This is a genomic window from Pantoea rodasii (assembly GCF_002095465.1).
Classification (GTDB): domain Bacteria; phylum Pseudomonadota; class Gammaproteobacteria; order Enterobacterales; family Enterobacteriaceae; genus Pantoea; species Pantoea rodasii.
This window is the reverse complement of record NZ_MLFP01000002.1, coordinates 115,343-173,013: the sequence shown is the minus strand read 5'-3', so window position 1 is coordinate 173,013 and position 57,671 is coordinate 115,343. Positions and strand designations below refer to the sequence as shown.

At 53.8% G+C, this 57,671-nt stretch carries 50 protein-coding genes and 4 pseudogenes (2 of these 54 running past the window's edge); 23 read left to right on the top strand and 31 right to left on the bottom strand.

What is annotated here, in order from left to right; genetic code table 11:
• On the bottom strand, window positions 1-8 hold the 5' end (the start) of the coding sequence (gene cof, locus HA45_RS03150; RefSeq protein WP_100702287.1) for an HMP-PP phosphatase. Its footprint begins 814 nt before the window's first position; the window shows 8 of its 822 coding nt (coding positions 1-8); its start codon is at window positions 6-8; its stop codon lies off the left edge, out of view.
• 93 nt (window positions 9-101) lie between these two features.
• Here cof and HA45_RS03145 point away from each other — a divergent pair, with 93 nt between their 5' ends.
• Window positions 102-1,817: an SgrR family transcriptional regulator gene (locus HA45_RS03145; protein WP_100702286.1), complete on the top strand. Its 1,716-nt coding sequence runs from the start codon at window positions 102-104 to the stop codon at window positions 1,815-1,817.
• Window positions 1,818-1,843: 26 nt separating this feature from the next.
• Complete coding sequence (gene queC / locus HA45_RS03140; protein WP_100702285.1) at window positions 1,844-2,539, top strand: 7-cyano-7-deazaguanine synthase QueC; 696 nt, start codon at window positions 1,844-1,846, stop codon at window positions 2,537-2,539.
• A 221-nt stretch (window positions 2,540-2,760) separates the two neighbouring features.
• Here the strand turns inward: queC and HA45_RS03135 are convergent, their stop codons facing one another.
• From HA45_RS03135 to bolA, 9 genes and pseudogenes are all read right to left on the bottom strand, one after another.
• Entirely contained in the window at window positions 2,761-3,168 is a 408-nt protein-coding gene (locus tag HA45_RS03135; RefSeq protein ID WP_100702284.1) for an acyl-CoA thioesterase, read from the bottom strand.
• A 101-nt stretch (window positions 3,169-3,269) separates the two neighbouring features.
• Entirely contained in the window at window positions 3,270-3,593 is a 324-nt protein-coding gene (locus HA45_RS03130) for a ComEA family DNA-binding protein (protein ID WP_100702283.1), read from the bottom strand.
• Window positions 3,594-3,733: 140 nt separating this feature from the next.
• A complete protein-coding gene (gene ppiD / locus HA45_RS03125; RefSeq protein ID WP_100702715.1) occupies window positions 3,734-5,602 on the bottom strand; it encodes a peptidylprolyl isomerase in 1,869 nt (622 codons plus the stop codon).
• Window positions 5,603-5,839: 237 nt separating this feature from the next.
• Complete coding sequence (hupB, locus tag HA45_RS03120; RefSeq protein ID WP_034828113.1) at window positions 5,840-6,112, bottom strand: nucleoid-associated protein HU-beta; 273 nt, start codon at window positions 6,110-6,112, stop codon at window positions 5,840-5,842.
• Between the two features lie 212 nt (window positions 6,113-6,324).
• Window positions 6,325-8,606, bottom strand: a pseudogene (lon, locus tag HA45_RS03115) (endopeptidase La).
• Window positions 8,607-8,864: 258 nt separating this feature from the next.
• On the bottom strand, window positions 8,865-10,136 hold the full coding sequence (gene clpX / locus HA45_RS03110) for an ATP-dependent protease ATP-binding subunit ClpX (protein ID WP_100702281.1): 1,272 nt from the start codon (window positions 10,134-10,136) through the stop codon (window positions 8,865-8,867).
• 126 nt (window positions 10,137-10,262) lie between these two features.
• Window positions 10,263-10,886, bottom strand: a complete 624-nt coding sequence (clpP, locus tag HA45_RS03105) for an ATP-dependent Clp endopeptidase proteolytic subunit ClpP (protein WP_008103933.1) — start codon at window positions 10,884-10,886, stop codon at window positions 10,263-10,265.
• Window positions 10,887-11,222: 336 nt separating this feature from the next.
• The gene (gene tig, locus HA45_RS03100) at window positions 11,223-12,527 is read right to left on the bottom strand and encodes a trigger factor (RefSeq protein ID WP_100702280.1); all 1,305 of its coding nucleotides are present in this window, start codon (window positions 12,525-12,527) and stop codon (window positions 11,223-11,225) included.
• A gap of 301 nt (window positions 12,528-12,828) precedes the next feature.
• Window positions 12,829-13,143 carry a transcriptional regulator BolA gene (gene bolA, locus HA45_RS03095; protein ID WP_034828103.1) on the bottom strand — a complete coding sequence of 105 codons (315 nt, stop codon included), beginning with the start codon at window positions 13,141-13,143 and terminating at the stop codon, window positions 12,829-12,831.
• Between the two features lie 266 nt (window positions 13,144-13,409).
• Between bolA and HA45_RS03090 the strand changes: the two genes are divergently transcribed.
• From HA45_RS03090 to HA45_RS03055, 8 genes are all read left to right on the top strand, one after another.
• A complete protein-coding gene (locus HA45_RS03090; RefSeq protein WP_100702279.1) occupies window positions 13,410-13,988 on the top strand; it encodes a lipoprotein in 579 nt (192 codons plus the stop codon).
• A gap of 54 nt (window positions 13,989-14,042) precedes the next feature.
• Window positions 14,043-15,530, top strand: coding sequence for a muropeptide MFS transporter AmpG (gene ampG, locus HA45_RS03085; RefSeq protein WP_100702278.1), 1,488 nt, complete (start codon window positions 14,043-14,045; stop codon window positions 15,528-15,530).
• Between the two features lie 440 nt (window positions 15,531-15,970).
• Window positions 15,971-16,897, top strand: a complete 927-nt coding sequence (cyoA, locus tag HA45_RS03080) for a cytochrome o ubiquinol oxidase subunit II (RefSeq protein ID WP_100702277.1) — start codon at window positions 15,971-15,973, stop codon at window positions 16,895-16,897.
• A 4-nt stretch (window positions 16,898-16,901) separates the two neighbouring features.
• The gene (cyoB, locus tag HA45_RS03075; RefSeq protein WP_100702276.1) at window positions 16,902-18,884 is read left to right on the top strand and encodes a cytochrome o ubiquinol oxidase subunit I; all 1,983 of its coding nucleotides are present in this window, start codon (window positions 16,902-16,904) and stop codon (window positions 18,882-18,884) included.
• On the top strand, window positions 18,884-19,498 hold the full coding sequence (locus HA45_RS03070; protein ID WP_007886985.1) for a cytochrome o ubiquinol oxidase subunit III: 615 nt from the start codon (window positions 18,884-18,886) through the stop codon (window positions 19,496-19,498). Before cyoB ends, HA45_RS03070 begins: the two co-directional genes overlap by 1 nt.
• On the top strand, window positions 19,498-19,827 hold the full coding sequence (locus HA45_RS03065; protein WP_100702275.1) for a cytochrome o ubiquinol oxidase subunit IV: 330 nt from the start codon (window positions 19,498-19,500) through the stop codon (window positions 19,825-19,827). The genes HA45_RS03070 and HA45_RS03065 overlap by 1 nt, the downstream gene beginning before the upstream one ends.
• 13 nt (window positions 19,828-19,840) lie before the next feature.
• Window positions 19,841-20,728 (top strand): heme o synthase, encoded by an 888-nt coding sequence (gene cyoE, locus HA45_RS03060; protein ID WP_039330043.1) that lies wholly within the window; start codon window positions 19,841-19,843, stop codon window positions 20,726-20,728.
• Between the two features lie 131 nt (window positions 20,729-20,859).
• Complete coding sequence (locus HA45_RS03055) at window positions 20,860-22,224, top strand: MFS transporter (RefSeq protein ID WP_100702274.1); 1,365 nt, start codon at window positions 20,860-20,862, stop codon at window positions 22,222-22,224.
• Window positions 22,225-22,288: 64 nt separating this feature from the next.
• Here the strand turns inward: HA45_RS03055 and adhP are convergent, their stop codons facing one another.
• Together adhP and exaC are read right to left on the bottom strand one after the other, a co-directional pair.
• Window positions 22,289-23,323, bottom strand: a complete 1,035-nt coding sequence (gene adhP, locus HA45_RS03050) for an alcohol dehydrogenase AdhP (RefSeq protein WP_205960957.1) — start codon at window positions 23,321-23,323, stop codon at window positions 22,289-22,291.
• A gap of 36 nt (window positions 23,324-23,359) precedes the next feature.
• Window positions 23,360-24,880 carry an acetaldehyde dehydrogenase ExaC gene (gene exaC / locus HA45_RS03045; RefSeq protein WP_100702272.1) on the bottom strand — a complete coding sequence of 507 codons (1,521 nt, stop codon included), beginning with the start codon at window positions 24,878-24,880 and terminating at the stop codon, window positions 23,360-23,362.
• 290 nt (window positions 24,881-25,170) lie between these two features.
• Between exaC and HA45_RS03040 the strand changes: the two are divergent.
• Window positions 25,171-26,942: pseudogene (locus HA45_RS03040) on the top strand (sigma-54-dependent Fis family transcriptional regulator).
• Here the strand turns inward: HA45_RS03040 and HA45_RS03035 are convergent.
• Window positions 26,939-27,430, bottom strand: coding sequence for a YajQ family cyclic di-GMP-binding protein (locus tag HA45_RS03035; RefSeq protein ID WP_100702270.1), 492 nt, complete (start codon window positions 27,428-27,430; stop codon window positions 26,939-26,941). The pseudogene HA45_RS03040 and the gene HA45_RS03035 sit on opposite strands and share 4 nt — an antisense overlap.
• A 125-nt stretch (window positions 27,431-27,555) precedes the next feature.
• On the opposite strand from HA45_RS03035, the gene panE reads away from it, so the two are divergent.
• Window positions 27,556-28,476 carry a 2-dehydropantoate 2-reductase gene (gene panE / locus HA45_RS03030; RefSeq protein ID WP_100702269.1) on the top strand — a complete coding sequence of 307 codons (921 nt, stop codon included), beginning with the start codon at window positions 27,556-27,558 and terminating at the stop codon, window positions 28,474-28,476.
• Entirely contained in the window at window positions 28,430-29,041 is a 612-nt protein-coding gene (gene yajL / locus HA45_RS03025) for a protein deglycase YajL (RefSeq protein WP_100702268.1), read from the top strand. Before panE ends, yajL begins: the two co-directional genes overlap by 47 nt.
• A 69-nt stretch (window positions 29,042-29,110) precedes the next feature.
• Here the strand turns inward: yajL and thiI are convergent, their stop codons facing one another.
• Window positions 29,111-30,559: a tRNA uracil 4-sulfurtransferase ThiI gene (thiI, locus tag HA45_RS03020; RefSeq protein WP_100702267.1), complete on the bottom strand. Its 1,449-nt coding sequence runs from the start codon at window positions 30,557-30,559 to the stop codon at window positions 29,111-29,113.
• A gap of 234 nt (window positions 30,560-30,793) precedes the next feature.
• On the opposite strand from thiI, the gene xseB reads away from it, so the two are divergent.
• The 4 genes from xseB (at window position 30,794) to HA45_RS03000 (ending at window position 34,857) form a co-directional block, all read left to right on the top strand.
• Complete coding sequence (gene xseB / locus HA45_RS03015) at window positions 30,794-31,036, top strand: exodeoxyribonuclease VII small subunit (RefSeq protein ID WP_034831045.1); 243 nt, start codon at window positions 30,794-30,796, stop codon at window positions 31,034-31,036.
• A complete protein-coding gene (ispA, locus tag HA45_RS03010) occupies window positions 31,036-31,935 on the top strand; it encodes a (2E,6E)-farnesyl diphosphate synthase (protein WP_100702266.1) in 900 nt (299 codons plus the stop codon). Before xseB ends, ispA begins: the two co-directional genes overlap by 1 nt.
• Before the next feature lie 19 nt (window positions 31,936-31,954).
• Window positions 31,955-33,820 (top strand): 1-deoxy-D-xylulose-5-phosphate synthase, encoded by a 1,866-nt coding sequence (gene dxs, locus HA45_RS03005; protein ID WP_100702265.1) that lies wholly within the window; start codon window positions 31,955-31,957, stop codon window positions 33,818-33,820.
• A gap of 62 nt (window positions 33,821-33,882) precedes the next feature.
• The gene (locus HA45_RS03000) at window positions 33,883-34,857 is read left to right on the top strand and encodes an aldo/keto reductase (protein WP_100702264.1); all 975 of its coding nucleotides are present in this window, start codon (window positions 33,883-33,885) and stop codon (window positions 34,855-34,857) included.
• Between the two features lie 119 nt (window positions 34,858-34,976).
• Here HA45_RS03000 and pgpA read toward each other — a convergent pair whose 3' ends face one another.
• The 6 genes from pgpA to nrdR form a co-directional block, all read right to left on the bottom strand.
• The gene (gene pgpA, locus HA45_RS02995) at window positions 34,977-35,477 is read right to left on the bottom strand and encodes a phosphatidylglycerophosphatase A (RefSeq protein ID WP_100702263.1); all 501 of its coding nucleotides are present in this window, start codon (window positions 35,475-35,477) and stop codon (window positions 34,977-34,979) included.
• Window positions 35,455-36,432 carry a thiamine-phosphate kinase gene (gene thiL / locus HA45_RS02990; protein WP_100702262.1) on the bottom strand — a complete coding sequence of 326 codons (978 nt, stop codon included), beginning with the start codon at window positions 36,430-36,432 and terminating at the stop codon, window positions 35,455-35,457. Before thiL ends, pgpA begins: the two co-directional genes overlap by 23 nt.
• 47 nt (window positions 36,433-36,479) lie before the next feature.
• Complete coding sequence (gene nusB / locus HA45_RS02985; RefSeq protein ID WP_100702261.1) at window positions 36,480-36,899, bottom strand: transcription antitermination factor NusB; 420 nt, start codon at window positions 36,897-36,899, stop codon at window positions 36,480-36,482.
• 18 nt (window positions 36,900-36,917) lie between these two features.
• Entirely contained in the window at window positions 36,918-37,388 is a 471-nt protein-coding gene (gene ribH / locus HA45_RS02980; protein ID WP_100702260.1) for a 6,7-dimethyl-8-ribityllumazine synthase, read from the bottom strand.
• A gap of 93 nt (window positions 37,389-37,481) precedes the next feature.
• Window positions 37,482-38,585, bottom strand: a complete 1,104-nt coding sequence (gene ribD, locus HA45_RS02975; protein ID WP_100702259.1) for a bifunctional diaminohydroxyphosphoribosylaminopyrimidine deaminase/5-amino-6-(5-phosphoribosylamino)uracil reductase RibD — start codon at window positions 38,583-38,585, stop codon at window positions 37,482-37,484.
• Between the two features lie 3 nt (window positions 38,586-38,588).
• On the bottom strand, window positions 38,589-39,038 hold the full coding sequence (gene nrdR / locus HA45_RS02970; RefSeq protein WP_034831027.1) for a transcriptional regulator NrdR: 450 nt from the start codon (window positions 39,036-39,038) through the stop codon (window positions 38,589-38,591).
• A gap of 172 nt (window positions 39,039-39,210) precedes the next feature.
• Here nrdR and lysM point away from each other — a divergent pair, with 172 nt between their 5' ends.
• Together lysM and HA45_RS02960 are read left to right on the top strand one after the other, a co-directional pair.
• Window positions 39,211-39,648, top strand: a complete 438-nt coding sequence (gene lysM / locus HA45_RS02965; protein WP_100702258.1) for a peptidoglycan-binding protein LysM — start codon at window positions 39,211-39,213, stop codon at window positions 39,646-39,648.
• 15 nt (window positions 39,649-39,663) lie between these two features.
• Entirely contained in the window at window positions 39,664-40,227 is a 564-nt protein-coding gene (locus HA45_RS02960; RefSeq protein ID WP_100702257.1) for a SadB/YajI family lipoprotein, read from the top strand.
• Between the two features lie 60 nt (window positions 40,228-40,287).
• Here HA45_RS02960 and secF read toward each other — a convergent pair whose 3' ends face one another.
• Genes secF through queA form a run of 5 tightly spaced genes read right to left on the bottom strand, consistent with a single transcriptional unit; the run spans window position 40,288 to window position 45,730 of the window.
• The gene (gene secF, locus HA45_RS02955; RefSeq protein WP_100702256.1) at window positions 40,288-41,256 is read right to left on the bottom strand and encodes a protein translocase subunit SecF; all 969 of its coding nucleotides are present in this window, start codon (window positions 41,254-41,256) and stop codon (window positions 40,288-40,290) included.
• A gap of 10 nt (window positions 41,257-41,266) precedes the next feature.
• Entirely contained in the window at window positions 41,267-43,114 is a 1,848-nt protein-coding gene (secD, locus tag HA45_RS02950; RefSeq protein ID WP_100702255.1) for a protein translocase subunit SecD, read from the bottom strand.
• A gap of 24 nt (window positions 43,115-43,138) precedes the next feature.
• Window positions 43,139-43,471: a preprotein translocase subunit YajC gene (yajC, locus tag HA45_RS02945; protein ID WP_100702254.1), complete on the bottom strand. Its 333-nt coding sequence runs from the start codon at window positions 43,469-43,471 to the stop codon at window positions 43,139-43,141.
• A 25-nt stretch (window positions 43,472-43,496) separates the two neighbouring features.
• Window positions 43,497-44,621: a tRNA guanosine(34) transglycosylase Tgt gene (gene tgt, locus HA45_RS02940; protein ID WP_100702253.1), complete on the bottom strand. Its 1,125-nt coding sequence runs from the start codon at window positions 44,619-44,621 to the stop codon at window positions 43,497-43,499.
• Between the two features lie 38 nt (window positions 44,622-44,659).
• On the bottom strand, window positions 44,660-45,730 hold the full coding sequence (gene queA / locus HA45_RS02935; protein ID WP_100702252.1) for a tRNA preQ1(34) S-adenosylmethionine ribosyltransferase-isomerase QueA: 1,071 nt from the start codon (window positions 45,728-45,730) through the stop codon (window positions 44,660-44,662).
• A gap of 228 nt (window positions 45,731-45,958) precedes the next feature.
• Between queA and HA45_RS02930 the strand changes: the two genes are divergently transcribed.
• From HA45_RS02930 to HA45_RS02920, 3 genes are all read left to right on the top strand, one after another.
• Window positions 45,959-46,540, top strand: a complete 582-nt coding sequence (locus tag HA45_RS02930; protein ID WP_100702251.1) for an ACP phosphodiesterase — start codon at window positions 45,959-45,961, stop codon at window positions 46,538-46,540.
• 163 nt (window positions 46,541-46,703) lie between these two features.
• On the top strand, window positions 46,704-47,513 hold the full coding sequence (locus tag HA45_RS02925; RefSeq protein ID WP_100702250.1) for an inositol monophosphatase family protein: 810 nt from the start codon (window positions 46,704-46,706) through the stop codon (window positions 47,511-47,513).
• 291 nt (window positions 47,514-47,804) lie between these two features.
• The gene (locus HA45_RS02920) at window positions 47,805-49,757 is read left to right on the top strand and encodes an acyltransferase family protein (protein ID WP_100702249.1); all 1,953 of its coding nucleotides are present in this window, start codon (window positions 47,805-47,807) and stop codon (window positions 49,755-49,757) included.
• Between the two features lie 43 nt (window positions 49,758-49,800).
• Here the strand turns inward: HA45_RS02920 and proY are convergent, their stop codons facing one another.
• From proY to phoB, 6 genes and pseudogenes are all read right to left on the bottom strand, one after another.
• Window positions 49,801-51,156: a proline-specific permease ProY gene (gene proY / locus HA45_RS02915; RefSeq protein ID WP_100702248.1), complete on the bottom strand. Its 1,356-nt coding sequence runs from the start codon at window positions 51,154-51,156 to the stop codon at window positions 49,801-49,803.
• A gap of 67 nt (window positions 51,157-51,223) precedes the next feature.
• Window positions 51,224-52,543 (bottom strand): branched-chain amino acid transporter carrier protein BrnQ, encoded by a 1,320-nt coding sequence (gene brnQ / locus HA45_RS02910; RefSeq protein ID WP_100702247.1) that lies wholly within the window; start codon window positions 52,541-52,543, stop codon window positions 51,224-51,226.
• Between the two features lie 402 nt (window positions 52,544-52,945).
• Window positions 52,946-54,048: pseudogene (locus HA45_RS02905) on the bottom strand (cobalamin-independent methionine synthase II family protein).
• 167 nt (window positions 54,049-54,215) lie between these two features.
• Window positions 54,216-55,143: pseudogene (locus HA45_RS02900) on the bottom strand (PstS family phosphate ABC transporter substrate-binding protein).
• Between the two features lie 157 nt (window positions 55,144-55,300).
• Window positions 55,301-56,611 carry a phosphate regulon sensor histidine kinase PhoR gene (gene phoR, locus HA45_RS02895; protein WP_100702244.1) on the bottom strand — a complete coding sequence of 437 codons (1,311 nt, stop codon included), beginning with the start codon at window positions 56,609-56,611 and terminating at the stop codon, window positions 55,301-55,303.
• A gap of 14 nt (window positions 56,612-56,625) precedes the next feature.
• Window positions 56,626-57,315, bottom strand: coding sequence for a phosphate response regulator transcription factor PhoB (phoB, locus tag HA45_RS02890; RefSeq protein ID WP_100702243.1), 690 nt, complete (start codon window positions 57,313-57,315; stop codon window positions 56,626-56,628).
• 196 nt (window positions 57,316-57,511) lie between these two features.
• Between phoB and sbcD the strand changes: the two genes are divergently transcribed.
• A protein-coding gene (gene sbcD / locus HA45_RS02885) for an exonuclease subunit SbcD (protein WP_100702242.1) crosses the window boundary here: on the top strand, window positions 57,512-57,671 show its 5' end (the start). It continues 1,052 nt past the right edge of the window; only the first 160 of its 1,212 coding nucleotides appear in the window; it begins with the start codon at window positions 57,512-57,514; the stop codon falls past the right edge of the window.

Here is a 57,671-nt window from a genome sequence, read left to right as displayed (position 1 = left end):
CGAGCCATGCAAATTCTCCTGTCTGAATGAGAGGTCTACTATCGCCTGGTATTTGCGGAACTAATAGTGAATACTTTTAAAAAACTGTTCCGGGTTTAGCCATGCGTCAACTTCATCGGGTTAATCAATTTCAGCGTTTGTGGCAACTGAGTCAGGGCGAACCGCAGCGACTGAGCGTTACCGCCATGGCTCAGCACTGCTTCTGCAGCGAACGACATGTGCGCACGCTGCTGCGTCAGTGGCAGGATGCGGGCTGGTTGCGCTGGCTTGGCGCAGCGGGACGCGGTAAACAAGGCGAACTGACGTTTCTGATTTCACCCGAACAGTTACGCCAGCAGCTGTTAGCCCAACAGCTGGAAGCAGGTGAAGCGGTACAGGCGCTGCAGGTGCTGGATTTGCATCCCGAGCGACTGGTAAAAATGCTCAGACCGCTGATGGGTGGCCAGTGGCAAAACCAGGCGCCAGTGCTGCGTATTCCCTATTATCGCGCGCTGGAGCCGCTGCAGCCGTTAAATCTGACCGGCCGCGCTGAGCAGCATCTGCTACGGCAAATTTTTTCTGGGCTGACCCGCTTCCATGGCAACGATGTGGAAGGCGATCTTGCTCATCACTGGCAGCATGATGGCAGCGGGCGGGAATGGTATTTCTGGCTGCGTCCCCAGCTAAGCTGGCATAACGATGAACCGATTCAGGCCGCGCAATTAGCCATTCAGCTGCAGCAGATTCAGCAAACGCAGCGCGGCGGTCGCTTACTGGCAACCCTCGACCAGATTGATGCGCCCCACCCGCTGGCACTGCGCATTCGGCTGCACCAAAGTGATTACTGGTTACCGCAGCGGCTGGCACACCAGTTCTGCCTGCTTCCCCATCCTGAATTCAGCGATGTGGGGAGCGGTCCCTGGAAACTGACGCATTTCACTGATGAACTGGTGCGCCTTGAAAGCCACGCGCGTTGGCATCTGCAGCGGCCGCTGATTCAGGTGGTGGAATACTGGATAACGCCGCAGCTGTTTGCGCACGGGCTCGGCACCAGTTGCCGCCATCCGGTGCAGATTGCCATTGGCGATCCCGACGAACTGGATGCGCTGCGCCCGGTTGATCACAGCATCAGCCTTGGCTTCTGTTATTTAGCCCCGCGTATCTCAGCCCACTTCACAGCCGCTCAAGCCACATCACTGATTGCCCTGATCCAGCACAGCGGTGTGATTCAGCAGTTACCGCTGGATGAAGGACTGATTACACCGAGCCAGGAGCTGCTGCCCGGTTGGCCGGTGCCGCCTGCGGCAAAGATTCGCGTACCGCTGCCAGAAAAACTGACCCTGCACTATCATTTGCCGGTCGAGTTACATGTGATGGCTCAGGCATTGGTTCCCTTGCTGGCTCAGCAGGGTTGCACCCTCACCTGCGTATTCCATGATGTTAAAAGCTGGCGTGACGACATTGAGTTAAGTGACGCGGATGTGGTGATGGGTGACCGCCTGATTGGCGACGCCCCGCTGTTTACTCTGGTCAACTGGCTGGAGAACGATCCACTGTGGCATCCGCTGCGCGCACCGCAACTGCAGGCGGCTCTCAGTGTCATAGCCCAACAAGCGAGTGCACAGCAACGCGAGCAGCTGACGCATCAATTGTTCCAGCAGCTGATGCATGACGGGCACCTGCTGCCGCTATTCAATTACCGCTATCAGGTGTTTGCCCCACCCGGCGTTGAAGGCATCCAGCTCAATACCCTGGGTTGGTTTGATTTCACCCGCGCATGGATTCCACCGCCCGCCACAGTCGGCACTGTTCAGCCCGAGCCTGAGCCAGTACCATAGGCGCACTGATTTTTGGGGAAATAAAGATGAAACGAGCCGTTGTCGTATTCAGTGGCGGACAAGATTCCACCACCTGTCTGATTCAGGCGCTGCAACAGTATGACGAAGTGCATTGTGTCACTTTCGATTATGGTCAGCGCCATCGCGAAGAGATTGAAGTCGCGGCTGAATTAGCGCAAAAACTGGGTGCCCGTGCGCACAAAGTGTTGGATGTGACGTTACTCAACGAGTTAGCGGTGAGCAGCCTGACGCGCGATAACATTCCGGTGCCCGCTTACGATCCAGATGCCAGCGGTTTGCCAAGCACCTTTGTACCGGGCCGCAATATTCTGTTTCTGACCTTAGCCTCAATTTATGCCTATCAGGTTGAAGCTGAGTCAGTGATTACCGGCGTTTGCGAAACGGATTTTTCCGGTTATCCGGATTGCCGCGATGAGTTTGTCAAAGCGCTGAACAATTCCGTCATCCTAGGTATGGCGCGTAACATTCGCTTCGAAACGCCGCTGATGTGGCTGAATAAAGCCGAAACCTGGGCGCTGGCAGATTACTGGCAGCAACTCCCTCTGGTGCGCGCAGAAACGCTGACTTGCTATAACGGTGTGAAGGGCGATGGCTGTGGTGAGTGCGCCGCTTGTCACCTGCGCGCGCGTGGGTTAGCGGATTACCAGGCCAATACTGCCGCGGTGATGACGGCCATGAAACAAAAAAGCGGCCTGAACTGATTGAGTTGCATCGCGGCTGGGACGCATTGAGCTGTTTTGCTGGCTGGAACTCTGTTAACTACTTCGCTAGCAGGAACTCATTAAGCTGCTTCGCTGACGGGTACTCGATGAACTGCTTCGCAAGCAGGAACTCACTAAGCTGCTTCGCTGGCGGGTACTCGATGAACTGCTTCGCAAGCAGGAACTCAGGCTGGCGTTTCTGACGCCAGCTCGCTCCGCTATTAATGGCTTTCCACCATCAGCGCCGACAGACGTTCGCGCAACTCCCCTTCCATCGGTACCGCTTTTTGTGTGCGCAAATCGATGCAAACAAAGGTTAACGCTGCATCCGCAACCACCGTGTCATCGCTTGCCAGCAGTACGCGCTGCGAAATAATGCCGCTTTTGCCGTTAAGTTGCGACACTTCGCTTTCAATATTCAGTACATCGCCCAGCACCGCCGGACGACGATAGTTAATGTTGATATTGACCACCACAAACGCCAGCTTCTGCTCCATCAGCCAGTGAAAGGCATCAACATCCTCCAGCCATTGCCAACGCGCCTCTTCAAGAAACTCCAGATAGCGCGCATTATTCACATGCTGGTAAACATCCAGATGATAGCCGCGTACTTTGATTGTGGTTTGCATTATTGCTCCTGTTCAGGCTGAGAATGACAACTGGTATGACCTGTTGAGCATAGCACAGCCTGATTGGGTGCTTTATCAATCCTTCAAAGTCGCGAGCCGCCTCACAATTTCAACCGACTGCTGTTACGCTCAACCAACGCGTTGCCGATGCCCGGTATCTCCTTGAGCTGTTCAATGGCGGTAAACGGGCCATACTGCTCGCGGTAGCTGACTATCGCCTGAGCTTTCTTCAGGCCGATGCCATTCATTGCCGCGGCGAGCTGTTCAGCGCTGGCTTGGTTGATGCTGATCTGTCCCTCTTGCGGCGAGGATACTTGCGCCGCCTGCGTTTCGCTGGGACTTTCTGCTGCGGCCAATCCGGTGGTATAGAGTGCACCGCCCAGCGCCAGTGTGATGCATAATGCGCGAAAAGTTGATTTCACCATGCTGTTTTTCTCCTTGTGTTTGACAGCCACAGCAGGGTGTCACAGCAAGGATTTACGCTCAAAAGGGCTTTTGCAGAAATGGAAAAGGCCGCAGAAGCGGCCTTTGAGTTGTTGCAGCGAATTCAGATTTTTTGTGAAGCTTACTGACTTTGAGCAGCAGCGCCGTATTTGATCTTCGCGTCTTTACGCAGGTTTTCCAGCAGCGCTTCGAACGCAATCTGTGCGTTGTTCTGCGTCACGCCTTTGACCATTTCGTCAATCTGCGGCTGTGGCATATTGCCTGCACTGACTTTATCCAGTGCAACCAGCACCACGTTACCCTGCATATCTTCACTCACGCCCCAGGACGGTTTGTTATCCGCTGGTTGTGGCAAGTTGAAGGCAGACTGTGCAACAGGATCCTGCGCGTTGCGATCAAAGGATTTGCTGGCGCTCAGGGTCAAACCTGCAGCTTTCAACACATCCTCTTTACCGGCTTTCAGATCAACCAGCAGTTTATCTGCCTGCGCTTTTGCCTGCTGCGTGGCTTTATCATGCTTCAGGGTATCGGCAATCTGCGCTTTTACCTGATCCAACGGCTTCACCGCTTCCGGTTTGTGCTCGCTGATACGCAGAACAAACGCACGATCTCCATCAACACTGATGATGTCTGAGTTATTACCCGGCGCACCGTTTTGACCCACTAAACCACCGTTGAAGATCGCCTGCTTAACCTGATCGAAATCGAGTTCAGCCGGAACCTCATCATGGGTAATCCAGCCGGTTTCAGCCACTTTCAGACCGGAAGCCTGTGCTGCACCTGCCAATGACTCGTTGTCATTGCTGGCCGCTTCACTGACTTTTTGCTGCAGCTTGTAGAAAGCATCAACCGCTTTTTCCTGCTTCACTTTGTCAGCAACGGCATCATGGATCTCAGCAAGCGGTTTGACCTGCTCTGCCTGAACATCATCCAGACGCACCACCAGGAAACCGACTGAAGATTTGATCACCCCAGACAGCTGGCCTTTTTGCGTCAGGTTGGCATTTTTCAGCTCATCCGGCGTGGTACCCGGCTCCAGCCAACCCATATCGCCGCCTTTGCGTGCCGAAATTGGATCGATGGATTTGCTTTTTGCCAGCGTGGCGAAGTCTTCACCCTTCTTCAGCGCATCCAGAACTGCCGTCGCATCTGCTTCGGTTTTGGTCTGAATCACACTGTAGCGATTGCGCTGCGGCTGTGAGTAGTCGGCTTTGTGTTGATCGAACCAGCTCTGGATATCCGCTTCGCTCACCGTTTCCTGCATGCTGGCTGCATCCATCTTGATGTAGCTCACGCGGAACTGCTCAGGCGCCATAAAGCTGTTCTGATGCTGCTGGTAATACTGATTGATCTCATCATCACTGGCAGTTTGTTTTGCTGCCAGCGCGTTGACATCAATCACTGCCTGACGCACTTCACGCTGCTGTGACACCAGATCCACCAGCTTGCTGGTTTCCCCTTTCAGCATGAAATCGGTATTGGCCACCGCATTGATCAACTGCTGCGTCGCTAACTGCTTGCGCAGCGCTGCCGCGTATTGATCCGCAGTAAAGCCCATCTGGGTGATTAAGCCGTTGTATTTCGCGTTGTCAAACTTGCCGTTGGTCTGGAAGGCTTTTTGATCAAAGATCGCTTGTTTGATCTGTTCATCGCTGATGCCAATCTTCAGATCTTTAATGTATTGATCGAGCAATGCCTGATCAATCAGCTGTGACAGCGCCTGCTGGCGCATCTGCTGCATATAGCCTTCGTTGCTGGCCAACTGCGAGAATTGATCGCCCAGCATCTGCTGCTGACGATTACGCTCGTTGTTATAGCCCTGCTCAAGCTCTGCACGGCTAATTTCATGGCCATTAACTTTGGCGGCATAATCACTGCCACCGCCGATCAGGTAGTTGCCCACCCCGGTCAATACGAAAGACAGGATGATCAATCCCAGAATGATCTTGAGCACGACATGATTCGACGCCGCGCGTAAATTGTCCATCATGGTATGACAACACTCCGCTGTAGTGTGAATGTAAAGCTCTGACACGATGTCATCATCGTGCAACTGCTGTTCAGGCTGGCAGTTGGCAACCATGCGGAGACAATAGCCTAAGGCCATCGCCGCGCATCAAGAATAAAAAAGGCACATCAAAAATGATGTGCCCGTATGTTACATGAGAACGGCTTTTTCGTCCTCAATCCATAGAAGAAAATGCTTCAATGGATGTATCAGCGGTCATTAATTGACTGAGTCTTTCAGTGCTTTACCTGCACGGAAGCCCGGTACTTTACCAGCCGGGATGGTGATCTCTTTACCAGTTTGCGGGTTACGGCCCGTACGAGCAGCACGCTCACGTACAGAGAAAGTACCGAAACCAACCAGTGCAACTTCATCACCGCCTTTCAGCGCGTCAGAAACAGAGCCCATGAATGCATCTAATACACGTCCCGCTGCTGCTTTAGAAATGTCAGCGTCTGCAGCAATTTTGTCGATCAACTGTGACTTATTCACTCTCTTCATCCCCTCTTTTATTATTCACATCGCACCCGCGCTTCCCGCCCGGTGCGAACGCGCAGCCAGTTATATCAAGCCTGTGGAGCTGAGACAACGGTATTCATCTTAATCGTTGATCCAGCAGCCCCTTAAATTAGCGGCACAAAAAAAGCTGGCAAGCACCATTTGGCCTGCCAGCTTCGGTTTTTAGCGGTTTTTGCCGTTAATCACTATTTTGCCGTCGCAACCTGCATTCCGTAAGGCGCATTTTCCAGTGCCAGGTTCAGCACTTCTTCAATACGCTTCACAGGATGGATGGTCAGATCGGCAATCACGTTCTGTGGAATTTCTTCCAGATCACGTTTGTTTTCGTCCGGGATTAGCACGGTTTTGATGCCGCCGCGATGTGCTGCCAGCAACTTCTCTTTCAGGCCGCCAATCGGCAGTACCTGACCACGTAAGGTGATCTCACCGGTCATTGCCACATCGGAACGTACTGGGTTACCCGTCAGGCATGAAACCAGCGCGGTACACATGGCGATACCTGCGCTTGGACCGTCCTTCGGTGTTGCCCCTTCCGGTACGTGCACGTGAATATCACGCTTCTCATGGAAATCGCCGTTGATACCGAGTTTATCCGCACGTGCACGAACCACCGTCAGCGCCGCCTGGATAGACTCCTGCATCACTTCACCCAGCGAACCGGTGTAAGTCAGTTTACCTTTGCCCGGTACGCAGGCGGTTTCGATGGTCAGCAGATCGCCGCCCACTTCCGTCCACGCCAGACCCGTGACCTGACCCACGCGGTTTTCAGTATCCGCGCGACCATAGTCAAAGCGCTGTACGCCCAGGAAGTCGTTAAGGTTTTCACCGTTAATCTTGATGCTCTTCTTGGTCTTGTCCATCAGCAGGGTTTTCACCGCTTTACGACACAGCTTGGAGAGTTCACGTTCCAGGCTACGCACGCCCGCTTCACGGGTGTAATAGCGGATAATGCCGATGATGGCGCTATCGTCAACGCTGATCTCTTTCTCTTTTAGCGCGTTACGCTCAATCTGCTTCGGCAGTAAGTGCTGCTTGGCGATGTTCAGTTTTTCATCTTCGGTATAACCCGAGAGACGAATCACTTCCATACGGTCCAGCAGCGGTGCCGGGATGTTCATGGAGTTTGACGTCGCCACAAACATTACGTCAGAGAGATCGTAATCCACTTCCAGATAGTGATCGTTAAACGCGATATTCTGTTCTGGATCCAGCACTTCCAGTAATGCAGAAGCCGGATCGCCGCGCATATCAGATGACATCTTATCGATCTCATCCAGCAGGAACAGCGGGTTTTTCACGCCGACTTTCGCCATCTTCTGAATCAGTTTGCCCGGCATAGAACCGATATAAGTACGACGATGTCCGCGGATTTCCGCTTCATCGCGCACGCCGCCCAGTGCCATACGCACATATTTACGGCCGGTGGCTTTAGCAATTGACTGACCCAGCGAGGTTTTACCTACTCCTGGCGGTCCGACGAGGCACAGAATCGGCCCTTTGATTTTGCTGACGCGACTCTGCACCGCGAGGTACTCAAGGATGCGGTCTTTGACGCGTTCTAAACCGTAGTGGTCGATATCCAGCGTTTCCTGCGCTTTCAGCAGGTCTTTTTTCACTTTGCTGCGCGCGACCCACGGAACCTGAACCATCCAATCGATGTAGCCGCGAACCACCGTCGCTTCTGCGGACATCGGCGACATCATCTTCAGCTTCTGCAGTTCAGCTTCGGCTTTTTCACGTGCTTCAGTCGGCATTTTTGCCGCTTCAATTTTACGTTTCAGCGCTTCGTATTCATCCGGCGCATCATCCATTTCGCCCAGCTCTTTCTGAATGGCTTTCATTTGCTCATTCAGATAGTACTCACGCTGGCTTTTCTCCATCTGCTTTTTCACGCGGTTGCGAATGCGTTTCTCAACCTGCAGCAGATCGATTTCAGATTCCATCATCGCCATCAGATATTCCAGACGCTCGTTCACGTCGGACATCTCCAGCACTGACTGCTTATCAGCCAGCTTCAGCGGCATATGCGCTGCCACGGTGTCGGCGAGACGCGCCGCATCGTCAATGCTGTTCAGTGAGGTTAATACCTCAGGTGGAATTTTTTGTTCAGTTTGATGTAGCCTTCAAACTGATTGATGGCCGTACGCACCAGCACTTCCTGCTCGCGCTCTTCAATTTCTGGCGAGATCAGGTATTCGGCCTGGGCAACAAAATGGTCGCCATTGTCAGCCAGCGTGGTGATGTGCGCACGCTGCAAGCCTTCAACCAGCACTTTTACCGTGCCGTCGGGTAGCTTGAGCATCTGCAGTACGGAAGCGACGGTCCCTACCGAGAAGAGATCGTTAATACCAGGTTCATCCGTTGAAGCCTCTTTCTGGGCAACCAGCATGATCTTCTTGTCATGATCCATCGCCGCTTCAAGGCAACGAATCGATTTTTCCCGACCAACAAACAACGGAATTACCATGTGCGGATAAACCACCACGTCGCGCAAAGGCAACACGGGGATTTCAATGCGTTCAGAACGCTCAGGATTCATAGAGCTCTCTCTTAGTTTAATGTCCGCCAGGTGATGGGTACCGCGTAAAAGAAGTTTGCAGTTCAACCCACAGGATATTGAGTATATGGGGATGCTTGGTCGACATTCAATGTCACGGGAGAGAGAAAAACAAAAGGGGAAACATTTTCCCCTTTTTTAAGATAACAACATGGTTCGATTGTTTATTTATTCGCCAGAAGCCTGAGCTTCATGCTTACCATAAATCAACATCGGCTCGGATTGACCGTCAATCACTGACTCATCAATCACCACTTTTTCCACGTCATCCATCGATGGCAGATCGTACATGGTTTCCAGCAGCGCACCTTCAACAATAGAACGCAGGCCACGTGCACCGGTTTTACGGGACATCGCTTTCTTCGCAATCGCTGTCAGCGCTTCGTCGCGGAACTCCAGCTCAACGCCTTCCAGGTTAAACAACGCCTGGTACTGTTTGGTCAACGCATTCTTCGGCTCACGCAGGATCTGAATCAGCGCTTCTTCACTCAGCTCATTCAGTGTCGCCACAACAGGCAGACGACCGATAAACTCAGGAATCAGACCAAATTTAATCAAATCTTCAGGCTCAACCTGCGACAGCAACTCGCCTTCGCTGGCTTTCTGGGATTTGCCCTTCACCGTTGCGCCAAAGCCGATACCGGTTCCGGTCTCAACACGCTGGGAAATCACTTTATCGAGGCCAGCAAATGCGCCACCGCAGATAAACAGAATTTTTGAGGTATCAACCTGCAAGAATTCCTGCTGCGGGTGCTTACGTCCACCCTGTGGCGGAACGGCTGCCACGGTGCCTTCGATCAGTTTTAGCAAGGCTTGCTGTACACCTTCACCTGATACGTCACGCGTGATTGACGGGTTGTCTGACTTACGAGAAATCTTGTCAATTTCATCGATGTAGACAATGCCGCGCTGTGCTTTCTGCACATCGTAATCACACTTCTGCAGCAGTTTCTGGATGATGTTTTCCACATCTTCGCCCACGTAACCGGCTTCGGTCAGTGTGGTCGCATCTGCCATGGTAAACGGAACATCCAGCAGGCGTGCCAGGGTTTCAGCCAGCAACGTTTTACCGCTACCGGTTGGACCGATCAGCAGAATGTTACTTTTACCCAGCTCAATACCGTTGCTGGTATCGCCATTGCGCAGACGTTTGTAGTGGTTGTAAACCGCAACCGCCAGCACTTTTTTCGCCTTTTCCTGACCGATGACGTAATCATCTAAATGATGACGAATTTCATGCGGCGTCGGCAGTGCACTGCGCTCACGATGCGGAGCGACTTCTTTGATCTCTTCGCGAATGATGTCATTGCATAAATCAACACACTCGTCGCAAATATACACTGACGGCCCGGCAATCAGCTTACGGACTTCATGCTGGCTTTTGCCGCAGAAAGAGCAGTACAGCAACTTACCTGAACCGTCTTTGCGCTTATCTGTCATCAGCTAACCTCTTTTCTTTCTCAGACTCAATTTGGTGTACGGCACTGGCCGTACATCAACGGCCGTATTCATTCAACCCAACTACCTGCCCCGTTAACTATAGCGTAAGGGGCAGCCAGATGTGTCTTATTGGCGATGCGTCAGGATGGAATCGACCAAGCCATACTCTACCGCTTCGCTGGCTGAGAGGAAACGATCGCGCTCGGTGTCGCGTTCAATCTCTTCCAGTGATTTGCCGGTGTGTTCAGCCATCAACTCATTCATACGCTGTTTCACTTTCAGAATTTCACGCGCATGGATTTCAATGTCCGTCGCCTGGCCCTGATAGCCGCCCAGCGGCTGGTGAATCATCACGCGGGAATTCGGCAAGCAGAAACGTTTGCCTTTGGTGCCTGCGGTTAGCAGGAACGCACCCATCGAACAAGCCTGACCCATACAAATGGTGCTGACGTCCGGCTTGATGAATTTCATGGTGTCATAAATCGACATTCCGGCAGTAATCACGCCACCTGGCGAGTTAATGTAGAGATAAATGTCTTTTTCAGGATTCTCAGCTTCCAGAAACAGCATCTGCGCCACGATCAGGTTGGCCATATGATCTTCAACCTGGCCGGTCAGGAAGATCACACGCTCTTTGAGCAGGCGGGAGTAGATGTCGTAAGAACGCTCGCCGCGCGAGGTTTGTTCGACCACCATTGGCACCAGCGCCATGTGCGGTGCAGTAAATTCACGATCGCCACTGTATGACATTACCGTCTCCTGATAAATTTCATTGGCAACATTCTGTACCGATATTACGTGAGGCGCGCCGGGAAAACTATGCGCTGCCCCCTCACTCCGACATAACAGGACGGTTAATCAGCCAGTCTCACTGTTCTCATGCATGCTCCCTCTATCTGGGGATGCTGCCCAGTTGTTTCAAGCATAACAACCTTTTGCCCATTCGCTAACACGGAAAAAGAGCTTAGCGAAAGATTTGCCGATTAATTAAGCAAATAGAGGACAAATCTGTGCGGTTTGGGCCAGAAAAGAAAAAAGCCCGCGACTTTTCAGTCGCGGGCTCCGCACTTTCGGTTAACTAACGAATCAGGCCGCTGAGGTCTGGTTCATCAGTTCCTGGAAGTTGGTTGCTTTGTCGGTCACTTTGGCTTTCGCCAGTACCGCTTCAACAGCCTGCTCTTCCAGAGCAACGTTGCGCATGTTGTTCATCAGCTCGTTGTTCTTGCTGTAGAACTCAATCACTTCCTGCGGATCTTCGTAAGCAGAAGCCATCTCTTCGATCAGCGCTTTAACGCGGTCTTCGTCAGCTTTCAGCTCGTTGATGCGAATCACTTCGCCCAACAGCAGACCGACAACAACGCGACGTTTAGCCTGCTCTTCGAACAGTTCACGTGGCAGCTCGAAAGCTTGCTTCTCGTTGCCACCGAAACGCTGCGCAGCCTGGCGACGCAGTACGTCGATTTCGCCGTCGATCAACGCAACAGGAACATCGATGTCATTGGCTTCAACCAAACCATCAATCGCCTGAGACTTCACGCGGTTACGGATAGCGCCTTTCAGCTCGCGATCCATGTTCTTACGCACTTCTGCACGCAGACCAGCAACTGAACCATCTTCAACGCCAAAGCGCTTGATGAACTCTTCAGTCAGCTCTGGCAGCTCGCGAGTTTCCACTTTCTTCAGCACGATTTCGAACTTCGCATCTTTCCCTTTCAGGGTTTCAGCGTGGTAATCGTCTGGGAATTTCACGTCGATAGTGAAGGTTTCGCCCGCTTTATGGCCAACAACACCTTCTTCGAAGCCTGGGATCATACGACCCTGACCCATCGCCAGCACGAAGTCAGACGCTTTGCCGCCTTCGAACTCTTCGCCGTCAACTGAACCAGAGAAGTCGATGGTTGCGCGATCTTCAGCAGTCGCTGCTGCATCGCTTTCTTTCCAGGTCGCCTGCTGCTTCTGCAGAGTGTCCAGCATGGTGTCAACGTCAGCATCAGTGACTTCAACAACTGGCTTCTCAACTTCGATGGCATCCAGGCCTTTCAGCTCAACTTCTGGGTACACTTCGAACTCAACCGCGTAGGTGAAATCTTCACCTTCTTTGTATTCGCCCGGCACGTAGTTTGGTGCACCAGCTGGGTTGATTTTCTCTTTGATGATGGCGTCAACGAAGTTGCGCGTCATCAGCTCGCCCAGTACGTCCTGGCGAACAGAAGCACCGTAGCGCTGAGAAATGATGTGTGCTGGCACTTTGCCTTTACGGAAACCGTCGATACGGACTTTCTTAGCTACTTCCACCAGTTCTTTCTTCACTGCACTTTCGATGCTGTCAGCTGCAACAGTAATCGAAATGCGACGGCCCAGACCCTGAGTGGTTTCTACTGAAACTGTCATCTTGTTACCTCAAAAAATCACGTGCTCGGTCAACTTCAGACACCACACATTAAATGCGCCGTATCCAACAACCGGGACGGCCTCTGCAGGCAGAACCTAATCCCTGTCACCAGAAGCGTCCCGAAGACATTCCGGAAAAATAGACGCCGCATTATAGCGGCATCGCTGGAATGAGTCGAGGCTGCAAACTCACCACTTTTTAGCGGTTTTGCTGCTTTTTTGCGCCATGGATCGCGTTTGAGGGTAATTAATGAAAAGAAAACGGCCCGCAGGCCGTTTTAGGGGAGGATTGCAGAGGGAATCAGGCAAGGGTGCCGGCACCGCGGCAATTGGGTGATGCCAGTACGGTATCTTGTAGCCCATCCCACTCTTTTTGCGTGTAGGTATGCAAAGCCAGCGCGTGCACGCTGCCTGCGAGTTCTTCCGTCAATTCGCCATAAATAGCGCGATGACGCTGCAGGAATCGCTGGCCGGTAAAGACATCACTGACAATCACCACTTTAAAGTGACTTTCAGAACCAGCGGGCACGTTATGACGGTAGCTCTCATCATGCACTTCAAGATGTGCAGGTTCGAACGCCTTACGCAGCTTTTCTTCTATTTGTTCGCGAATCATTGTTAACACTCCTTAACGGCGAGCGCTGTGCCCATCTGTTTAAATATTAGTAGGTTTTTTGCCCAACCCGCAGGCGCGCCGGAAATAATTGCTGATCTGCTGCGCATCTTAACGAGCTTATTCGTCAGGTCAACGCTGTTACGTGACCGTCTGTCCGAAAAAAGCCTTTACAATCAATTTCCACTGGCACGGGGCTTTTTCGCCGTCGCGCAATGCTATGATGGCCGCAGTTTTGCAAACCAACCCATATGCTAACGAGAATGAGTATGTTGAAAAAACTGTTATTCCCTCTGCTGGCTGCTTTTATTTTGGCCGGCTGTGCCAGCAATAATACCACCCTTAATATCCAGCCTAAGATCCAACTGCCACAGCAAGACCCAAGTCTGATGGGCGCAACCATCAGTGTGAACGGTGCCGATCAGCGTTCCGATCAGGCATTGGCGAAAGTGAACCGCGATGGCCAATTGGTAACGCTGACGCCTTCACGCGACCTGCGCTTCCTGCTGCAGGAAGTGCTGGAAAAGCAAATGACGTCACGTGGCTATATGATCGGTCCAAACGGTGCGGTTGACCTGCAGATTGTCGTCAATGGTCTTTACGCTGATGTGACTCAAGGCAACGTGCGCTACAGCATTACGACCAAGGCAGACATCTCCATCATTGCCACCGCTAAAAACGGTAACAAGCAGGTTAAAAACTACCGTCAGACTTACAGCGTAGAAGGCGCATTCACCGCCACCAACGCGAAGATCACCAACGCGGTTAACTCTACCCTGAGTGACGTGATTGCTGATATGGCGCAGGACACTAGCGTTCACGAGTTTATCAAACAGAACGCCCGCTAATTCCTCAGCTATTCTGCCCGGTCATCGCTGGCCGGGCATCATTTCAGGTTGGTTATGACTTCTCACTATCTGCGCATTTTCACCCAACGTAACGCAGCGGTATTGCTGCTATTGGGTTTTGCTTCTGGCTTGCCGCTGGCACTCACGGCCGGAACCTTACAGGCGTGGATGACGGTTGAGAATGTCGATCTGAAAACCATCGGTTTCTTCTCCCTTGTTGGCCAGGCTTACGTGTTTAAGTTTCTGTGGTCGCCAATGATGGATCGTTACACCCCGCCCTTTATGGGGCGTCGCCGTGGCTGGCTGCTGGTGACACAGCTGGCGCTCATCGCCGGGATTATTGCGATGGGCTTTATGCAACCCGCCGGCGATCTGACGCTACTGGCTGCACTGGCCGTGGTTGTGGCCTTCTGCTCTGCCTCGCAGGACATCGTGTTTGATGCCTGGAAAACCGATATTTTGCCACCCGAAGAGCGCGGCAGCGGTGCGGCGATTACCGTACTCGGCTATCGATTGGCGATGCTGATCTCCGGTGGTTTGGCGTTGTGGCTGGCAGATCGTTATCTCGGCTGGCAAGCCACTTACTGGTTGATGGCGCTGCTGATGGTGCCAGGTCTGATCGCGACCTTTCTGGCGAAGGAGCCCGCGACTCCCGCGCGTGAACCCCATACCCTGCGCCAGGCGGTTTCATTTCCGCTTAAAGACTTCTTCCTGCGTAACAATGCCTGGCTGCTGATCACCTTAATCATCCTTTATAAGCTGGGGGATGCTTTTGCGGCGTCACTCGCCACCACCTTTCTGATTCGTGGCGTGGGCTTCAGCGCGGGCGATGTGGGGTTGGTCAACAAAACGCTCGGCCTGTTGGCGACCATCATTGGTGCACTTTACGGTGGCGTGTTGATGCAGCGCCTGAGCCTGTTCCGCGCCCTGATGATTTTTGGTGTCTTGCAGGCTGTTTCGAACTTCGCCTACTGGCTGCTGGCCGTCACGCCTGCGCATCTGTGGAGCATGGCGAGCGCGGTGTTTATTGAAAATCTGTGCGGTGGCATGGGCACTGCCGCCTTCGTGGCGTTGTTAATGACGCTGTGTAACAAATCCTTCTCCGCTACGCAGTTTGCCTTGCTCTCGGCACTTTCCGCTGTAGGCCGTGTTTACGTGGGTCCTGCCGCGGGCTGGTTAGTGGAACTGTGGGGCTGGCCAACATTTTATGCCTTCACAGTATTTGCCGGAGTACCTGGTTTGCTTTTGCTGTGGGTCTGCCGCGGTACGTTGCAAGCCATTCAGCAAAGCGGGGAATTTGTGATGCGCAGCCTTTGGCCACAAGGGTATCGCTGGACGGTGCGCCTGTTCAGCACGGGCTGCGTTTTCCTGGCGCTGTGGCTGCTGGCACTGGCGCTAAATGCCACCGATATCTTGCACTTAGAGAATTTGCTGGCCCCCCTTTTTGAAGCTGGCATGGCACTGGCTTTGGCCGCCGTTGCCCTGGGTGTGATTTTAGATTGTTTGGCATTAAGAAAAATGCCGGGAAAAAATCTGAGTTAAGTAATGATAATTTGCCAGTCGAAAAATATTTGGCTAAAAAAATAACAATGAACTCATTTTAACGAATAGCATTTTTTTCATCGCGAAAAAGAAACATTAAATTAACAACCTTAGATAATATTAAAATCCGGTGCGCAATTACTTTGTAGAAAAGTCATCACCCAAATGCTACATAATTGTTAAATAAATGAGCATTAACAGTACGGTTTATGCTTTCCCTGATTTTTCTGCGGTTTCTATCATTGATTTTTGTTATATTGACGCCAACTGCTTGTCGCGATTAATAATTTGTCACCCTGCGCAACATCTGTGACACCCTTAGCAAAAGGTGTCAACAGCCTTCTGACACATCCTTAAGCTGGTTTACACTGCATAAACCTTCCCGTAAAATGCGCGCACACTTAAACGACAATAGAGCCCTTTGTCATTGAGGTCGTTAAATGAGACTCAGTAAATACAATAAAAGTTTGGGGATTTTGTCATTAATTGCAGGCGCTGTATTACTCAGTGGCTGTGATAGTGCGTTGTTAAATCCCAAAGGACAGGTTGCACTGGAGCAACGTTCGTTGATTCTGACAGCTTTCGGCTTGATGATGATCGTGGTTATCCCGGCAGTCTTCATGGCGGTATTTTTTGCTTGGAAATATCGGGCAACAAATACTAACGCAACATATAGCCCTAACTGGTCACACTCTAATAAAGTGGAAGCCGTGGTCTGGACCATTCCGATCCTGATCATTATCTTCCTCGGCGTGCTGACCTGGAAATCGACCCACGCGCTTGAGCCTAGCAAACCGCTGGTTTCTGACGTGAAGCCGATTGAGATCGATGTGGTGGCGCTGGACTGGAAATGGCTGTTTATTTACCCTGAGCAGGGTATTGCAACCGTGAACCAGATTGCCTTCCCGGCAAACACTCCGGTGAACTTCAAGATCACTTCCAACTCCGTAATGAACTCCTTCTTTATTCCTACGCTTGGCAGCCAGATTTACGCCATGGCCGGTATGCAGACTAAACTGCATCTCATCGCCAATGAGCCAGGAACATTCGACGGTATCTCTGCGAACTTCAGTGGTCGCGGTTTCTCTGGTATGAAGTTCAAAGCCATTGCAACCAAAGACGATGCGGAATTCCAGCAGTGGGTTGCCAAAGTTAAAGCGGCACCTAACGCGCTGACCACCATGGATGATTTCGAGAAATTGGCTGCGCCAAGCGAAAATCACCCGGTGGAATATTTCTCTACTGCTACTCCTGAACTGTTCAAGCAAGTGATTGATAAGTTCAAGATGAGCCACGGGAATATGGACATGCCAGAGCATAAAGGCATGGACATGAATCACGCCGCTGCTGCGGGAGCCGAGGAATAATACGATGTTAGGAAAATTAACACTGGATGCAGTGCCATACCACGAACCCATTATCGTGGTTACGGTTGCCGCTATCATCTTAGGTGGTCTGGCACTGGTTGCCGCGATTACCTACTTTGGTAAGTGGCAGTATCTGTGGTCAGAATGGTTCACCTCCATTGACCACAAAAAACTGGGTATCATGTACATCATCATGGCTTTCGTCATGCTGCTGCGCGGCTTTGCCGATGCAGTAATGATGCGTACCCAACAAGTGATGGCTTCGGCAGGTGAAGCCGGCATACTACCACCGCACCACTACGACCAGATCTTCACGGCTCACGGCGTGATCATGATCTTCTTCGTGGCGATGCCTTTCGTGGTAGGTCTGATGAACATCGCGGTACCGCTGCAAATCGGTGCACGTGACGTTGCCTTCCCGTTCCTGAACAACCTGAGCTTCTGGTTTACCGCGATCGGTGTGATCCTGGTGAACTTGTCTCTGGGTGTGGGCGAGTTCGCACAGACTGGCTGGTTAGCTTATCCACCGCTTTCGGGCGCGGAATACAGTCCTGGCGTCGGGGTCGATTATTGGATCTGGAGTCTCCAGCTATCCGGTATCGGTACGACACTAACCGGTATCAACTTCTTCGTGACCATTCTGAAGATGCGTGCTCCGGGTATGGACCTGTTTAAGATGCCAGTATTTACCTGGGCATCTCTGTGTACTAACGTCCTGATCATCGCAGCGTTCCCGGTTCTGACCGTGACGCTGGCACTGTTGACACTTGACCGTTACCTTGGCTTCCATTTCTTCACCAATGAAATGGGCGGTAACATGATGATGTACGTCAACCTGATTTGGGTCTGGGGTCACCCGGAAGTATACATCCTCGTTCTGCCTGTATTTGGTGTGTTCGCGGAAGTCACTGCAACCTTCTCCAAAAAGCGTCTGTTCGGTTACACCTCACTGGTGTGGGCGACCATCGCGATTACCGTTCTGTCGTTCATCGTTTGGCTGCACCACTTCTTCACCATGGGTGCCGGTGCGAACGTTAACGCCTTCTTCGGTATTATGACGATGATCATCGCGATTCCGACCGGCGTGAAAATCTTCAACTGGCTGTTCACCATGTATCAGGGTCGCGTTGAGTTCCACTCAGCGATGCTGTGGACTATCGGCTTCCTGGTCACCTTCTCTATCGGTGGTATGACGGGTGTTCTGCTGGCGGTTCCAGGTGCGGACTTCATTCTGCACAACAGCCTGTTCCTGATTGCACACTTCCATAACGTGATTATCGGTGGTGTGGTGTTCGGTTGTATGGCTGGCGTGACCTACTGGTTCCCGAAAGCATTCGGCTTCACCCTGAACGAAAAATGGGGTATCCGTGCATTCTGGTTCTGGATCATTGGTTTCTTCGTTGCCTTTATGCCGCTGTACGCACTGGGCTTCATGGGTATGACACGTCGTATCAGCCAGGACATCGATCCTCAGTTCCACTCACTGCTGGTTGTTGCAGCAGGCGGTGCGGCACTGATTGCATGCGGTATCCTGTGCCAGCTGACTCAGTTCTACGTTTCTGTGCGTGACCGCGACCAGAACCGCGATCTGACCGGTGACCCGTGGGGTGGTCGTACGCTGGAGTGGGCAACCTCTTCACCGCCGCCGTTCTACAACTTTGCTGTTATCCCTGAAATCCACGAGCGTGATGCGTTCTGGGAAATGAAAGAGAAAGGCGAAGCGTATAAGCAACCAGAAAAATATGAAGAAATTCATATGCCGAAAAACAGCGGCGCAGCCATTGTTATCGCAGCGTTCATGACCATCTTTGGTTTCGCGATGATCTGGCATATCTGGTGGCTGGCTGGCCTTACCTTCCTGGCCACAATTGTGACCTGGATTGTGAAGAGCTTCGACGAAGACGTGGATTACTACGTTCCGGTTGCTGAAGTTGAGCAGATCGAGAAGAAGCACTTTGACGAAATCAGCAAAGCAGGTCTGAAATAATGTCAACTGAAACTGCAAAACATCACCACGACGCCCATGCGGAGCATGGGCATCACGATGCAGGAGCCAATAAAGTCTTTGGCTTCTGGATCTACCTGATGAGTGACTGCATTATCTTCGCAACCCTGTTTGCGACCTATGCAGTTATGGTCAACAACACTGCCGGTGGCCCGGCAGGTAAAGACATCTTTGAACTGCCGTTTGTGCTGGTTGAAACCGCGCTGCTGCTGCTCAGCTCCATTACTTATGGAATGGCAGTGATTGCGATGAACAACCAGAACAAGGGTTCAGTCATCAGCTGGTTGGCATTGACCTTCCTGTTCGGTGCTGGATTCATCGGCATGGAAATCTATGAATTCCATCACCTGATCAAAGAAGGCTTCGGTCCTGACCGCAGTGGCTTCCTGTCCGCGTTCTTTACGCTGGTCGGTACCCACGGTCTGCACGTGACCTCGGGCCTGATCTGGATGGCAGTGATGATGTTCCAGATTTCTAAACGTGGTCTGACTGCAACCAACCGCACCCGTATCATGTGCCTGAGCTTATTCTGGCACTTCCTGGATGTGGTTTGGATCTGCGTATTCACCGTTGTCTACCTGATGGGAGCCATGTAATGAGTCATTCTGTTAACGAACATGGCGCTTCTCACGGTAGCGTGAAGTCTTACATGATCGGCTTCATCCTCTCTATCATCCTGACCGGTATTCCGTTCTGGATGGTAATGGATGGCGGCGCATCACATGGCACGATTCTGGGTGTGGTTCTGGTGTGTGCGGTGATTCAGGTGCTGGTTCACCTGGTCTACTTCCTGCACTTAGACAGCAAGTCAGAAGGTGGCTGGAACATGGTGGCCATTGTCTTCTCAGCACTCATCATTCTGATTGTTGTTGTCGGCTCACTGTGGATTATGTGGAACCTCAACTACAACATGATGGTTCACTAAAGAGTCACACGTAATGATTAAGCAATACCTGCAAGTAACAAAACCAGGAATTATTTTCGGCAATTTAATTTCTGTGATCGGTGGATTCCTGCTGGCTTCGAAAGGCAGCATTGATTACACCCTGTTTCTCTATTCACTGGTGGGAGTCTCGCTGGTTGTCGCATCAGGTTGTGTATTCAACAACGTGATTGACCGCGATATCGACATCAAGATGGAGAGAACGCGGAACCGTGTTCTGGTCAAAGGCCTGATCTCGGCGAAAGTAAGCCTGGTTTATGCAACCGCATTGGGTATTGCTGGCTTTGCGCTGCTGTATTTCGGTGCTAACCCGCTGGCCATGTGGCTGGCGGTGATGGGCTTCGTCGTTTATGTAGGCATTTACAGCCTGTATATGAAGCGTAACTCCGTCTATGGCACGCTGATTGGTAGCCTCTCTGGCGCTGCGCCGCCGGTAATTGGCTACTGCGCAGTGACCAACCAGTTTGATGCTGGCGCCCTGATCTTACTGGCTATCTTTAGCCTGTGGCAGATGCCGCACTCGTACGCGATTGCGATTTTCCGCTTCAAAGATTATCAGGCTGCCAACATCCCGGTTCTGCCGGTGGTGAAAGGTATCTCAGTGGCTAAAAATCATATTACGCTGTATATCCTGGCGTTTATGATTGCCACCTTGATGCTGACACTCGGCGGCTATGCCGGTTACAAGTATCTGGTGGTGGCTGCGGCAGTGAGTGTCTGGTGGCTGGGCATGGCACTTTCAGGTTACAAAACCTCAAACGATAAAGTTTGGGCGCGTAAACTGTTTGTGTTCTCGATTGTCGCTATCACTGCACTGAGCGTGATGATGTCGGTAGATTTCATGACGCCAGCGTCGAAAGATCTCCTGACTTACGTCTGGTAATACTGCTCCGCAAATCCAGATAGGGCGCGAATTTCGCGCCCTTTCTTTTTGTTACCACTGCTTAAGAACAAATGTTTTACCCGCCCTGCCCTGCTCCCTAAAATGAGAGCAGCAAAATTACAGAGGTTGGAATGAACGATAATAAAATGACGCCAGTAGAGCGACGCGCTACATGGGGTTTAGGCACAGTTTTTTCCCTGCGCATGCTGGGTATGTTTATGGTCCTGCCGGTACTCACCACTTACGGTATGGCATTACAGGGCGCCAGTGAAACCTTAATTGGCCTGGCAATTGGTATCTATGGTCTGGCGCAAGCACTATTCCAGATTCCGTTTGGTCTGCTCTCTGATCGCGTCGGTCGCAAACCGCTCATCGTCGGCGGATTATTAATCTTTGTTGTCGGTAGTGTGATAGCCGCAATGACCACCTCCATCTGGGGGGTGATCCTGGGCCGTGCGCTGCAAGGTTCAGGTGCGATTGCCGCTGCGGTTATGGCGCTGTTGTCTGATCTCACTCGCGAACAGAACCGTACCAAAGCGATGGCGTTCATCGGTATCAGCTTTGGCGTGACCTTTGCGATTGCGATGGTCGTCGGACCGATTGTGACCCACGCATTAGGGCTGCACGCACTATTCTGGATGATCGCTATCCTTGCCAGCCTCGGCATTGTCATCACGCTGCTGGTCGTGCCAAACGCGCCTAATCACTTACTTAATCGTGAGTCCGGCATAGTGAAAGGCAGCATCCGTGCGGTGCTCACCAATCCGAGGCTGTTAAAACTCAACATTGGTATTCTCTGCCTGCACATTTTACTGATGTCGAGCTTTGTGGCTCTGCCGGGTCAATTTGAACAAGCGGGCTTCCCAGCATCTGAGCACTGGAAAGTCTATTTGGTTACCATGCTGGTCGCTTTCGTTATGGTGGTGCCGTTCATCATTTACGCCGAAGTAAAACGCCGCATGAAGCGCGTATTTGTTACCTGCGTGGCGTTGATCATTATCGCGGAGATCGTGCTGTGGGGCGCAGCGGGACATTTCTGGACGCTGGTGATTGGCGTACAGTTGTTCTTCCTGGCATTTAACCTGATGGAAGCCATTCTGCCGTCGCTGATCAGTAAAGAGTCCCCGCCGGGCTATAAAGGCACGGCAATGGGCATTTACTCCACCAGCCAGTTCATTGGCGTGGCGATTGGCGGCAGCATGGGCGGTTGGGTTTTCGGTCACTTTGATGCGCAAACCGTGTTTCTGGTGGGCGCTATTGTGGCGGCTGCGTGGCTGTTTGTGGCGATGTCGATGCAGGAACCACCCTATGTTAGCAGCCTGCGTATGGTGCTGAGCGATGCGGTTTTGGCCGTGCCGAATCTCGAGAAACGCCTGAAAGCACAACCCGGAGTTTCATCGGTGTTCATCGTGCCAGAAGAGAAAAGCGCTTATATCAAGATCGACAGTAAAGTGACGAGCCGCGTTGAGATCGAAGCGCTGCTCGCCAGCTGTTAGTAAGCGGTTGCACACATTGTAGCGGCGCAATTTATTGCGCGATGAATTACGCCGCTGCAAAGCATTACAACGACATATCGACCACGATACGCCCTTCAATCTTACCTGCGTGCATACGAGCAAAGATGTCGTTGATGTTGGTCAGCGGCTCAACCGCCACGTTGGCTTTCACTTTATGACGACCGGCGAAATCCAGCGCTTCCTGCAGATCTTTACGCGTGCCGACAATTGAACCGCGCACCGTAATTCCGTCCAGCACCATATCGAAGATCGACAGGTCAAATTTGCCCGGTGGCAAACCGTTAAGCACCATGGTGCCGCCACGACGCATCGTCCCGATCGCTTGCTCGAACGCCTTCGGTGAAACAGCCGTCACCAGCACGCCGTGCGCACCGCCGAAGCTTTCCTGGAATACTTTAGCAGGATCGACGTTCTTCGCATTCGCCACCACGCTGGCGCCAAGACGTTTAGCAAACGCCAGCTTATCATCGTCGATATCCACCGCAGCCACATTCAGGCCCATCGCTACCGCGTACTGCACCGCCATATGACCGAGACCGCCAATGCCTGACACCACCACCCAATCGCCGGGTTTGGTGTCGGTCATTTTCAGGCCTTTATACACCGTCACGCCGGCACACAGGATTGGGGCAATTTCGTTGTAATCGATGTTGTCAGGAATGATCCCGACATAGTTCGCATCCGCGAGGCAATATTCCGCGAAGCTGCCGTTAACTGAATAACCGGCATTCTGTTGTGACAGACACAGCGTTTCCCAGCTATCAAGACAGTGTTCACAGTGACCACAAGCAGAATACAGCCATGGTACGCCGACACGATCGCCCAGCTTAAGATGTTTTACGCCATCACCGAGTGCCACAATCTGGCCCACGCCTTCATGGCCGGGAATAAACGGTGGATTAGGCTTGATGGGCCAGTCGCCTTCCGCGGCGTGCAGGTCGGTATGGCACACCCCGGTGGCAGCGATTTTCACCAGAACTTGTCCCGGCCCAACCTGCGGTACCGGCACTTGTTCAATCACTAAAGGTTCGCCAAAGGCTTTAACAACAGCGGCTTTCATGGTGGTTTTGATTTGCATATTCATCTTTCACTCTCCATTTGATCGGATGCGGTCTCAGAACAGACCCAAAGGCGCGGTGCCATAGCTGACCAGCAGATTTTTGGTTTGTTGATAGGCGCTGAGCGCCATCTTGTGCGTCTCACGGCCGACGCCCGATTGCTTATAGCCACCGAATGCGGCGTGCGCAGGATAGATGTGATAGCAGTTGGTCCAGACACGACCGGCTTTGATGCCGCGTCCCATGCGGTAAGCCAGATTGGTATCACGCGTCCACACGCCAGCACCCAAGCCAAACTGCGTTTCATTGGCAATCGATAAGGCTTCCGCTTCATCTTTAAAGGTGGTGATGCCAATGACCGGCCCAAAAATCTCTTCCTGGAAACAACGCATCTGGTTAGTGCCTTTGATCAGGGTTGGCTGGATATAGAATCCGTTATCCAGTTCGGCTGCGACGCTGGCGCGATCGCCTCCAGTAAGAATTTGCCCCCCTTCATCGCGCGCGATGTTGATATAAGACAGGATTTTGTCGAATTGCTGACGTGAAGCCTGAGCACCGATCATGGTGTCAGTATCCAACGGATCGCCTCGGCGAATGTTGGCGACTTTGTCCATCACGCGTGCCATAAACGGCTCATAGATCGATTCATGGATCAGCGCACGCGAAGGACAGGTACAGACTTCGCCCTGATTGAAGAAGCCCAGCACCAAACCTTCCACCGCTTTTTCGATAAAGTCGGATTCACCGTCCATCACATCGGCAAAGTAGATGTTCGGCGACTTGCCACCCAGCTCGACGGTGCAGGGAATGATATTTTCAGCGGCACAGGCCATGATGTGACGGCCCACCGGAGTTGATCCGGTAAAGGCAATTTTGGCGATGCGTTTGCTGGTGGCCAGCGCTTCACCGGCTTCACGCCCAAAGCCCTGTACTACGTTAAGTACACCGGCCGGGAACAGATCACCGATCAGTTCCATCAACAGCGTGATGGCCAGTGGCGTTTGCTCAGCAGGCTTCAGCACCACACAGTTACCCGCCGCCAGCGCTGGAGCCAGTTTCCACGCCGCCATCAGTAGCGGGAAATTCCACGGGATAATTTGCCCGACCACGCCCAGCGGTTCGTGGAAGTGATAAGCCACGGTGGTTTCATCAATCTCGGCGGTGCTGCCTTCCTGCGCACGCAAACAACCGGCGAAGTAGCGGAAGTGATCCACCGCCAGCGGCAGGTCAGCGTTCAGGGTTTCACGGATCGGTTTGCCGTTGTCCCAGCTCTCTGCCACGGACAGCAGTTCAAGATTTTTTTCAATGCAGTCGGCCACCTGCAACAGCAGATTGGCGCGATGTTGCACGCTGGTTTTTCCCCAGGCGTCAGCGGCCTGATGAGCAGCGTCCAGTGCTAAATCGATATCACGCGCATCGGAACGTGGAAACTGCGCAATATCGCTGCCATCAACAGGCGAGGTGTTGGTGAAATATTGGCCGCTGAGCGGCTCTATGAATTTGCCCGCAATGAAATTGCCGTAGGTCGCTTTGAAATTAACCAAAGCGCCGGGCGTGCCGGGATGTGCATAACGCATCGCAAACTCCTTAATGTAGGGTCGATTATTCTTAGCTGGCAGCGGCAACCTGTGGGTCAACAGATTGAACAGCCCGCTGCCTGGTAAGCTATTGCAGCGAGCGTGCCAATTTTTTTCAGCTTGTGAATTTTCGAAAAATCGTTTTATCTATCATCGATTTATAAAACAAATAGCCCTTTTAAACGCGTGGTTTCTGTTACCAAAATCACCATCTGTGTTGCGTATCGCAACACCGCAGAAACCAGGCCGCTACAATGCTGCAACACTTTCGCTTAGGCATGAGGTTACCAATGCAGGGAAATTCAGCCGCGTCTGCCGTTAATACCAATCCGCTATTGAGCGACTCCTGGTTCCGTAGCCAGTTGTATGGTCTCGACCGCACCGCCGATGATTTTCCTCGCGTTCGCCAGGGCGAGCTGGCCGATTTACTGGCCAGTAATGCCGGGCTACAGCAGTTCGCCCAGCCGGTGATCAAAAAGCTGGCGCAGAAACTGGCAGAGAAGCAATCCGTGGTGATCCTTTCTGATGCCACCGGCCTGGTGCTGAATACCTTTGGCGATATGCAGTCGATGGAGAAAGCGCAGCGATTCGCGCTCGCTCCCGGCAATTTGTGGAGCGAATGCGGGCGCGGCACCAATGCAATTGGCACCGCGCTGGCGATTGACGATGGCTGTGAAATTGAAGGCCAGCAGCATTTTCTCACTCTGAATCAGGGGCTGTACTGCGCCGCGATGCCATTGCAGATGCCCAACGGCCAGATTGCGGGCGTGCTGGATATCTCCGGCCCTGCGCACTTCCCGCATCCGCAAACCTTCCAGTGGGTGAAAGCCGCCGCTAAACAAATCGAATATCTGTGGGTTAAGCAAAGCCTGCATCCACAGCAGTGGCTGATGAGTCTGCACGTTGAGCCGCACGGCATTGATACCAGCGATGAGCTGCTGCTGGTGTTCTCCGATAATGTACTCACCGCCGCGAACCGCCTGGCAATGCGTGAACTGGCACTGACTGCCGAGCAGTTGGGCACGCTGACTTTCCAGCAGCTGTTTGCTCAGCTCGAACAGCAGGCCAACACCATTCCTTTACCGATTCATTTTGCACAACAGCGCTTCTACTTTCGCCTGCGCGCACCGCACCGCACGCATTTCGCCACCCCGAGCGAACCCGCCGCCGATCTCCCCTTCTCGCTGGGTCGTGATGGCGAAAAATGGTACGCCTGATGAATGCCGGCGTGTCGTTATGCATCCACGGCGAGACTGGCAGCGGCAAAGAGTATGTCAGCCGTGCGCTGCATCAGCAGAGCCGCTGGCGTGAGGGCAAATTTGTCGCCATCAACTGCGCGGCCATTCCGGAAGCACTGATTGAGTCGGAGCTGTTTGGTTATCAACCTGGCGCCTTTACCGGGGCCAGTAAAAATGGCTACATCGGTAAAATCCGTGAAGCCGATGGTGGCGTGCTGTTTCTCGATGAAATTGGTGATATGCCGCTGGCGCTGCAAACCCGTTTGCTGCGCGTACTGCAGGAAAAAGAGGTCGCACCGCTCGGTTCCAGCCGCAGCTGGCCGGTGAATTTTGCAGTGATCTGCGCCACGCACCGTGATCTGGCGCAGCGCGTGGCTGAAGGCGAGTTCCGCGAGGATCTCCTCTATCGCTTGCAGGAATTTTCCATGACTATCCCGCCGCTGCGTGCCTGGCCGGATATCGAAGACTTTATCAGTCGGTTGTGGATTGAGTTGGGCGGCGCAGATCGCGATATCCAGCTTTCCCCAGCACTGCTGACATCACTGGCACAATTGCCATGGCCGGGCAACGTGCGGCAATTGCGCAGTCTGTTGCGCGTACTGCTGGCGTTAGCGGATGAAGGCGAAGAAGTCACCGATGTGCATTTACCGGCCGAGTATCGCCGCGCAACAGTGCTACCGGTGGAGGACAGACAAAGTCATGATGAGCGACTGATCAGCGAAACGCTGCAACGCTTCAATGGCAATATCAGTAAAACGGCGGAGGCATTAGGTGTCGCGCGCAGCACGCTCTATCGACGTGCTGCGCGCGACAAACGCGATTAATCGCGGAAGTTTTTGAACTGGAATGGCTGACCGAGATTGCCACCGCGCACCAGCGCCATCGCACCCTGCAAATCGTCGCGTGATTTACCGGTCACGCGCAGCTCTTCACCCTGAATCTGCGTCTGCACTTTCAGTTTGCTGTCTTTAATCAGCTTCACCAGCTTTTTAGCAATATCACTTTCGATACCCTTTTTCAGCTTGGCTTCCACGCTCCAACTTTTACCGCTGTGAACGATCTCTTCTGGCACTTCAATCGCTGCGCCTTCAATGCCGCGTTTCAACAGCTTTTCACGCAAAATATCCACCAGCTGTTTAACCTGAAAATCAGATTCGCTGGAGATTTTGATGGTCTCATTCTTTTCGTTGAGCTCAATGCTGGCGCTCACGTTGCGGAAATCGAAACGGGTTGAGATCTCACGGCTGGCATTATCCACCGCATTACGCACTTCCGGCAGTTCGACTTCGGAAACGATATCGAAAGATGGCATCTTTTCTTCTCCTGATACTAAAGTGACATGCATAATACGCGTCTTGTGGCGCTAATTAAACACGAGACACGGAAAGCTATACTTAGGGGTGTCGTGAAATTGAGAACCCGCCAGCGGGAGGCAAAATGAAAATTACCGTGTTGGGTTGCGGCGCCCTGGGTCAGATTTGGCTCGCCGCTCTCGCACGCCAGGGACATGAGGTTCAGGGCTGGTTGCGCGTGCCGCAGCCCTATTGCTCGGTGAACGTGGTTGATCCGCAGGGACATGTCAGCAATCACACGTTTATTGCCAACGATCCGCTGTTTCTTGCTGAGAGCCAATTGCTACTGGTCACACTCAAAGCGCCACAGGTTTCCCCGGCAGTGAAAAACCTGCAAAGCGTACTGCCCGCCCATGCGCCGATTCTACTGCTGCACAACGGTATGGGCACGCTGGAAGAGTTGAAAGAGCTGCAACAACCGTTACTGCGCGGTATTACCACCCATGCGGCGATGCGCGATGGCACGGTGATCAAACACATCGCGCATGGCATTACGCATATCGGTCCCACCGGAAGCGAAAGTGCGGCGATGAGCGACATCGCTGATATTCTGCATCAGGCGCTGCCGGACGTGGCCTGGCACGACAACATTGCTTCTGCCAGCTGGCGCAAACTGGCGGTGAACTGTGTGATTAATCCGCTCACCGTTGAACACGATTGCCAGAACGGTGCCCTGCGCGCCTGGCCGGAGCAGATTGCCACGCTGTGCGAAGAGATTGCCTGGGTGATGGAGCGTGAAGGCCAGCACATTGCGGTCGATAACCTACGCGACATCATTTATGACGTCATCGACAGCACCGCAGCGAATACCTCCTCGATGTTGCAGGATGTGCGCGCACAGCGCCTGACAGAAATTGATTACATCACCGGCTACCTGCTGCGCCGCGCGCGCGCGCAGGGCATTTCGTTACCGGAGAACACCCGTTTGTACGACCTGATTAAACGCAAGGAGTCCCAATATGAGCGCGACCGCATCGGTTCTGGTTTGCCTGGCACATGGCAGTGAAGAGATTGAAGCTGTCACCACTATCGACCTGCTGGTCCGCGCCGGCTTAAGCGTCACCACCGCCAGTGTCGAAAGCGATGGCACTCGCGAGATCGTCTGCTCACGTGGCGTGCGTCTGTTGGCAGATGCGCCACTGGTTGAAGTGGCTGATAACGATTATGACGCCGTGGTGCTGCCTGGCGGCCTGAAAGGCGCAGAGACGTTCCGCGACAGCCCATTACTGGTGGAAACGGTGCGCCAGTGCCATCTGTCAGGCCACATCGTCGCGGCCATCTGCGCCGCACCCGGCACGGTGCTGATTCCGCACGATCTGTTCCCGGTGGGCAATATGACCGGCTTTCCTGGCCTGCGCGACACCCTTCCCGACAAACATTGGATGGATCGCCGCGTGGTGTGGGACCCGCGCGTCAATTTGTTAACCAGCCAGGGGCCTGGCACTTCGATTGATTTTGCGCTGAAACTGATTGATCTGTTGGTGGATAAAGAGAAAGCGCGTGAAGTCGCGTCACAGCTGGTATTAGCGGCAGGGATTTATAACTATCAGGAGTTTGAAGAGCGCGAATGAAAAAGGCCGCCAATCTGGCGACCTTTCATCAATCAATCCACTGGGTGCGCCGGTGTGCGCACGCCAGACTTACGGACGATAAACCTTCACATTTTTAAAGCCCTGCTCATGCAGATACAGCGCCTGCAAGCGGCTCATCACGCCGCGATCGCAATACAGCAACCAGGTTTTATCCTGATCCAAATCGCCAAACTGCGTGCTCAGTTTGTAGAAAGGCAGGGATTTCACATCCACGCCTTCCAGCGCCAGCGGTGATGCCTCTTGTTCATCCACGGAGCGGATGTCCAGCACCACATCGTTAGCGGTGAAGGAAACCACCGTTTCCACTTCAACCACTTCTTCCTGCGTCTTCTCAGCGATTTCGCGGATATCAACGTTGCTGGCTTCCTGCACCATGCGATTGAGGATCTCAAAATCGAAGTTTTGTTCTTCCGCCTCGATCTTCGCCTTCACCGCTTTCACGGTTGGGCTTTTCGAAATCACTCCGCAGTATTCCGGCATGGTTTTCGCGAAGTCTTCGGTGCCGATGTGACGTGCTAAATCGATGATGTGCTCTTTATCATGCGAGATAAGCGGACGCAGGATCAGCGTATCCGAGGCGTTATCAATCAGGCGCAGGTTGGTCAGTGTCTGGCTTGAAACCTGGCCCAGCGCTTCGCCGGTCACCAGTGCCTGCACACCGTAGCGCTCAGCGACCATCGACGCTGCACGCACCATCATGCGCTTCAGCACCACGCCCATCTGGCCGTCGTCAATCTTCTCCAGAATCTCACCGACAACAGGCTCGAAGTTGATCGCCACAAAACGTACGCGGTGCGAACGACCGAAACGCTGCCACAAATAATGCGCGACCTGACGAACGCCAATTTCATGCGCGGCCCCGCCGAGGTTGAAGAAGCAGTAATGTACACGGCAGCCACGACGCATCAGCATATAGCTGGAAACGCCGGAGTCGAATCCACCGGAGATCAGTGACAGCACATCTTCCTGAGTGCCAATCGGGAAACCGCCCAGCCCTTCATAACGCCCGGTGATCAACAGCAGTCGATCGTCTTCAATCTCAAGATTGACCGTCTCCTGGGGATTTTTCAGCTGCACGCGTGCGGTCTCAATGTGCTGATTGAGGCCACCACCGACGTAACGCTCTACCTCAGTCGAGCTGAAACTGTGCTTGCCGCGACGCTTCACGCGCACGCAGAAACTTTTCCCTTCCAGACGCTCACGATTCAGCGCCAAAGCCTGCTCGAAGATATCGTGCATATCAGTGTAAGGCTGATCCTCAACCGCCAGCACGTGGTGAATACCGGGAATACGCGTCAGCTCATCGATAACCACAGCGCGTAAGGCTTCTTTCTTCGCACGCACTTCAATGTGGTCCCAATGGCGCACTACGGCGATCTCTTCATCGACGGTACGCAGGGTATTACGAATGTTACCGGTCAGGATTTTGATAAAGCGCAGACGCACCGACTGACTTTTGATGGTGATTTCAGGGAAGAGCTTAATGATAAACTTCATGGCGACACAGCTTCGTTGGGCAAATAAGTGCTAAAACCATCGGCACTTAACTGGTAAAATCATATAATTACGGGTATCGCAGAAGCGCCCGCATCCGAGGCGCAAAAGTATACCACCTTTGTCTGGTGACTGCTTTAAGCAACCTTCATCACATTCATTATTTTGCTAATTATTCCTCGTCGGCTACCATGACCGATTGCAAGATGATTCCCAACCTGTGAGTCGACACTGATTATGCCGAAAAAAGCCGAAGCGCCAGCCAGTTTTGAAAGCGCATTACAGCAGCTGGAACAGATTGTCAGCCGTCTGGAAAGTGGCGAGCTGCCGCTGGAAGAGGCGCTGAACGAATTTGAACGCGGCGTACAGCTGGCACGCACCGGTCAGCAAACTCTGCAACAGGCTGAACAGCGCGTGCAGATTCTGCTCAGCGATGATAAAGATGCCGCACTCGCGCCGTTTACGCCGGAAAATGACTGATGGATTTCGCCAAATTACTCAATACGTATCACGAACGCGTAAATCTGGCGTTGACACGCTTAATAGATCCACTTCCTTTTCAGAGTTCTCCTCTGGTGCAATCCATGCAATATGGGGCACTATTAGGCGGTAAGCGTCTGCGTCCGTTTTTGGTTTACGCCACGGGCGAAATGTTAAAAGCCGATTCGGCCAGTCTGGATGCTCCGGCAGCTGCCGTGGAATGCATTCACGCTTACTCTCTGATTCATGACGATTTGCCAGCGATGGATGACGATGCGTTACGTCGTGGGCAACCAACCTGCCATATTAAATATGGCGAAGATACAGCGATTCTCGCCGGTGATGCGCTGCAAACCCTGGCGTTTTCGATTCTGGCCGATGAGCCAATGCCTGGCGTCAGCCCGCAAGCCCGTATTGCTATGATCTCTGAGCTGGCGCAAGCCAGCGGTGTGGCCGGCATGTGCGGTGGACAGGCGCTAGACTTAGCCGCTGAAGGCAAGCATATCGATCTCGCCGAGCTGGAGCAGATCCATCGTCATAAGACGGGGGCTTTGATCCGCGCGGCTGTTCGCCTTGGTGCCCTGGCGGCTGGCGAACATGGCCGTGCTGCCCTTCCCGTGCTGGATACCTATGCCAACGCCATCGGACTGGCGTTTCAGGTGCAGGATGACATCCTTGACGTGATTGGCGATACCGCGGTGCTAGGGAAAACCCAGGGTGCCGATCAGGCGCTGGGTAAGAGTACTTATCCGGCCCTGATGGGGCTGGAAAATGCCCGCACCAAAGCGTGGGATCTTTATCAGGAAGCATTGGGCGCGCTGGAAATTTTGGCCGCGCAGTCCTATAACACCACCGCATTACAAGCACTGGCTAGCTTCATAATTGAACGCGATAAATAACTTTCATAATGAGTCTCTGATGAGTTTTGATATTGCAAAATACCCGACACTGGCGTTAGCAAGCACGGTTCAGGAATTACGTTTATTACCGAAAGAAAAACTTCCGGTACTGTGTGACGAGCTGCGTCAGTATCTGCTGGATAGCGTGAGCCGATCTTCCGGTCACTTTGCTTCGGGTCTGGGCGTGGTCGAACTGACCGTCGCGCTGCATTATGTTTATAACACCCCGTTTGACCATCTGGTGTGGGACGTTGGCCATCAGGCTTACCCACATAAAATTCTGACCGGACGCCGCGATCGTATCGGCACCATCCGCCAGAAAAATGGCCTGCATCCGTTCCCGTGGCGCGGCGAAAGTGAATACGACGTATTAAGCGTCGGTCACTCCTCGACGTCGATCAGTGCCGGATTGGGCATGGCGGTTGCCGCTGATCGTGAAGGCAAAGGTCGTCGTACCGCCTGCATCATCGGCGACGGCGCGATCACCGCCGGTATGGCATTTGAAGCCATGAACCACGCGGGCGATATCAAGCCCGACATGCTGGTGATCCTCAACGACAACGAGATGTCTATCTCGGAAAACGTCGGCGCACTCAACAATCGTCTGGCACAGATTCTCTCCGGCAAAACCTATTCGCGCCTGCGCGAAGGCGGTAAGCGCGTACTGGGCGGATTGCCCCCGATTAAAGAATTGGTGAAGCGCACCGAAGAGCATCTGAAAGGCATGGTGGTGCCGGGCACGCTGTTTGAAGAGCTGGGCTTTAATTATATTGGTCCGGTTGATGGCCACGATGTGCTGACGCTGGTCAGCACGTTGAAGAACATGCGTGACCTGAAGGGCCCGCAGTTCCTGCATATCATGACCAAAAAGGGCAAAGGCTACGCGCCCGCTGAACAAGATCCGATAGCCTGGCATGCCGTACCGAAATTCGATCCGGCCAGCGGCTCTCTGCCAAAAAGCGTGCCGGGCCTGCCGAGCTACTCCAAGATTTTCGGTAGCTGGCTGAGTGAAATGGCGGCAGACGATCCGCGCCTGATGGCGGTGACACCTGCGATGCGCGAAGGCTCCGGCATGGTGAGTTACTCACGTGACTACCCACAGCAATACTTTGATGTGGCGATTGCCGAACAGCACGCGGTGACCTTTGCCGCGGGCATGGCGATTGGCGGTTACAAGCCGGTGGTGGCGATTTATTCCACCTTCCTGCAGCGTGCCTACGATCAGCTGATTCACGACGTGGCTATCCAAAAACTGCCGGTGCTGTTTGCTATCGATCGCGGTGGCATCGTTGGCGCCGATGGGCAGACGCATCAGGGCGCATTTGATATCGCCTTCCTGCGCTGTGTGCCTGAAATGGTGATCATGACGCCTAGCGACGAAAACGAATGCCGTCAGATGCTCTACACCGGTTATCACTATCAGGACGGTCCGAGTGCGGTACGCTATCCACGCGGCACCGGTACGGGCGCGACGCTGGAGCCGCTGGCCAGCTTGCCGCTGGGCAAAGGTATCGTGAAACGCCGTGGTGAAAAGCTGGCGATCCTCAACTTCGGTACGCTGTTGCCTGAAGCACAGGCCGCCGCTGAGGCGCTTAACGCCACGCTGGTGGATATGCGCTTTGTGAAGCCGCTGGATGAAGCCTTGATCGCTGAACTGGCTGCCAGCCATGATTCACTGGTGACGCTGGAAGAAGGTGCCATCAAAGGCGGAGCCGGTAGTGGCGTCAACGAATACGTGATGGCGAAACGTTTGCGCGTACACGTGCTGAATCTTGGCCTGCCGGATGAATTTATCCCGCAGGGCACGCAGGAAGAGGTTCGTCAGGATTATCAACTGGATGCCGCAGGTATTCAGCAACAAATCACTGACTGGCTGGCGCAGTAATCCCCTCCCCGCTCCTGCTGCTATGCTTAGGGCATTCCTAACGCATAAGAGCAGGAGCTCCAATGAAAACCATTCGTTTAGGCAAAACCGACTTACAGGTTTCGCGTCTGTGTTTAGGCTGCATGACATACGGCGATCCGACGCGTGGCAATCACGCATGGACACTGCCCGAAGAGAGCAGCCGTCCGCTGATCAAACAGGCGCTGGACGCGGGTATTAACTTTTTTGACACCGCCAACAGCTACTCCGATGGCAGCAGTGAAGAGATCGTCGGACGCGCTCTAAAAGATTTTGCACGCCGCGATCAGGTGGTGGTCGCCACCAAAGTCTATTTCCCGCTCAGCAACCTGTCACAAGGCCTGTCCCGCAAAAATATCCTGCAATCAATCGATGATAGCCTGACGCGCCTCGGCATGGAGTACGTTGACCTGCTGCAGATTCATCGCTGGGATTACGACACGCCGATTGAAGAGACGCTGGAGGCGCTGAATGACGTGGTGAAATCCGGTAAAGCGCGCTACATCGGTGCTTCTTCAATGCATGCTGCGCAGTTCGCTCAGGCGCTGGATCTGCAAAAGCAGAATGGCTGGGCGCGTTTTGTCAGCATGCAGGATCAGTACAACCTGATTCAGCGTGAGGAAGAGAATGAGATGCACCCGCTGTGCGAGCGTGAAGGCATTGCCGTGCTGCCGTGGAGCCCGCTGGCACGCGGTAAACTGACGCGTCCGTGGGGCGAAACCACCGCGCGTTCGGTATCGGACAACGTAATGGAAAAACTCTATACCGGCACCGAAGAGAACGATGCGGCGATTGCAGAGCGTCTGGCAACCATTGCTGCCGATAAAGGCGTGACGCGCGCCCAGGTTGCGCTGGCGTGGCTGCTGCACAAACCCGTGGTCACCGCACCGATTATCGGTGCATCGCGCGAGCAGCAGTTTGCAGAGTTGGTGAAGGCGGTGGATGTGGAGCTGAGTACAGCGGATATTGCTGAGCTGGAATCGGTTTATCAACCGCATCCGGTAGTGGGATTCGAGTAGCGTTAAATACGCGCAATAAATTGCGCCGCGACCGTACAAATCTGTAATGTTAAACACGACAATAAATTGCGCCGCCACCATAAAAATCCGTAGCGGCGCGATTCATCGCGCGATGTGAATTAAAGCACCAATCCCAATCCGTACAAAATTGCGGCGGAAATGACACCCGCAATAATGTCGTCGACCATAATGCCCATGCCACCATGCACGTTTTTATCGAACCAGCGAATCGGCCAGGGTTTCCAGATATCAAAAATGCGGAAGATAACAAACCCGGCCAGCACCCACTGCCAGCTCATCGCCGGGATCGCCATCAGCGTAATCCACATGCCGATAAACTCATCCCAGACAATGCTGCCGTGATCGTGCACGCCCATGTCTTTCGCGGTGCGATGGCACAGATAAACGCCCACGCTGATACCAATCAGTACCAGCAGCGAATAGATCTGCAGTGGCAGAAACGTCATCAACCACCAAAACGGAATCGCCGCAATCGAACCGGCAGTGCCCGGCATAATGGGACTTAAGCCGCTACCAAAACCGATTGCCAGCAAGTGCCACGGATTGCTCAGCCGCAGCCGGCTTTTCGCCACATCTTTACTTCGCATTAAAGTGGTCAAATCCCTTGTGATTGAAACTGCGCGGCTTGCCATTTTCCAGGAGCGTCAGGCCTTCCGCTTCCGGTGCAATCTGTCCGATACAGGTATAAGACGCGCCCAGATTACCCAGCGCCACATCCAGCGCGCCACGATTCACTTCAGGAACCGTAAAGCACAGCTCATAATCTTCGCCGCCGCTTAATGCCCAGGTCAGCACCTGTTCCGGCTCAAAGTGGTCACGCAATGCCGCAGAAAGCGGTAATGCTTCCAGATTGATACGGGCACCCACGCGGCTGGCGGTCAGAATATGGCCGAGATCGGAGACCAGGCCGTCAGACAAATCAATCGCCGATGTCGCCAGATTTCGCAACGCCTGGCCTTGCAGCACTCTTGGCATCGGACGCAGATGGCGCTTAATCAGCACTTCATGCACGGCGGGATCGCTGAGACGATGGCGATGTTGTAACAGCGACAAACCCGCCGCGCTGTCACCCAACGTGCCGGTCACAAAAATCCAGTCACCGGGTTTTGCGCCTGAGCGTCTCAGGGCTTTGCCCACCGGCACCAGGCCATGAATGCCCAGTGTCATACTGAGTGGACCGCGCGTAGTATCGCCGCCAATCAGCTGCATATCGTAGTAGTCCAGCAACTCAAACAGGCTATCGCTGAAGGCCGCCAGCCAACTCTCATCCACTTCTGGCAGGGTCAGCGCGAGCGTGAGCCATGCCGGATCCGCGCCCATGGCAGCTAAATCACTCAGATTAACAGCCAGCGCTTTGTAACCCAGATCGGCAGGATGGATATCACGTAAGAAGTGCACGCCCGCCACCAGTGTATCGGTGCTAATGGCCAACGTCTGTTTTTCGGGTAGGTTCAGTAACGCGCAGTCGTCACCAATTCCCTTCTCCACATCGCGGCGGGAGCTGGTGACGCGGTTAAAATAACGTGCGATCAGTTCGAATTCACCACAGGACATAAGTCAGGTCTCAATGAAAAAAAAGGCCGGTAAACCGGCCTTCAGCATTATTTTCTGTTGGGTCGAATTTGCGGGCCTGCTTTGTCCAGCACGCCGTTGACAAACTTGTGGCTGTCTTCAGCGCCAAACACTTTGGCCAGTTCGATACCTTCGTTGATGGCCACTTTGTAAGGCACATCAGAACGTTTGCTCAGCTCATACAGGGAAAGACGCAGAATCGCTTTCTCTACCTGGCCCAGCTCTTCCAGCTGACGCGACAGGTAAGGCTTCATCAGACCGTCCAGGTACGCGCTGTTAGTCGCCACTCCGGCCAGCAATTCGCGGAAATAGCTAATATCGACGTCTTTGACGTCTTGTTCCGCCAGAAACTGGTATTCCACATCGGCAATGTCGTTCTTTGACAACTGCCAGGAGTAAAGCGCCTGAACAGCGCACTCACGGGCGCGACGACGAGCAGCAGGTTTCACAAAATTCCCCTTACAAAATCAGGCTTTGATGGCTTTCAATACGTTAATCATTTCGAGTGCAGTCAGGGCCGCTTCGGCGCCTTTATTACCTGCTTTAGTGCCGGCGCGTTCAATCGCCTGCTCGATGTTTTCGGTGGTTAACACGCCGAAAGTCACCGGAATATCACTGGTCATCGCCACGTTGGCAATACCTGAGCTGGCTTCACCTGCCACATATTCGAAGTGGGCGGTGCCGCCACGGATCACGGTTCCCAGTGCAACGATCGCGTCGTGCTTACCGGCTTTCGCCAGTGCGCGCGCTGCCAATGGCAGTTCGTAAGCACCTGGAACCCAAACCACGGTGATGTTTTCTGCTTTAACCTGGCCGATACGCTTCAGCGCATCTACCGCGCCATCCAGCAGGCTGTTATTAATGAAGTTGTTAAAACGCGCAATAACGATGGCAATGTTTGCATCGGGCGTGGCAACAGCAGCTTCGATAACTTTCATACATATCCTTTGGGTGTTTGTATTATGGCCCCGCAGAAGGGGGCGGATTCTATCATACTCTTCGGCAACGCGCTCAGGCTTTTCAGTCAGTGCTTAAGTGGGTGTCAGCGTCAACCGCAGGTCCTCTCCGACCCTGCGCACATCGCTGAACTTCAGGGCTGGCGCATCAGCTAATTGTTCCAGTCCCGGCAAGTCGAACAGGCCGCGTGCGGTGCTGCCCAGCAGCTTCGGTGCCATGTAAACGATCAGTTCGTCCACCAGGCCAACCTGCAATAACGCGCCAGCTAGACCGGCTCCGGCTTCTACCCACACCGAGTTGATTTGACGCTGGCCAAGCAACATCATCATCGCCACCAGATCCAGCTGTGCACCGCGCTGCGGCACCGCAATCTGGCTGACGCTTTTCGGCCAGCTTTGAGAATCGATTTCACTGCGCATCAGCCAGGTTTCGCCAGGCTGAGCGATCAGACGGTGTTGCGGGGTGACGCGCTGCTGGCTGTCGATCACCACTCGCACCGGTTGGCGCAGCGTGGCTTCATCGAGTTGCTGTCGCACATCCTCGCTCAGTTCATTCCAACGCACCGTCAAGGAGGGATCATCCGTCAGCACGGTCGCACTGGAGGTAAGAATAGCTGAACTCTGGGCGCGTAAACGTTGCACATCACGTCGAGCTGCCGCCGACGTGATCCACTGACTTTCGCCACTGGCCATCGCGGTGCGCCCATCAAGGGATGCGCCAAGTTTGAGCTGAATCCATGGGAAGCCGGTGCGCATACGTTTCAGAAAACCACGATTCAATGCTTCCGCTTCGCTCATCATTAAGCCGTGGCTAACCTCGATGCCCGCCTGCTGCAAACGATACAATCCGCGCCCCGCAACTTGCGGATTGGGATCCTGCATCGCGGCGACTACGCGGCTCACACCGGCGGCGATCAGCGCGTCGCAACACGGCGGCGTGCGCCCGTGGTGGCTGCACGGTTCCAGCGTGACGTAAGCCGTAGCGCCTTTGGCTTTATCACCCGCCATGCGCAGCGCGTGCACTTCGGCATGCGGCTCGCCCGCGCGATGATGCCAGCCTTCGCCGACAATCTCGCCGTCACGTACCACTACGCAACCCACATTCGGATTCGGGGTGGTGGTGAAACGTCCGCGTCGCGCCAGTTCAAGCGCACGCGCCATGTAGCGTTCGTCAGTCATGGCTTAGTCCTGTAAGCGGGCGATCTCTTCGCCAAAATCACGGATATCTTCGAAACTGCGGTACACCGAGGCAAAGCGGATGTAGGCCACCTTATCGAGCTTCTTCAGCTCTTCCATCACCAGATTGCCCACCAGCTTGCTGGGGATTTCGCGCTCGCCGGTGGCACGCAGTTGGGTTTTGATATGATTAACCGCGTTATCCACCGCATCGGCACTGACCGGGCGCTTTTCAAGTGCCTTCATCATGCCGCTGGCGAGCTTATCTTCGTTAAAGGGTTCACGCACATCGTTGCTTTTCACCACGCGCGGCATCACCAACTCCGCCACTTCAAAGGTGGTAAAACGCTCATGGCACACCAGACACTGGCGGCGGCGGCGCACTGAAGAACCTTCGCTGACCAGACGCGAATCTATCACTTTGGTGTCCACAGCGGAGCAGAAGGGGCAATGCATGACGTTTCCTGTCGCGAGATAAATAGGCCACACAGTGTAGCGCGATCTCGGATGCAACTAAATACGCGTGACCGAATCACCGCCCGGCTCACAGACGCAGGATGTGCCGCTCTGTAAACGTTAAAAGCCACTACGCTTAAACAGCCAATCCGGCACATTTGCAGGAGGTCACATGGGTCTGTTCAATTTCGTGAAAGAAGCAGGTGAAAAACTTTGGGATGCCGTTAGCGGCGCTGACGATCCCAGCAAAAAATTGCAGGATCACATTAACCAGCTCGGCTTGCCTGACAGCGATAAAGTCAAAGTCGATGTGCAGGGCGATACCGTTACCGTGAGCGGCGAGGGTATCTCGCAAGAGCTGAAAGAGAAAATCCTGGTTGCCGCCGGCAACGTCGCGGGGATCACTAAGGTCGATGACAAGGTCACCGTGACCGACAGTGCGCCGGAAGCAGAATTCTACACGGTGAAAAAAGGCGACACCCTGAGCGCAGTTTCCAAACAGGTTTACGGGAACCCCAATGAATACAACAAGATTTTCGAAGCAAACAAGCCAATGCTGACGCATCCTGATAAGATCTACCCCGGCCAGGTATTACGTATTCCGAAATAACAGAAAGGACAATGCATGACGATCAGGACGTTTTGGGCGCCCGCCGCACTTTCGCTGTTGGTTCTCAGTGGTTGTAGTTCAACGCCGACTTCACCGCAGGTCAAAGAGTTACATCAGGAAGTGAGTCAGCTGAATCAGCAGATGCGCAAACTGACCAATCAGGCAACCGCGCTGGAAATTCAGGGACAGCTGAACGGTCAATCCACGCAAGGAGCGTGGTTGCTCCCGCAGGCCACTACGCCGGTCGAACTGCAAACCCAGGTGGGCAAGTTGCGCTTATCGCTGTCTCGCGTGGAAGGTGAAGCCAGCGGCAGTCGTGCTAACCTGACTATCCGTTCGACTGATGACCAGCCGGTCCCAGCCCTCACCGCTACCGTGGTGTGGGGAGAACTGGATCCGGCCAGCGGTAAACCGCTGAACGCGGAAAGCCTGACCCAGACGATTCAGGTTGAAGCCAGCTTGACGCCTCGCAGTTCGGTGATCGTGCCGCTGCGGTTGAGTGGTTTATCACCGGAGCAACTCGGCTACGTGCGCGTGCATGATGTGTTACCTGCACCAGAAAAAGCTAAGACGCCCTGATCGCAGGAGCATAAAAAAACGGGCTGCCCTTAGGCAGCCCGTTTCATTTCATCAGCAGAATTAAGGCAGGATCGAAGGCTGATCGGCGCCCTCTTTCTCAACTTTCTGCACCAGCATGTGTTCACGCTTCATACCCAGTTTCAGCGCCAGAGCAGAAGAAACATAGATAGATGAAATGGTACCGATGGTGACACCGATCAGCATGGTCAGTGAGAAGCCTTTCAGCAACGCGCCACCAAACAGGAACAGGATCATGATCATCGCCAACGTGGTCAGCGAGGTGATCAAGGTACGGCTCAACGTCTGGGTCAACGACACGTTGGTGATATCGTAAGAAGAACCGCGACGAATTTTGCGGAAGTTCTCACGAATACGGTCGGAAACCACGATCTTATCGTTAAGCGAGTAACCAATCACCGACATCAACGAAGCAACAATCGTCAGATCGATCTCGATGTGCACCAGCGCCAAAATGCCGCAGGTGATGATCACATCGTGCGCCAGTGCCAGTACGGTACCCAGCGCCAGTCGCCACTCAAAGCGGATACCGATATAGATCAGAATCGCGATCAGTGCCGATAACAGCGCCATCGCCCCCGCCTGCGCCAAATCGCTACCCACACTTGGGCCAACGAATTCGATACGCTTCACGGTCGCGTTCTGCTGCGTGGTCTGGTTAATCGATGCCAGAACCTTGGTTCCCAGCTCCTGACCTTCAGGGCCAGTGACCGGAGGCATGCGCACCATGACGTCACGGCTGCTACCAAAGTTCTGCACTAACGGCTCTTCGAAGCCTGCTTTCACCAAACCCTGACGCAGTGCATCCAGATCGGCCGGTTTTTCCAGGTTAATCTCAATCACCGTTCCGCCGGTAAAGTCGAGGCCCCAGTTGAAGCCTCGCACACCGATAATGGCGATAGACGCCACAATCAGCAGACCGGAGATGAAGAACGCCAGCGTGTCCCAGCGCATAAAGTCTACGACCTTACGCCCGTGGTTCAGCTGTTCAATACTATAGTCCTGTGCCACAACGCACTCCTCAGATAGACAGCTTGTTGATGCGTTTGCCGCCGTACACCAGGTTAACGATGGCACGGGTGCCGACGATAGCGGTGAACATCGAAGTCGCGATACCGATAGCGGTAGTAATCGCAAAGCCTTTGATGGAGCCGGTACCGACCGCATAAAGAATGATAACTTTAATCAGCGTAGTGACGTTGGCGTCGACGATACTGGAGAAGGCGCCTTTATAGCCTTCATGAATCGCCTGCTGTACCGAGCGTCCGTTACGCAGTTCTTCTTTAATACGTTCGTTAATCAACACGTTGGCATCAACTGCCACCGCCAGCGTCAACACGATACCGGCAATACCCGGCATGGTGAGCGTCGCACCCGGCAGCAATGACATGATGCCGACAATCAGCACCAGGTTGCACAACAGTGCACTGGATGCAATCAGACCAAACTTCTTGTAGAACACCACCATAAACAGAATGGACGCGATCAGACCCCACAAGCAGGCTTCGAGACCCTGTGTGATGTTCTGCTGGCCCATGGTTGGACCGATGGTACGCTCTTCCACAATCTGAATTGGCGCGATCAACGCACCGGCGCGCAGCAGCAGCGACAGCTGGCGTGCTTCGTTCGGGTTGTTGATACCGGTGATACGGAAGCTGTTACCGAGGCGCGACTGAATGTTCGCCACGTTAATCACTTGTTCCTGCTTCACCAGAATCGAACGACCATTGGCATCTTTCTTACCGCTGTCCTTGTACTCCACAAACAGGGTCGCCATCGGTTTACCGATGTTGTCCTTGGTGAAGTTCGACATGATGTTACCGCCCGCGCCATCCAGTGAAATATTCACCTGCGGCTGGTTGTACTCATCCATGCTGGACGTGGAATCGGTGATGTGGTCACCGGTCAGAATCACGCGCTTGTACAGCACAACCGGCTGGCCTTCACGTGTCTCTTTCACTTCCGAATCACCCGGTACACGACCGCTGGTCGCTGCACTTGGATCAACGGTGGTATTAACCAGACGGAATTCCAGTGTTGCGGTGGCGCCAAGAATCTCTTTGGCACGCGCCGTATCCTGAATACCCGGCAGTTCAACCACGATGCGGTCAGCACCCTGACGCTGCACCAGCGGTTCGGCAACGCCAAGCTGGTTTACGCGGTTACGCAGAATGGTGATGTTCTGCTGGACGGCATATTCACGCGCTTCACTCATGCGCGCATCGGTCATCACTGCACGCAGGGTATCGCTACCTACGCTAGAAATAACCTGATCGCGATGACGGGAAGAGAGGTAGCTGATAGCCGCATCACGGCTTGCGCCATCACGGAAACGGACTTCTACGCCGTAGTTCGCGATTTTGTTGACGTTGGTATACGGGATGCTTTTGTCACGCAGATCGCTACGCAGACTGTCAGCATTTTGCTCCTGCAGTTTGCTCAGCGCAGTATCCATATCCACTTCCATCAGGAAGTGTACGCCGCCGCGCAGATCGAGACCGAGTTTCATCGGTTCTGCGGCGAGCAGGGTCAGCCAGCGCGGGGTTGCCGGCGCGAGGTTGAGTGCCACAACATAGTTATCGCCCAGCGCGGTGGTGATCGCATCACGCGCGCGCAGCTGCACATCCTGATTGTCAAAACGGGCCAGAATGGCACCATTTTCCAAAGCGAGGGATTTGCTCTGGATATTGTCTTGTTTTAATAAAGTCTGGATCTGATCCAACGTTTGCTCACTGGCGGCGCCACCGCGCGCACCAGTGATTTGAACGGCCGGATCCTCACCATAAAGGTTAGGAAGCGCATAGAGCAGGCCGACGATAATCACGGCGACCAGCATGATGTACTTCCACAAAGGATAACGGTTTAACACGGCAGTTCCTTCGGGAAGAAAAAATTACAGCGCCTTCATAGTACCTTTCGGCAGAACGGCGGCCACGAAATCACGTTTAACAACTACTTCAGTGGTGTCGTTCAGGGCGATAGAAACATAACCCGTTTCGGCAACTTTGGTCACACGACCGACTAAGCCACCGCTGGTCAACACTTCATCACCTTTAGAGATGGAATCCATCAGCTTCTTGTGATCTTTTGAACGCTTCTGCTGCGGGCGCAGAATCATGAAATAGAAGATCAGACCGAACACCACCAGCATGATCACCAGAGAATAAGGACTTCCCTGAGACGGAGCGCCTGCTGCGGCAACGGCGTCAGAAATGAAAAAGCTCATTAAATTTCCCTCATTGATAGAATTATCAGACGTTTAACGGTGGAACCGCTTTACCCGTCCGTTGGTAGAACTCGCTAACAAAGTGCTCTAATTTACCCTCTTCGATAGCGTTACGTAAACCCGCCATCAAACGCTGGTAATAGCGCAGATTGTGAATCGTATTCAGACGTGCGCCCAGTATTTCGTTACAACGATCAAGATGATACAAGTAGGCGCGGCTATAATTGCGACAGGTGTAACAATCACACTCCGCATCCAGCGTCGTCGTGTCATCTTTATACTTGGCATTACGGATTTTCACCACGCCATCGGTCACAAACAGGTGACCATTACGTGCGTTACGCGTTGGCATAACACAGTCAAACATATCGATACCGCGGCGAACGCCTTCCACCAGATCTTCTGGCTTGCCGACGCCCATCAAATAACGCGGTTTGTCGTGCGGAATCTGCGGACAGACGTGTTCCAGGATGCGATGCATGTCCTCTTTAGGTTCACCCACCGCCAGGCCGCCCACAGCGTACCCATCAAAGCCGATATCCACCAGACCTTTAACCGAGACATCTCGTAAATCTTCGTAAACACCGCCCTGAATAATGCCGAACAGCGCGTTTTTATTGCCAAGTGAATCAAAGCGATCGCGGCTACGCTGTGCCCAACGCAGTGACATCTCCATGGAGCGTTTAGCATAATCCCAGTCCGCAGGATAAGGCGTACACTCATCGAAGATCATCACCACGTCTGAACCGAGATCATACTGAATTTCCATCGATTTTTCCGGATCGAGGAAAATCGGATCGCCATTGATCGGGTTACGGAAATGCACGCCCGCTTCGGTGATCTTACGGATGTCGCCAAGGCTGAACACCTGGAAGCCGCCGGAATCGGTGAGGATCGGCCCCTGCCAGTTCATGAAATCATGCAGGTCGCCGTGCAGCTTCATGATCTCCTGGCCCGGACGCAGCCACAGGTGGAAGGTATTACCCAGCAGGATCTGAGCGCCGGTCTCTTTCACTTCTTCCGGCGTCATGCCCTTCACGGTGCCGTAGGTGCCCACAGGCATAAATGCCGGGGTTTCAACCACACCACGATCGAACACCAGACGGCCACGGCGCGCGCGACCGTCGGTGGTATCTAATTCAAATTTCACATTGACCTCATTAGATAATCAGAGAAACAGTCTGATTATTAAGCTCCAACAACTTCGTCAGGAGCCTGTGGATTACGGGTGATGTACATAGCATCCCCGTAGCTAAAGAAACGGTACTGCTCAGCCACCGCGCTCTGATAAGCCGCCATGGTATTTTTGTATCCGGCAAATGCCGACACCAGCATAATCAGCGTCGATTCTGGCAGGTGGAAGTTGGTGATCAGCGCATCAATCACCTGATAGTGATAACCGGGATAGATAAAGATCTGCGTGTCATCAAAGAACGGCGCAATCAGCGCATCCTGAGCCGCCTTCGCTGCGCTCTCCAGTGAACGCACGGACGTGGTGCCCACGGCGACCACTTTGTTGCCACGTGCCTTACACGCCAGCACCGCATCCACCACATCCTGCGGCACTTCGGCATATTCGGAGTGCATGATGTGGTCGTTGATGTTCTCGACGCGTACCGGCTGGAAAGTACCCGCCCCAACGTGCAGCGTGACAAACGCCATCTCAATGCCTTTGGCTCGCAGCGCATCCAGCAGCGGTTCATCAAAGTGCAAACCGGCGGTCGGTGCTGCGACAGCACCAGGGCGCGCGCTGTACACGGTTTGATACAGCTCGCGATCGGCTTCTTCGTCCGGACGATCGATATACGGCGGCAGCGGCATGTGGCCGACGCTGTTAAGGATATCCAGCACCGCGCGGTCATCGGCGAATTCGATCTCAAACAGCGTATCGTGGCGCGCCACCATGGTGGCTTTGACGCTTTCGTCATCGCCCAGCAGCAATTCCGCGCCCGGCTTCGGTGCTTTTGAGGCACGCACGTGCGCCAGCACGCGTTTGTCATCCAGCATGCGCTCCACCAGCATCTCGATTTTTCCGCCACTGGCTTTACGGCCATAAACGCGGGCCGGGATCACGCGGGTGTTATTGAACACCAGCAGGTCGCCCGGATTGAGCTTATCCAGCACATCGGTAAACACTTCATGGCCCAACGCACCGCTCGGACCATCCAGCGCCAGCAAGCGGCAACCGCTTCGCTGCGCCTGCGGATAGTGGGCGATCAAAGATTCTGGCAACTCAAAAGCAAAATCGGCTACACGCATGCATCACTTCTTCAGGACTAAAAAACAGGCGGCATAGTTTAGCGGAAAAGCGGGAAATTCTGAACAACTGGCTGCATCTCTGTGAGGCGGCTTTTACACAACATCTTTTGAGGTAGCTGAATGCGGCAAACGGGAGCAGCCCGGTGCGCCTACTTTAGTCAGTGATTCGGGCGAGCGAGAGCAGCCAACGCACCTGTAACTTGAGGTATGACGTGTATATAATGCGCCATGAACTTTCTCGCTCACCTTCACCTCGCACAGCTGGCTGACAGCTCCCTGCTGGGCAATCTTATGGCCGACTTCGTGCGCGGCAACGTGCAGTCGCAATGGCCGGAACCGGTCGTGGCGGGCATCGCTATGCATCGTCGTCTTGACGTGCTGACCGATAATTTGCCCGAGGTACGTGAAGCACGGCAGTTTTTCCGTGCCGAAACACGCCGCGTCGCGCCCATCACGCTGGATGTCATTTGGGATCATTTCCTTGCCCTGCACTGGGACAAGATCCACCCCACGCAATCCCTGGCCGCTTTTACCGCGGCGGCTGAACGCGAGATCCTGCCTCAGCTGGCGGGCACGCCGGAAGGCTTTATCGAATTGAATGCGGTGATGTGGCGCGAGCGCTGGTTTGAGCATTATGCCGAACCGACGCGGCTGGCACGTGTCCTGAGCGGCATGGCGCATCGTCGCCCGCGCCTGGTGGCACTGCGCGATTCCTACCAGGATTTTATCGACCATTACCAACAACTCGAACCGCTGTTCTTCCAGTTCTATCCCCGCCTGATGGAAGCGGCGCGCACCCAGCAACTCTAAACCGACTTTTTTTCACAATCCCAGCATTTACGCCTCTTGCCAGCCGCAGTCATCTGCGGCTTAATGAAACCTTTCTTAACTTTTGTTAAGTCAGTCACATTGTCAGCTCGCCTTTTTCGGCGTTTTTCGTCACAGGGTCTGCCAAAAATGATAAGAGGGAAAGATGTCATCAGCCACGCTTACCGAACTTGATGCGCGTTATCACTTCGCCTGTGATGTCGCTAAAACTGCTGCCAGCCGTGCCCTTTCCTGGTATCAGCAGCGCCATCAACTGGTGATTGAGCATAAAAAGGATTTACAGGATGTGGTCAGCGAAGCCGATCGCAACGTAGAAGAGTTGGTCAAACATCTGATTCGTGAACGCTTTCCCGACGATGCGGTACTGGGTGAAGAGAGCGGCGGCGACACCACCGGCGCGCGCTTTATCTGGGTGATTGATCCCATCGACGGCACCAGCTGCTTTTTGAATGGATTACACAACTGGTGCGTATCACTGGCCATTGTGTGTGAAAACGAACCGGTTATCGGCGTGGTGTGCGATCCCAATCATCATGAAACCTTCCACGCCTGCCGTGGCCGCGGAGCGTGGGTGAATGAAAAACGCCTCCAGGCCCACAGCGCACAGCAGCTCAATCAAGGGATGCTTGGCCTCAGCAGTTCCAACAGCCAACCGGCGGAACCGCTCACGGCGTTTATTGGCGGTTTACTCTCTCAAGGCGGCATGTTCATTCGCAACGGTTCGGGCGCGTTGATGAGTGCGTGGGCGGCGGCCGGCCGTCTGATCGGCTATTACGAAGCGCATATGAATCCATGGGACGGTTTACCGGGGATCGTGTTAATGCGCGAGGCCGGCGGGATCACCAATGATTACCTCAGCCATGGCGGCCTGCAACAGGGCAATCCGGTGCTGCTCGCCAACGCGGTGATTTATCCGCAGCTTAAAGCGCTACTGCCCGCCCATAGCAGCCTGTAACCCCGTTTTTCTCAGATGGAAATAAGCCTGATGGATAATCCAGGCTTAACTTTTCCGTCTTAACGCTTCAGCGCCATCAATATGATTTATTTCATTGATCTGCGATTATTCTAATTTTTTCTCGCCCTGATGTTTCCGCAGTGAAAACGGGTATTCTGTCTCCGTCAATCATCCCTTGTATTACTCAATTTTCTCCTTTGTTATTTTTTTTCGGCGACAGGATGCGCCGATTTATTTTTTTCATATCTGGAACGCATAAAAAACAAAATCCTTCACTGCTGGGTATAAAACATGACTGCGAATGCCTCTCACCGCTATCGGGCGGATATTGACGGCCTGCGCGCCGTAGCCATTATTCTGGTTGTTCTGTTCCACTCGGGTGTCACAACCTTACAGGGCGGTTTTATTGGGGTTGACCTGTTCTTTGTTATTTCGGGCTTTCTGATTGGCGTTATTATCAGCAAAGAAATCGCCGAAGGTCGCTTCTCGTTTTATCAATTCTATTTACGCCGTATCCGTCGCATCGCTCCCGCATTATTTTTTATGATGACGGTATTGCTGCTATTGGGCTTTATTCTGCTGTCTCCGCTGGAGTTCAGCCAGTTAGCCAAATACAGCGTGGCGGTATTCATCTCCGTGCCGAATATGCTGTTGCTGAAAAGCGGCGACTATTTCAGTACCGATTCTGATTTGAATCCACTACTCATGACCTGGTCGTTGGGTATTGAAGAACAGTTCTATATTGCGCTGCCATTTATTTTGCTGCTGGCGGTACGCATGAAACGCACAATGGGCAGCGTGGTACTGATCCTCAGTGTGATTTCGCTGGCGGCCTGTATTTATGTGACCTCCTTTGCCAGCACCCATGCCTTTTATCTGCTGCCGACCCGCGCGTGGGAGTTAGGCGCAGGTGTGCTGCTGGCGCTGTGGCGGCCGCAGCCCGTCACCGGACGCGCGGCAAGCCTGTTGAATCTGCTTGGCTGGTTAATAATTATCGCTGCCAGCCTGCTGATAGGCGGCGAAGATCGTTTTCCTGGTTGGCTGGCGATGATTCCGGTCGTGGCGGGTTGCCTGATGATTGGCGCACGCAGCGAACTTAATCAGATGCTGTTAGAGAACCGACCGATGCGTTTTATCGGTAAAATCTCCTACTCCTGGTATTTGTGGCACTGGCCGTTACTCAGCCTGGCCCGCATCTGCAGTGACCACCCGCTCACGATCTGGCAAGGCCTGATTATCAGCGGCGCGGCGCTGGTCATTGCCTGGCTTTCCTGGCGCTTTGTGGAGCAGCCGTTCCGCCAGGCCGGTAACGGCACGCGCTGGGTGATTCCCGGCTACTGTGCCTCCTCCGCTATCGCGGCAGGGGCAATGGTGCTGCTGTGGCAAACCGGCGGCATGAAATCGCGTGTCAGTGAATTAGTGGTCAATGCCGATGCATGGAAAATATCGGCGCAGCGAAATCCCTGCCTGCTGGATTACGGCGCTAACCTGCCCTCGCGGCATGCCGAGTGTTATCCGCAGACCGACCGACCTGGCATTGCGCTGATTGGTGATAGCCATGCTGCCGCGCTGCGTGCTTCGGTGTCCAGCTACGCCCAGCGTCAGCACAAACCACTGTATCAACTCACCAAGGCTTCCTGCCCCTTCTTGATTGGTGCCACGCGCGTGGTGAGTCAGATGCCTAACCATGCACAGCAGTGCATCACCTTCAATCAGGAAGTGCTGAAGATGGTGCTCAGCGATAAGGTGGATGAAGTGGTGATCAGCGCTTACTGGGCATCGGGCATGAGCCTGTTGCCGGGCGCGGGTTTCCGTGAGACCGGCCATCCAGAGAAAAGTAATCTCGAAGCCCTGCAAACCAGCATGGACCGCGTGGTGGCACAGCTCAGGCAAGCCGGTAAAAAGGTCACGGTGATTGAGGATGCGCCTTCCGTTGATGTTGACCCGCTGCGTTATAGTAACAACCGCAACATGCCGGTTCGCCGCGAGCTGAGTGCGTGGCTTGGCAAGTGGGAATCGCCGCCGCTGTTGAGTGAGCGCACCAGACTGTTCCAGTTCCCGGAAGAGGCGGTAGAGAAATTACTGCAACGCTATCAACAGCAGGGCGTGCGCGTACTGTCTCTGCGCGAGAATTTGTGCAATGAGCAGGGTTGTATGATCACCAGCGGCGGTCTGCCGCTGTACTACGACAACAATCATCTCAGCCCGGCGGGCGGAGAGATTGCGTTGGGGAGTAATTGGTAACGGCAGATGTAGTCGGGGTGCGCATTTCTGCGCACCCCGAGGATTATCCTTTACGCTTCTTCACCAGCGGCCACGCCAGCAGCAGCAGGGCAATCCATCCAAAGCCGACGAACAGTGACACACGAGTATCCGGGAAGTAGCCGATTAGCCCAATGATAAACACCAGGAACGCCACGCCAATCCACGCGGTTTTGCTGCCACCCGGCACGGCAAATTTCAGCTTATCGGCTTGTTCTTTGCCAATCTTGCGGCGGAATGCAATCTGCGACAGCAGAATCATGATCCACACCCACACCGTGGCGAAGGTCGCCAGCGACGCGATCACCAGGAACACTTTCTCTGGCATCAGGTAGTTGAGATACACCGCGATCAGCATCGCAAACATCATCACCAATACCGTGACCCACGGAATCCCGCGATCGGAGACCTTCTGGAACATCTTCGGTGCGTGGCCCTGCTGCGCCATGCCGTGCAGCATACGGCCCACGCCAAACACATCGCTGTTGATCGCCGACAGTGACGCCGTCAATACCACAAAGTTAAGAATCGATGCCGCCGCTGCAATGCCCAAATGTTGGAAAGTCAGCACAAAAGGACTGCCGGAGGTGCCGACCTGATTCCAGGGGTAAATCGACATGATCACAAACAGCGTGCCCACATAGAACACCAGAATACGCAGCGGAACCGAGTTAATGGCGCGTGGAATCGACTTCTCAGGCTCTTCGGCTTCACCGGCGGTGATACCGATGATCTCAATGCCGCCATAGGCAAACATCACCATCTGCAGTGACAGCAGCATGCCAACAATGCCGTGGGCAAAGAAGCCGCCGTTGGTCCACAGGTTATGGATACCCGTTGGTTGCCCACCGTTGCCGATGCCCCAGAAAATCATGCCAAAACCGGCGATGATCATGATGATAATGGTGGCGACTTTGAAGAAGGAGAACCAGAACTCGACTTCGCCGAACACTTTGACGCTCATCAGGTTAATAGCACCGATAATCAGCACCACCGACAGCACCCAAATCCAGTGCGGCACCTCCGGGAACCACACGCCCATGTAGATACCAAAAGCCGTCACGTCGGCAATCGCCACAATCAGGATTTCAAAACAGTAGGTCCAGCCGGTGATGTAACCCGCTAAAGGGCCCAGATAGTCCTGCGCATAGCGCGAAAACGAACTGGCCTGCGGGTTATTGACTGACATCTCACCCAGTGCACGCATGATGATGTACGCCACCGCACCGCCGATGATGTACGCCAGCAGCACGCTGGGTCCTGCCATTTTGATGGCATCCGCCGAGCCGTAAAACAGCCCGGTACCGATTGCCGATCCCAGCGCCATAAAACGGATATGGCGCGTGCTCAGTCCGCGTTTGAGCGTGTTGGTTTCTTGCATAACAACAGTACCTTGTAAATGAAAAAACCACGGGCAAGCCCGTGGTTGAAATTAACAGCAATGTCGATTACTGATGGACAGCGACCTGCTCGCGTCCTTTAGCGCGATCCACCACCGCAGCAATTACCAGCATCACCAGCGATGGCGGCAACCAGGAGAGACCCTGATCGGCCAGTGGCAGATGCTGACTGAACAGAGGCAGCACATCTTTAAAGTTAGTGGTTTTGATGGCATCAACGATACCGAACAGCAGGCTTACCAGCATGGTCGGCGCGATGATGCGCGAGCTTTTGTTCCACCATTTCAGGGTGAAGCTCAGTACCACCAGCACAATGCACGGTGGATAAATCGCCGTCAGCACCGGAATCGAGATCTGAATCAAGTGGCTCAGGCCGAGATTCGACACCACCATTGAGAACAGACCCAGAATAAAGACCAGCGCTTTATACGACAACGGCAGGTGTTGCGCAAAGAATTCCGCACAGGCGCAGGTCAGACCAACCGCCGTCACCATGCAAGCCACGAAAATCAGTGCTGCCAGGAAGAAGCTGCCCATGCCGCCAAAGGTCTGCTGCACATACGCATGCAGAATCGCCGCACCATTGGCATTCTGATCAACCAGGCCGGCGCTGCCAGAACCAAGTTTGAACAGGCTGAGGTAGACCAGCGTCAAGCCCACACCGGCAATCACACCTGCCAGCATGGTGTAACGGGTCAACAGTTTTGCATCTTCAACGCCGCGAGAACGTGCCGCATTGACGATAACAATACCGAACACCAACGCGCCCAGCGTATCCATAGTCAGATAACCGTTCACGAAGCCGCTGGAGAAGGCTGCACGCTGGTAATCAGCGGTTGCAGGCGCGATACCACCGGCCGGCCACAGCAGTGCTGCCAGACCGAGAATGGTCAGCGCTACGATTTTCAGCGGTGCGAGGAAGTGGCCAACGGTGTCCAGCAATTTGCCCGGATAGAGGGAAATGCCCATCACCAGCACAAAGTAAACCAGGCTATAGATGAACAGCGGCAGTGCGCCATCACCGGTCAGCGGAGCAATACCCACTTCAAACGAGACGGTCGCGGTACGCGGTGTCGCGAACAGCGGCCCCACGGCCAGATAGCAAACCGTTGCCAGTAACAGACCTGCACCTTTACCGATTGGTGAGCTGAGGGCATCAATGCCGCCCCCCACGCGCGCCAGGGCGATTACGGTCATCACCGGCAAGCCAACGGCAGTAATCAGAAAGCCGAATGCGGCAACCCAAACGTGTTCGCCAGATTGAATCCCCACCATCGGTGGAAAGATAATGTTTCCTGCGCCGACGAACAGGGCAAACGTCATGAAGCCCAGCGCCAGGATATCCTTGGAGGTTAAACGATGTGTCATAAACTTCTGTACTGCCTGTGGCTGATGTTGCGGTGGAAGTTGAGTGCGTGTTGTCCTCTGGATGCACCCAAACGAAGGCTTATCTGACGGAATCAGAGCGTTATGCGGGCCAAATCGATTAAGCGCAGGTGATTTAAACTGCTTTTCTTCTGTTCGCAGAGGGATGAATCGACAACGGCGCAAATTAAAACGTTTATAGCGAAGAAAGGCAATACGGGATCGGAAAACCAGAAGGATATAACAAGAAAGTGACACAAAGCAGTGCATCAGCGGGGAATAGCGCGAAAACACCTCAGATGATTTGCTTAAAGTTTCCGCATAGCGGGAGATCTCCTTGCAAAAATGGGCTTCCGGATGCACAAAAGGCGCGATTTACGCGCCTGTTTGCACAAGTTTACAGCATCACCACACCTGATTGGCGATATCGACCACCAGACGAATCTTCTGCCACTGCTGCTCTTCCGTCAGGCTGTTGCCCTCTTCTGTTGAGGCAAAGCCACACTGTGGGCTGAGGCAAATCTGGTTCAGGCTAACAAACTGCGAAGCTTCCTGCAGGCGCGCTTTTACTTGCGCCGGATCTTCCAGTTCACCGCTTTAGTGGTGATCAGACCCAACACCACTTGCTGATGGCCTGGCTTGATAAAGCGCAGCGGCTCAAAACCACCCGAACGCTCGTTGTCATATTCGAGGAAGTAAGCATCGATATTCACCTGACCAAACAGAATCTCGGCCACCGGCTCATAGCCACCTTCAGAAATCCAGGTGGAGCGGAAGTTACCGCGACACACATGCAGACCAATCGTCAGGTCAGCCGGTTTATCTTCCAGCGCTTTGTTCAGCACCTCAGCGTAAATACGTGCCAGCGCCTGCGGATCTTCACCGCGTTCACGGATTTGCTGCTGCTGATCTGAAGAGCACAGGTAAGCCCAAACGGTGTCATCCAGCTGCAGGAAACGGCAGCCCGCGGCGTAGAACGCTGCGATCGCATCTTTATAGGTCTGCGCCAGATCGGCAAAGTACTCTTTCAGATCCGGGTAAACGGTGGCATCAATCACCTTACGGCCGCCGCGGAAGTGCAGCACGCTTGGGCTTGGGATGGTCATCTTCGCCACCGCGTCGCCCGCAACACTTTTCAGGAAGCGGAAATGATCCAGCATCGGGTGATTCGGATTAAAGCCCACTTTACCGGTGACTTTCACGCCGTGCGCTTTGGTTTGCACGCCGTTGAATTGAATGCCCTGCTCGGCTTCAAACAGCTCAACGCCCTGCAGATCGCCAAAGAAGTCAAAATGCCACCAGGCACGACGGAATTCGCCGTCGGTCACCACCTGCAGGCCGTTAGCTCGTTGCTGCTCGACCACGTGGCGGATTTCGTTATCTTCGACCTGACGCAGCTGTTCAGCGCTGATTTCGCCGTTGGCAAACTGCACGCGTGCCTGCTTAATCGCTGCAGGACGCAGAAAACTGCCGACGGTATCGGCGCGGAACGGTTGTGGTTGTGACATGTTCACTCCTGGCTAAACGCATAGTTGCGTCAGGGTATAATTTCAACTGGTTATTTATAGCCATCTGGACGGCTAAATGTCCAGAGAGAGTGACACGCGTAACCCATTTCGGCAATGGAAGAAAATTCAGGGGACGTGAATAAAATTCATGTTCGGATGCACGTACTTCAATTTCCCTCAATGGCCGCACGCGCCTGCGCCATTTGGCTGTCAGACAGCGGCAGATAACCTGCTTCGGTCACGCGCCGCTGACCGGCAGGCGACAGCACCTGATGCAGGAACGCATTCACCAGCGGCGGCAGTGGTTTGCCCGGGGCTTTATTGACGTAAATATAGAGCGGACGCGACCACGGATAACGGCCGCTGCGAATGGATTCGGCATCCGGCATCACGCTGTCGCCGCTGGCGGTGACAATCGGCACCATCTTCACGCCGCTCAGGTGAAAACCGAAACTGGCATAACCAATGCTATTGGGCGTCGCCGCAACTGCCTGCACCACTGCGGCCGAACCGGGAAACTCCGCCACATCAGAGCGGAAATCACCTTTACACAGCGCCTGCTGTTTAAAGAAACCCCAGGTGCCCGACGCCGAATTACGACCAAAACGTTGAATGCCGCGTTGTGCCCATGCCGCTTCAGTAAGGCCAAGATCGCCCCAGCGCTGCGGCACCTGGCGGGCGCCACATAAGCGGGTGATGGAGAAAAGGGCATCGAGTTGCGGTTGATCGATATGGGGCAGCGGATTGTCCTGATTGACCACCACCACCAACGCATCCATTGCCACCGGCACCGCCAGCGGCGGATAACCGTAGCGGGTGGTAAACAGCTGACGTTCATCGATTTGCATCGGACGGCTCATCGCGCCGAGTTGGGCAGCGCCCCGCCGCCAGCGCGGTGGGCGCAGTTGAAGATCCGGCCGCCTGCACCTGCACGTTAACGCCCGGTGACTGGCGGCTGAAATCCTCGCCCCATAAGGTCATCAGATAGCCCAGGGTATCGGAACCGACGCTGCTCAAATTGCCGGTGAGCATGGTTTGTTGGCCTTGCGCCAGCGCAGAGCACAACAGCAACGTGAACAACAACAGCGATTTCATCAGGTCTTCCGTCAATCAGGTCATGAACATCCAAGTGCACATTCTGTCGCGCCACGATTGATCGCGCAATAAATTGCGCCGCTACCGTATGTGCGAATAACTCGTACATGGCCTGACCCATTGGCATAGCGCAATAAATTGCGCCGCTCCGTCGTGCTTAACTGACCTTACTGTGAACGTTTTTCGCCACTATCAGGCGCGGCGGCAGCACGAAGCTAAAACAGGTTTCCTGATGCGGAATACTGGTGATCTCCAGTCGTGCAGTATGGTGGCTCAACGCATGCTTAACGATCGCCAGTCCCAAACCGCTGCCGCCGGTCGCGCGTGAGCGGGCTTTGTCCACCCGATAGAAACGCTCGGTGAGGCGCGGCAAATGCTCTTCACTGATCCCTGGCCCGTTATCGCACACTTTGAACTCCGCGCCCTCTTTGGTGCGCAGCCAGCTAATATCGAGGCGTGTCCCTTCCGGCGTGTGATTGACCGCGTTGTACACCAGATTGGAAATGGCGCTGCGCAGTTGTTCATCATTACCAAACACTTTGAGGTGCGGATCGGTACGGAAATGGATGCTGTGTCGGCCCTGGCTGAGCGTTTCCGCCTCGCGCTGCAACAATTGCAGCATATCCGGCACATCCACCGTTTCTTTAAGATCGATAGCCGGCGCGGCTTCGATACGCGACAGCGTCAGCAGCTGTTTTACCAGGCTATCCATGCGGCGGGTTTGCTCCTGCATGGTGTTCAATGCCTTGCTGCGCGTGCGTTCGTTCATCGCCGCATCGTCCATCATTTCCAAATAACCCTGCAACACCGTTAACGGCGTACGCAGTTCATGGCTGACGTTGGCAAAGAAGTTACGCCGCGCCCCTTCCAGCTGGTGCATCTGCGTCACATCACGCGCCACCATCAACCACTGCCCTTCGCTGTAAGGCATCACGCGGAATTCCATATGATGCTGATTGTTCAGTACCAGCGTCAGCGGTTTATCAAAATCACGTTGGCGGATATAGCGGGAAAATTCAGGATAGCGCAGCAGGTTGAGGATGTTCTGGCCGTTATCTTCCGGCCAGCGCAGGCCCAGATGCTGTTGTGCCAGGCCGTTGCACCAGAAAATGGTGCCCTCTTCGGTGGTCAGAATCACGGCATCCGGCAGGGATTCCGCGCCGCTACGAAAGCGCTTAATCAGATTGCCGAGTTCACGACGACGACGACGGTTACGCAACTGCATCTGGTACAAACCATAAAACAGCGGTTCCCAGCTGCCGCGCCCGGAAGGTGGTGTCATGGAACGATCGACCCACAGCCAGTGCGACAGACGCATCAGATTTCTAAAGTGCCAAAACATCACGCCGCACACTGCAATCAGCAGCAGCCAGGGCAGATAACCGAACAACAGACCAAGCACCAGCGCGGGCAAACAGACCAGCGCCAGCTCAGTCAATAATCTCTTCCAGGAGAGTCGTTCCAGCACGGTAAAGACTCCGTTTAGTAGCGGGCAGAGAAACGATACCCTGTTCCGCGAACGGTTTGAACCATGCGATCGTGGCCAGTGACTTCCAGCGCCTTACGTAAACGACGGATATGCACATCAACCGTACGATCTTCAACGTAAACGTTGGTGCCCCACACGTGGTTCAGCAGCTGTTCACGGCTGTAAACACGTTCTGGGTGCGTCATAAAGAAGTGCAGTAATTTATATTCGGTAGGCCCCATTTCCAGCGGGGTGCTTTCCGACATCACGCGATGTGAGGAGGGATCCAGGCTTAGGCCCTGCATCTCAATCACCTCTTCCACTGCCATCGGTGATATACGACGCATTACCGCTTTGATACGTGCCATCAGCTCTTTCGGTGAGAAAGGTTTGGTGATGTAGTCATCCGCGCCCACTTCCAGACCGCGCACGCGATCTTCTTCTTCACCGCGCGCCGTCAGCATCATCACCGGGATGTCGCGCGTCATGGCTTCACGTTTCAAATGTTTAATAAACTGAATACCGCTGCCGCCAGGCAACATCCAATCCAGCAGAATTAAATCAGGCCAGGGTTCGATCAACTTACCAATCGCGCTGTCATAGTCTTCTGCCTCAATAGGCTGATAATCATTCTGTTCCAGCACGAAACATAACATTTCACGGATGGGAGCTTCGTCTTCCACAACCAAAATGCGCTTAGCCATTATAACTCCTGCTTTTGTGACATTAGGTCACGGGGATTTGCGGCGCCATTATGCGTCAGTTTTATGACACTTTTATGAAAAACCCGACCTATGATAAATAGTTAAAAAACAGAAATGTGACAACGATTATCGCTTTTTTTCTTTGCGATCTGAAGCAGTTATAATTCGCGCTCGCTTAACGAAGCAGGGAGTTTTCATGCGTATCATTCACACCGCGGATTGGCATCTTGGTCAGTTCTTTTACAGCAAGAGTCGAGCGGCCGAACATCAGGCCTTTCTTGACTGGTTGCTGGCTCAAATTGCCCAGCATCAAGTGGATGCGTTAATCATCGCCGGTGACCTGTTTGATACCGGTT

What these genes read in the sequence shown, in the direction of transcription:
- HA45_RS03145 (WP_100702286.1), top strand. Translation starts at nt 102, where the DNA reads ATGCGTCAACTTCATCGGGTTAATCAATTTCAGCGTTTGTGGCAACTG.
- queC (WP_100702285.1), top strand. Translation starts at nt 1,844, where the DNA reads ATGAAACGAGCCGTTGTCGTATTCAGTGGCGGACAAGATTCCACCACC.
- HA45_RS03135 (WP_100702284.1), bottom strand. Translation starts at nt 3,168, where the DNA reads ATGCAAACCACAATCAAAGTACGCGGCTATCATCTGGATGTTTACCAG.
- HA45_RS03130 (WP_100702283.1), bottom strand. Translation starts at nt 3,593, where the DNA reads ATGGTGAAATCAACTTTTCGCGCATTATGCATCACACTGGCGCTGGGC.
- ppiD (WP_100702715.1), bottom strand. Translation starts at nt 5,602, where the DNA reads ATGATGGACAATTTACGCGCGGCGTCGAATCATGTCGTGCTCAAGATC.
- clpX (WP_100702281.1), bottom strand. Translation starts at nt 10,136, where the DNA reads ATGACAGATAAGCGCAAAGACGGTTCAGGTAAGTTGCTGTACTGCTCT.
- clpP (WP_008103933.1), bottom strand. Translation starts at nt 10,886, where the DNA reads ATGTCATACAGTGGCGATCGTGAATTTACTGCACCGCACATGGCGCTG.
- tig (WP_100702280.1), bottom strand. Translation starts at nt 12,527, where the DNA reads ATGACAGTTTCAGTAGAAACCACTCAGGGTCTGGGCCGTCGCATTTCG.
- bolA (WP_034828103.1), bottom strand. Translation starts at nt 13,143, where the DNA reads ATGATTCGCGAACAAATAGAAGAAAAGCTGCGTAAGGCGTTCGAACCT.
- HA45_RS03090 (WP_100702279.1), top strand. Translation starts at nt 13,410, where the DNA reads ATGTTGAAAAAACTGTTATTCCCTCTGCTGGCTGCTTTTATTTTGGCC.
- ampG (WP_100702278.1), top strand. Translation starts at nt 14,043, where the DNA reads ATGACTTCTCACTATCTGCGCATTTTCACCCAACGTAACGCAGCGGTA.
- cyoA (WP_100702277.1), top strand. Translation starts at nt 15,971, where the DNA reads ATGAGACTCAGTAAATACAATAAAAGTTTGGGGATTTTGTCATTAATT.
- cyoB (WP_100702276.1), top strand. Translation starts at nt 16,902, where the DNA reads ATGTTAGGAAAATTAACACTGGATGCAGTGCCATACCACGAACCCATT.
- HA45_RS03070 (WP_007886985.1), top strand. Translation starts at nt 18,884, where the DNA reads ATGTCAACTGAAACTGCAAAACATCACCACGACGCCCATGCGGAGCAT.
- HA45_RS03065 (WP_100702275.1), top strand. Translation starts at nt 19,498, where the DNA reads ATGAGTCATTCTGTTAACGAACATGGCGCTTCTCACGGTAGCGTGAAG.
- cyoE (WP_039330043.1), top strand. Translation starts at nt 19,841, where the DNA reads ATGATTAAGCAATACCTGCAAGTAACAAAACCAGGAATTATTTTCGGC.
- HA45_RS03055 (WP_100702274.1), top strand. Translation starts at nt 20,860, where the DNA reads ATGAACGATAATAAAATGACGCCAGTAGAGCGACGCGCTACATGGGGT.
- adhP (WP_205960957.1), bottom strand. Translation starts at nt 23,323, where the DNA reads ATGCAAATCAAAACCACCATGAAAGCCGCTGTTGTTAAAGCCTTTGGC.
- exaC (WP_100702272.1), bottom strand. Translation starts at nt 24,880, where the DNA reads ATGCGTTATGCACATCCCGGCACGCCCGGCGCTTTGGTTAATTTCAAA.
- HA45_RS03035 (WP_100702270.1), bottom strand. Translation starts at nt 27,430, where the DNA reads ATGCCATCTTTCGATATCGTTTCCGAAGTCGAACTGCCGGAAGTGCGT.
- panE (WP_100702269.1), top strand. Translation starts at nt 27,556, where the DNA reads ATGAAAATTACCGTGTTGGGTTGCGGCGCCCTGGGTCAGATTTGGCTC.
- yajL (WP_100702268.1), top strand. Translation starts at nt 28,430, where the DNA reads ATGAGCGCGACCGCATCGGTTCTGGTTTGCCTGGCACATGGCAGTGAA.
- thiI (WP_100702267.1), bottom strand. Translation starts at nt 30,559, where the DNA reads ATGAAGTTTATCATTAAGCTCTTCCCTGAAATCACCATCAAAAGTCAG.
- xseB (WP_034831045.1), top strand. Translation starts at nt 30,794, where the DNA reads ATGCCGAAAAAAGCCGAAGCGCCAGCCAGTTTTGAAAGCGCATTACAG.
- ispA (WP_100702266.1), top strand. Translation starts at nt 31,036, where the DNA reads ATGGATTTCGCCAAATTACTCAATACGTATCACGAACGCGTAAATCTG.
- dxs (WP_100702265.1), top strand. Translation starts at nt 31,955, where the DNA reads ATGAGTTTTGATATTGCAAAATACCCGACACTGGCGTTAGCAAGCACG.
- HA45_RS03000 (WP_100702264.1), top strand. Translation starts at nt 33,883, where the DNA reads ATGAAAACCATTCGTTTAGGCAAAACCGACTTACAGGTTTCGCGTCTG.
- thiL (WP_100702262.1), bottom strand. Translation starts at nt 36,432, where the DNA reads ATGTCCTGTGGTGAATTCGAACTGATCGCACGTTATTTTAACCGCGTC.
- ribH (WP_100702260.1), bottom strand. Translation starts at nt 37,388, where the DNA reads ATGAAAGTTATCGAAGCTGCTGTTGCCACGCCCGATGCAAACATTGCC.
- ribD (WP_100702259.1), bottom strand. Translation starts at nt 38,585, where the DNA reads ATGACTGACGAACGCTACATGGCGCGTGCGCTTGAACTGGCGCGACGC.
- nrdR (WP_034831027.1), bottom strand. Translation starts at nt 39,038, where the DNA reads ATGCATTGCCCCTTCTGCTCCGCTGTGGACACCAAAGTGATAGATTCG.
- lysM (WP_100702258.1), top strand. Translation starts at nt 39,211, where the DNA reads ATGGGTCTGTTCAATTTCGTGAAAGAAGCAGGTGAAAAACTTTGGGAT.
- HA45_RS02960 (WP_100702257.1), top strand. Translation starts at nt 39,664, where the DNA reads ATGACGATCAGGACGTTTTGGGCGCCCGCCGCACTTTCGCTGTTGGTT.
- yajC (WP_100702254.1), bottom strand. Translation starts at nt 43,471, where the DNA reads ATGAGCTTTTTCATTTCTGACGCCGTTGCCGCAGCAGGCGCTCCGTCT.
- queA (WP_100702252.1), bottom strand. Translation starts at nt 45,730, where the DNA reads ATGCGTGTAGCCGATTTTGCTTTTGAGTTGCCAGAATCTTTGATCGCC.
- HA45_RS02930 (WP_100702251.1), top strand. Translation starts at nt 45,959, where the DNA reads ATGAACTTTCTCGCTCACCTTCACCTCGCACAGCTGGCTGACAGCTCC.
- HA45_RS02925 (WP_100702250.1), top strand. Translation starts at nt 46,704, where the DNA reads ATGTCATCAGCCACGCTTACCGAACTTGATGCGCGTTATCACTTCGCC.
- HA45_RS02920 (WP_100702249.1), top strand. Translation starts at nt 47,805, where the DNA reads ATGACTGCGAATGCCTCTCACCGCTATCGGGCGGATATTGACGGCCTG.
- proY (WP_100702248.1), bottom strand. Translation starts at nt 51,156, where the DNA reads ATGCAAGAAACCAACACGCTCAAACGCGGACTGAGCACGCGCCATATC.
- brnQ (WP_100702247.1), bottom strand. Translation starts at nt 52,543, where the DNA reads ATGACACATCGTTTAACCTCCAAGGATATCCTGGCGCTGGGCTTCATG.
- phoB (WP_100702243.1), bottom strand. Translation starts at nt 57,315, where the DNA reads ATGGCTAAGCGCATTTTGGTTGTGGAAGACGAAGCTCCCATCCGTGAA.